Source organism: Xanthobacter sediminis (assembly GCF_043195015.1).
Classification (GTDB): domain Bacteria; phylum Pseudomonadota; class Alphaproteobacteria; order Rhizobiales; family Xanthobacteraceae; genus Xanthobacter.
In genome coordinates, this window is the sequence record NZ_JBAFWH010000007.1 from 170,691 (window position 1) to 226,923 (window position 56,233).

Sequence of the window (56,233 nt, forward strand, 5' to 3'; positions counted from 1 at the left end):
ATGGCCTACGGCCACCGCCGCAAGGGCGACTGCGCCGACATCGAGCTGCTCGTCCCGCCCGCGCCGGGGTCCGGCCCGGCGGTGCGGGGGGCAGTGAAATCCATGCACTTCCTCGGCATGACGCCGCTGGCGGCGGCGCTGCGCAAGGCCGCGGAAGCCCTGCGGCCCGCCGATGCGCCCGCGACCGTCGTGCTCGTCACCGACGGCGTCGAGACCTGCGAGGGCGATCCCTGCGCCGTGGCGGCCGAGCTCAAGCGGGCGGCGCCTGGCTTCACCGCCCACGTCATCGGCTTCGGCCTCTCGCGCGAGGAAGGGGCGCAGGTGGCCTGCATCGCCCGCAACACCGGCGGCAGCTACATGGAAGCGGCCAATGCCGCGACCCTCGACGCGGCATTGGCCGAAACCATAGATGCGCCGGCCCCGCCGCCGGGCGGCATCCGCTGAGCCCGGCGGGAGAGAAGGCGCAGGGAGAACGGCCCCCGGCGGGGCACATGCCGCCGTCCCTCCCGGAAACGGCGGGCAGGCGGCGTAGCGAGCTTGAGGAACGCCATTGGGAACCGCTGAGTTTCTCTTCGCCGTGTGGGCCCTGCTGCTCACCCCCGGCCCCACCAACACCCTGCTCGCCCTGGCGGGCACCACAGGGGGCCTTCCCCGTGCCGCGCGCCTCATGCCGGCGGAGCTCATCGCCTACCTGCTGGTGACGCTTCCGCTCGCGGCGTTCGGCGCCGAGACCCTCGCCCAGTGGCCCGAGGCCGCGCGGCTGGTGAAGCTCGCCGCCGCCCTGTGGGTCGCCGTGCTCGCGGTAAAACTTTGGCTGCCGGACGCCGCCCACGGCGCGGCGGGGGAGGTCACGGCCGGCCGCGTGTTCGCGACCACGCTCCTGAACCCCAAGGCGCTCGTCATCGGCCTCGTCCTGCTGCCGCGCGGCGGCGCGCCGGACTTCGCCCTCCATGCCGGCCTTTTCGCCGCCTCGGTGCTGGCGGTGGCGACCATCTGGGCCGGGGCGGGCGCGCTGCTGCGCCGGGGCGCGAGCGGCGCCACGCCCCTCCTCTTCCGCCGCGCCGCCGCCTGCTGGCTGGCGGTGCTGGCCGTGGCGCTCGCCGGAGCCGCCCTTTCCGCCTGAGGCGCGGGCGGCGCGCCCATTTGCCAGCGGCCGGCAAACCTGCTAAGCACCGCCCCTTCACAAGGACGGCCACGCCGATCCGCCGACCGGGCCCCACGCCCGGAGGTCACCGCCCGACAGCGCGATGCGCCCTCGGGCGCGTTCGGCGTTGTCTTGTCGCTTGTGAGAACGAACCAGACGGACGCCCATGTTCGACAACCTCTCCGACCGCCTCGGCGGCATACTCGACAAGCTGAAGCGACGCGGCGCGCTGACCGAAGCCGACGTCGGCGAGGCCATGCGCGAGGTGCGCCGCGCGCTCATCGAGGCCGACGTCGCCCTCGACGTGGTGCGCTCCTTCACCGACCGGGTGCGTAACCGCGCCGTGGGCGTGGAGGTCATCAAGTCGGTGACCCCCGGCCAGATGGTGGTGAAGATCGTCCATGACGAGCTGGTCGCCACCCTCGGCTCCGACGCCGACCCCATCGATCTCAACGCCCCCGCCCCGCTGCCCATCCTGATGGTGGGCCTCCAGGGCTCGGGCAAGACCACCTCCACCGCCAAGATCGCCAGGCGGCTCACCGAGCGCAACAAGCGCAAGGTGCTCATGGCTTCGCTCGACACCCGCCGCCCGGCGGCCATGGAGCAGCTCGCCACCCTCGGCACCCAGGTGGAGGTGGCGACGCTGCCCATCGTCGCCGGCCAGAGCGCGGTACAGATCGCCAAGCGCGCGCTCGATGCCGCCCGCCTCGGCGGCTACGACGTGGTGATGCTCGATACCGCCGGCCGCGTCACCCTCGACGAGGCGCTGATGGCCGAGGTGGCGGAGGTGAAGGCCGCCACCGGCCCGCACGAAGTGCTGCTGGTGGCCGACAGCCTCACCGGCCAGGACGCGGTGAACACCGCCAAGGCCTTCGACGCGCGCGTGGGCCTCACCGGCATCGTGCTGACCCGCGCCGACGGCGACGGGCGCGGCGGCGCCGCGCTCTCCATGCGGGCCGTCACCGGCAAGCCCATCAAGCTGCTCGGCACCGGCGAGAAGATGGACGCGCTGGAGGATTTCGATCCTCACCGCGTGGCCGGCCGCATCCTCGGCATGGGCGACGTGGTGGCCCTGGTGGAGAAGGCCGCCGAGGCCATCGACATCGAGAAGGCGAAGGTGACCGCCGAGCGCATGCGCAAAGGCACCTTCGACCTCGAGGACCTGCGCAGCCAGCTCCAGCAGATGCAGAAGATGGGCGGGCTCGGCGGCCTCATGGGCATGCTGCCGGGCGTCGCCAAGATGAAGAACCAGATCGCCTCCGCCAACCTCGACGACAAGGTGTTCAAGCGGCAGGTGGCCATCATCGGCTCCATGACGGCGAAGGAGCGCGCGCACCCCAAGCTGCTCGACGCCTCCCGCAAGCGCCGCATCGCCGCCGGCTCCGGCACCAAGGTGGAGGAGATCAACCGCCTCCTGAAGATGCACCGGCAGATGGCGGACGTGATGAAGGCCATGGGCGGCCCCGCCGGCAAGCGCGGCCCGCTCGCCGGCCTTGCCAGCATGATGGGCTTCGGGGGCGGCGGCCCCTCCCCCGAGATGCTCCAGGAGATGGCGGAGAAGATGGGCGCCGGCGGCCCCGGCGCGGCCGGCGGCGGCCTGCCGCCCAGCTTCCCCGGCCTGCCCGGCGGCGGGCTTCCGTCCCAGTTCCCCGGCGGCCTGCCCGGCCTGCCCAAGGGCCTTCCTCCGGGACTTCCGGGCCTCGGGAAACCGAAGAAAAAATGAACCCGATCACGGCATGGATATTGGAAAATATCCAGATCGACCTCGGGAATCTCGTGGTCGGAATTGCCACGATCTTCATCGCCATGGTCACGCTGCGCACGACCATGGCCAACATCCGGATGGAAGCGAACCATCGCATCGCCTCCTTCCGGGTGAATTGGATAGAGAATTTGAGGACCGAGGTCTCGAAATTCATCGGGGCCGCGCACATCCTGAAGAAGAAGGCATCGCAGGGAATCAAGAACGAGATCGACGATCTTCATACCGATATCATGAGGATCGAGAGCTACATCGTTCTGATGCTGAACCCGAACGAAGCCGAACACAGGATCCTCAAGGACGAACTGGAGCAGACCCGCAGCTCCCTCGCTCTCTTCTCGCAGAGCGCGGACGCGGGCCTGGGCCGGCAGATTGACCAGGACCTGAAGACCATATCCGACACCACATCCAGAATCTTGAAGTCAGAGTGGGACCGCGCGTCCGCTGAGATCAAGAAGAAGAGCTGACGAAAGGAAGAACAATGTCCCTCAAGATCCGTCTCGCCCGCGGCGGCGCCAAGAAGCGTCCCTACTACCGCATCGTCATCGCCGACACCCGCTCGCCCCGCGACGGCCGCTTCATCGAGAAGATCGGCACCTTCAATCCGCTGCTGGCCAAGGATGCCGAGAACCGCGTGGTGCTCGACACCGAGAAGGCCAAGGCGTGGCTCGAGAAGGGCGCCCAGCCCACCGACCGTGTCGCCCGCTTCCTGGACGCCGCCGGCCTGCTGAAGCGCGATGCCCGCAACAACCCCAAGAAGGCCGAGCCCGGCGAGAAGGCCAAGGAGCGCGCCAAGGAGAAGGCCGAGAAGGCCGCCGCCGCCGCTGCCCCCGCCGAGGACGCCCCGGCCGAGTGATCCCGCGCGGGCGGCGCACGCCGCCCCGCGTTCCGGCGCCCACATGGGTGCCGGGATCGCCCCTACGGGCGACGCAATTGCAGGCGGATCGCATCGCGGTCCGCCCCCTCCTTCGTGCAGAAGCGCGCCGCCGTTCCAAGATGCCGGGCCCGCAGGGCCTGAAAGCGTCATCCGCGCGCCTCCCCCTCTCGGACCATCCTGCGTCCCGCGCCGGCTCGACCCGGAACCGGGAGGCCTGCCCCCGCCTTTCTCCCGCGCCCGCGCCGCCGGGACTTTCCAGCCGCCACGGCGCTTCCTATCTAAGCCGTGACCCGCCCGAAGCGCCGCGCGCCCCGCCGGTGCTCTCGCCCGCATCTAGACAAAGGCGCGCCCGCGCCCCATTCCTTCACCTCCAACTCCCTGGAGCGTTGCATGTCCGAGCCCCTGACCCTCTCGTTCGCCAAACTCGCCTCCGCCCCCAAGGGCGTGGTGATCGTGCTCACCGACGAGACGCTGGCGTTCGGCACCGCCACCCAGAAGCTGCTGAAGGGCGCCGACGCCGCCTTGACCCGCGCCTTCGACGCCGAGCGCTTCAAGGGCAAGGCCTTTTCGGGGCTCGACCTGCTCGCCCCCGCCGGGCTCGACGCGCCGCGCCTCATCGTGCTGTCGGTGGGCAAGGCGGCGGAGCTGAAGGCCACCGATTTCCTGAAGCTCGGCGGCGTCATCGCCGGCAAGATCCCCGCCAACGCCCGCGAGGCGAGCGTGCTGGTGGAGCTGCCCGGCACCAAGATCGCCCCGGAATCCGTGGCCGAGATCGCCCTCGGCGCCAGCCTCAGGGCCTATGAGTTCGACCGCTACAAGACCAAGAAGAAGGACGACGCCGAGCGCGGCGCCCTCACCCTCGGCCTGCTCGTTTCCGACGAGGCCGGCGCCAGGCGCGCCTGGGCCGCGCGGGAGGGCGTGGCCGATGGCGTGCTGCTCGCCCGCGATCTGGTGAACGAGCCTGCCAACGTGCTCGACCCCGTCGAATTCGCCCGCCGCGCCGAGGAGCACCTCTCCGGCGTGGGCGTGGAGGTGGAGGTGCTGGGCGACGCCCAGCTCCATGAGATCGGCATGCGCGCGCTGCTGGGCGTCGGCCAGGGCTCCATCAAGGAAAGCCGCGTGGTGGTGATGCGCTGGAACGGCGGCGCCAAGGATGAGGCCCCGGTGGCCTTCATCGGCAAGGGCGTCACCTTCGACACCGGCGGCATCTCCATCAAGCCCGCCGCCGGCATGGAGGACATGAAGGGCGACATGGGCGGGGCCGCCTGCGTCACCGGCCTTCTCTATGCCCTCGCCGCCCGCAAGGCGAAGGTGAACGCGGTGGGCGTCATCGGCCTCGTGGAGAACATGCCCGACGGCGCCGCCCAGCGCCCCGGCGACATCGTCACCTCCCTCTCCGGCCAGACCATCGAGGTCATCAACACCGATGCCGAGGGCCGGCTCGTGCTGTCCGACGTGCTCTGGTACGCGAAGGACCGCTTCAAGCCCAAGTTCATGATCGACCTCGCGACCCTCACCGGCGCCATCCTGGTGGCCCTGGGGCAGGAATATGCGGGGCTGTTCTCCAACGACGACGCGCTGGCGGAGAACCTCGCCAAGGCCGGCACCGAGACCGGCGAGCGGGTGTGGCGCCTGCCGCTGGGCCCGGAATACGACAAGCTGATCGACAGCAAGTTCGCCGACATGAAGAACACCGGCGGCCGCAACGCCGGCTCCATCACCGCCGCCCAGTTCCTCCAGCGCTTCGTGGAGAAGACCCCGTGGGCGCACCTGGACGTGGCGGGCACCGCCATGGCCTCCCCGGCGTCCGACATCAACAAGAGCTGGGGCTCGGGCTGGGGCGTGCGCCTGCTGAACCAGCTCGTGAAGGATCATTACGAGGGCTGAGGCACTCTCCAGGCCTTCTCCGGTCGCGCACGATTAAGGCGGCGAGGCTCCCTCGCCGCCTTTCGCATTTCCCGCGGAGGAAAAGCGGCGCGCCGTTGCGCGCATCCGCCCTTGCGCCGCGCCTCCGGGCGCGGGAGAAAGGCGCACCTGAAGCCTCCCGCCGGCCGCCATGACCGAAGTTCTGTTCTACCACCTCGAGCGCCGCCCCCTGGAGCAGGTGCTGCCCACGCTGCTGGAGAAATCCCTGGAGCGCGGCTGGCGGTGCGTGGTGCAATGCGGCTCGGCCGAGCGGCGCGATGCACTCGATGCCCACCTGTGGACCTATAACGAAGCCTCCTTCATGCCCCACGGCACCGAGGCCCAGCCCCAGCCCGAGCGCCAGCCGGTGCTGATTGCCACCACCGAGGCCAATCCCAACGGCGCGCAGATCCGCTTCCTGGTGGATGCGGTGCCACTCTCCGACGCCGCGCCCTATACCCGCGTGGTGCATCTGTTCGACGGTCGCGACACCGAGCAGGTGGCCGCCGCGCGCGAGCGCTGGCGCGAGGCGAAGGCCCAGGGCCACGCCCTCACCTACTGGCAGCAGGACGAGAACAGCCGCTGGGTGCGCAAGGCCTGAGGCCAACGACAGTGGGCTTTTCTCACGGGCCTTGGGCCAAGCCCGCGCGGCGCTTGCGCGAAACCCGCGCGGCACCGGTCAAAGACCGGGGCCGAGGGTGCCGGCCCGAAAGCCCGCCCCGCGCAGCGCGCCGGGCATGCATACCCATCCTCTCCCGAACGCGGCCTCAATCAGGCGCCGTCGAGCGCATCGATGAGCACGCCCAGCGCCTGCGCCCGCGCCGGCAGCGCCGGATGGAGGCAGACGATGCGCCGCGCGAAATCCTGTGCATCCGGCACCAGGCGCATGTGGAGGCCGCTCGCCTCCAGCCCCGGCCACAGGGGCACCAGCGCATGGCCCATGCCGCGTGCCACCAGCAGGGCGATGGTCTCCAGCGCGTCGAGATCGCACCGGACCTCGGGAAACAGGCCGCGCGCCTTCATATAGTCCGCCGCCAGCCGTCCGCCCCAGGAGGCGGGGTCGTAGCGGATGAACGGCCCCGCCCCGATGGCCACCTCCACCTCTTCGCGCGCCACCGGCTCCCGGCTCAGCAGTACCAGCGGCTCCGTGCGCAGCAGGCGCGCCGCCAGCCCCTTGGGCAAGGCGAAGGGCGGCGCCACCAGCACCGCCGCATCGAGCGCGCCGTGGGCGAGCTGCTCGTAGAGCTGGAGCGAGCTGCCCGGCACCAGTTGCAGCTTCAGCCCCGGCGCGGTGCGGGTAAGCGCGTCGAGCGCGCCGGGCATCAGCCCCGTGAGCATGGTGGAGATGGCGCCCACCACCAGCTCCCCGGAGAGCGCGCCGCCGGCGATGTCATCCCTTAGCAGCGCCGCCTCGCGCAGGAGCCGCCGCGCCCGCGGCAACAGCGCGAGGCACGCGGGCGTGGGGCGAGCGGCATGGGCGCTGCGGACCAGCAGCACGCAATCCAGCTCGCGTTCCAGCGCCTGCACCCGTTGGCTCACGGCGGCGGCGGTCAGCTTCTCCCGCCGGGCGGCGGCGGCGATGGAGCCGGTCTCCGCCACCGCAATCAGGCTCTGAAGGAAGCGCAGATCCAAAAGGAAACCTTAGCCTGAGAGACGCAATTATATAGTTTTTGCATCGTAGGGCATGGGCTAATCAGCGGTCAAACCTCCCGCGTCCGGAGCCCGCCCATGAGCGCCCCCAGGTCCCTGTTCCACCTCGCCTTCCATGTGACCGATCTCGACGCCGCCCGCCGCTTCTACGGGGGCGTGCTCGGCTGCGCGGAGGGGCGCTCCACCGACACCTGGGTGGACTTCGATTTCTTCGGCCACCAGATCTCGCTGCACCTGGGCACCCCCTTCCCGGTGACGCGCACCGGCAAGGTGGGCGAGCACATGGTAATGATGCCGCATCTCGGCGCCGTGCTGCCGCTCGACGACTGGTTCGCGCTGGCGGAGCGGCTTGAGAAGGCCGGCATTGCCTTCGACATCCCGCCGGTGATCCGGTTCGAGGGCGAGCCCGGCGAGCAGCGCACCATGTTCTTCTTCGATCCCTCGGGGAACCCCATCGAAATCAAGGGCTTCAAGGATTTCGAGAGCGTCTTCGCCCATTGAGAGCATTTTCAGGCGAAGTGGATGCCCCGGCCGTGGCCGGGGCGTCGTCATCTCAGCCCACCACGCGCCAGTGCAGGGGGAAGGTGGGGTCGAACACCGTGAGCGGCCCCGCCCCGGTCTCGATCTTGCGCGGATACTCCACCGCCACCTCGCCCTTGGCGAGGGTGATGCGCGCTTCATTTGGCGGCAGGCGGTAGAAGGCCGGGCCGTTGAGGGAAATGAAAGCCTCCAGGCGGTCGAGCGCGCCGTCCTGCTCGAACACCTCGGTCACGGCCGAGAGGGCATTGGTGGCGGTGTAGCAGCCGGCGCAGCCGCAGGCGCTCTCCTTGGCGGGGTCGAGATGGGGGGCGCTGTCGGTGCCCAGGAAGAAATGGCCGTCGCCCGAGGTGGCGGCGGCACGCACCGCGAGGCGGTGCTCCTCGCGCTTGGCCACCGGCAGGCAGTAATAGTGCGGCTTGATGCCCCCCACCAGGATGTGGTTGCGGTTGATGATGAGGTGCTGCACCGTGATGGTGGCGGCGATGTCGTCCCCGCCCTGGCGCACATAATCGGCGCCGTCGCGGGTGGTGATGTGCTCCAGCACCACCCTGAGGCCGGGCGTGCGGCGGCGCAGGGGCTCCAGCACCTGCTCGATGAACACCGCCTCGCGGTCGAAGATATCCACCGCCGGGTCCGTCACCTCCCCGTGCACGCACAGAGGCAGGCCGATCTCGGCCATGGTGTCGAACACCTTCTGCACCTTGGAGAAATCCCGCACGCCGGAGGCCGAATTGGTGGTGGCGCCGGCGGGATAGAGCTTCACCGCGTGGATGATGCCGTCGGCCTTGGCGGCCTTGAGGTCCGCCGGGTCGGTCTCCTCGGTGAGGTAGACGGTCATGAGCGGGGTGAAGTCCATGCCCTGCGGCACGGCGGCCCGGATGCGATCGCGATAGGCGGCCGCCTGCGCGCCCGTGACCACGGGGGGCACGAGATTCGGCATCACGATGGCGCGGGCGAAGTGGCGCGCGGTCTCCCCCACCACCGCCTGCAGCACCGCGCCGTCGCGCAGGTGGAGGTGCCAGTCGTCGGGCCGGCGGAGGGTGAGGGTGCGGAGGGTGGCGTCTGCCATGGTCGTTCCTTCGGACATCTCGCGGGCCGCGCGCGCCCGCCTGCGCGGAAATCGCCACGGATGCCGCGCCAAGGCAAGTGCGTTTCGCGGGCGGCGGCCTCGCGCCGTCAGCGGATCATGAAGCCGATGGCGATGGCGTTGGCGATGTCGATGAAGAAGGCCGACACCAGTGGCAGGATGATGAAGGCGGTGGGCGCGGGCCCGTGGGTCTTGGTCACGGCCGTCATGTTGGCAATGGCGGTGGGGGTCGCGCCCAGGCTGATGCCGGTGAAGCCGGCCGAGATCACCGCCGCCTGGTAGTTGCGGCCCATGGCCGGGAACACCACGAACAGGATGTAGCCCACCGCCACCAGGGTCTGCAGCCCCAGCACCACCGCCAGCGCCGGCCCCAGGCCGCCGAGCGTCCAGAGCTGCATGCTCATGAGCGACATGGCGAGGAAGATCTTGAGCGACAGGTCGGAGATCAGCGCCAGCGCCGGCGTGCGGGCGGGCCAGGCGCTGGCCCAGGGCGTGCGTCCCAGCAGGGCCGGCGCGGTGTTGGTGATGACGATGGCCACCAGCAGGCACACCACGAACATGGGCAGCTTGATGCCGGTCATCTCCACCACGTCCTCCAGCGCGTAGGCGATGAGGATGACGATGTTGAGCACCAGCAGCGCGCTCAGGATGTTGTCGTAGGTCACCTTGCCGGCATCGGGGCCCACATCGTGCTCCGGCAGGCCCACCATGGGCGGCAGGATCTCGTCGGAGCGCAGCTTGTGGCGCTTGATGAGGATGCCGGCCACCGGCCCGCCCACCACGCTGGCGATGACAAGGCCCAGGGTGGCGCTGGCGATGCCCACCTCCAGCGCGTTGGAGAGGCCGAATCGCTCGGAGATGAGGGGCGCCCAGGCGATGGTGGTGCCGTGGCCGCCGATGAGGGAGACCGAGCCGAGCAGCGGCGCGAGCCCGTCCGGCAGGCCGAGCGCGGCCACCCCGCCCAGCGCCACCAGATTCTGCACGGCGAGATACGCCACCGTGAGCACCAGCAGGATGGCGAGCGGACGGCCGCCGGTGACGAGGTCCGCCAGGCGCGCATTGAGGCCGATGCCGGTGAAGAAATAAAGCAGCAGCATGTCCCGCGCGGTGAGGTCGAACGAGATGGCGAGCCCGAACACGCGGTAGGCGACGAGGGTGCTGATGGCCGCCAGCAGGCCGCCCGTCACCGCCTCTGGAATGTTCCAGCGGCGCAGCGGCGCGATCACGGAATTGAGGCCCACGCCGACGAAATAGACCAGGATGGCGGTGGTGAAGGTGAGCAGGCCCTGGGCCTCGTAGGTCGCCGGCATGGTTCTCCCGATGGTTCTGGGTCCCGCTGTCCCGCGACAAAAGCACAAACAGGCGGACTTCTCACCCCCCGCCTGAGCCTTGCAGCGTCGATTTTCCGCCGGGCGGGCGGCGTCAGTCCGTGTCGCGGTGGTGGGTGAAGTGGTCGGTCACGGCGAGCGCCGCATAGCCGCAGATGAAGATGACGTTGGCGATGGCAAGCCACTTCACCTGGGCCTCGCTCACGGAAATCTCCAGCTTCATGAGCGCCTTGAGCAGGGTGATGCCGGCGATGGCCATCATGGAGGCGAACAGCTTCTGCTTGAGGCCGGAGAAGCTCACCCGCCGCATCCAGTCCGGCCAGCCCTCGGCGTGGCGGCGGTCGATGCGGCCGACGAAGTTCTCGTAGCCCGAGCAGATGACGATGACCACGAGCCCGCCCACCAGCGTCAGGTCGATGAGCGAGAGCAGGCCCATCAGCACCTCCGCGTCGCTGGCCGAGGGCAGGCGCCAGAGGAAGGACCACAGCTGCATGAAGAAGGCGGCCACCACCAGCGCCAGTGCCAGGGCCAGCCCCACGAACAGCGGCACCAGCGCATAGCGGCACAGCACCACGAGGCGGGAGATCAGCGCGGTCATGCGTCCTCCTTCGGGTCGGCGCCGGGCAGGCCGGCGCCGACCTCGAGCCGTCAGAAGCTGCCCACCAGCGTCCCGAGCACGATCACGACGGCGAGCGCCAGCAGAGCGCTGACGATGGCGGCCATGACGATGTCGAGATAGCCTTCCTTGTGGGTCACGCCGCACACGGACAGCAGCGTCACCACCGCACCATTGTGGGGCAGGCTGTCGAGGGTGCCGGAGCCGATCACCGCCACGCGGTGCATCAGCGCCGGGTCCATGCCGATCTCCTGGGCGATCTTCATGTAGGTGGGCCCGAGCGCGTCAAGGGCAATGGTGAGGCCGCCCGAGGCGGAGCCGGTGAGCGCGGCCAGGATGTTGGTGGCCACCGCCAGCGACACCAGCGGCCCGCCCTCGATGCCCAGCACCCAGTTGCGCACGTCCTCGAATGCCGGGGTGGCCGCCACGATGGCGCCGAAGCCGACCAGGCTCCCCACTGAGAGAATGGGCAGCACCGAGGCATTGGCGCCCGCCGCCATGGTGGCGCGCAGCACCGGCACCGAGCGGAAGTTGATGGCGATCACCGTGATGATGGCCGCGATCAGCGCCGTGATGACGGACCACACGCCGCCCACCGCCGCCAGCGTCACCCCGCCCCAGCGCTCCTCGGCCAGGAAGGAGACGTCGAGCCGCGGCAGGACCACGAACGACATCAGCAGGTTCACGGCCACCACCACGATGATGGGCAGGGCCGCGAGAAGGATGGAGGGCCCCTGCACGCTGCCCTTGCTGTGCTCGATCTCGGCCGGATCGAAGGCGCCGGACGTGGTGGCCCGCTCACGCACGATGGGATCTTCCGCCGCCTTCTCCACGCTGGCCGCCGGGTCCAGCACCACGCCGCCGAAGCCCTCGCCCCGCGCGCGGGCCTTGACCTCCGCGCGCTTCAGCCACCACAGGCCAAAGCCGAGCATCACCGCCGAGGCGATGAGGCCAAGGCCCGGCGCCGCGAACGGCGTGGTGCCGAAGAAGGGCATGGGGATGGCGTTGTTGATGGAGGGCGTGCCGGGCATGGCCGACATGGTGAAGGTGGTGGTGCCGAGCGCCACCGCCGCCGGCATCAGCCGCCGCGGCAATTGCGCCGCCCGGAACAGCTCCACCGCCATGGGCACCAGCACGAAGAAGGCGACGAACAGGCTGACGCCGCCATAGGTGACGATGGCGCCCGCGAGCACCACCGCCAGCACCGCCCGCTCGGCCCCGAGCTTCTGCGTCATGTATTGGGCGATGGAGGTGACCGAGCCGGAATCCTCCATCAGCTTGCCGAACACCGCGCCGAGCAGGAACAGCGGGAAGAACTGCGCCACGAACTGCGCCGCGTTCGGCATGAAGGTCTGGGTCCAGCTCGCGAGCAGGGGCTCGCCCGCGAACGCCGCCACGATCAGCCCCGCCACCGGCGCGATGATGAGGATCGAGGAGCCCTTGAAGGCGAAGTAGATGAGGACGGCGAGGCCGACCAGGATGCCGAGGAGACCCATGCTCACTGCTCCGCCAGTTTCACAGCTCGGACAGGAGCTGCTCGAAGTCCACGGTGGATGCCTTGCCGATGTCGTGCCCGTGCTCCGCCAGGAACACGTCGGCGGCCTTGCGGCCTTCTTCCTTCAGCCAGCTCAGGAACTCCCACTCGGCGTTGAGCTTGGAGGAGAAGCCGAGAGTGTTCATGACGGGGTTGCGCACGATGTGCACGCGCATCCGCGCCCATTCGCAGGCCTCGCTGTCGGCCTTCAGGTCGCTCAGGTGGCGGTGCAGCAGCGCCATCATGTAGAGTTCCTTGATCGCCACCGAGTTGAACGAGACCTCGTTCAGGCGATTGAGGATCTCCGTGGGCGTCCGAGGCGTGCCCGGGCGCTCCAGCGGATTGATGGGGATGAGGATGGTGTCGTCGCTCTTCAGCTGGTTCACCAGCGGCGCCAGGGTGGGATTGCCGGAATAGCCGCCATCCCAATAGGCCTCGCCGTCGATCTCCACCGCCTGGAACAGGGTGGGCAGGCAGGCGGAGGCCATCAGCACGTTCGGGGTGATCTCGGCGTTGCGGAACACCCGCGGCCGGCCCGTGCGCACGTTGGTGGCGGTGATGAACACCTGGATGGGCGAACTGCGCAGCCGCTCGAAGTCGATCTGCTTCTCCAGGATCGGCGCCAGCGCGTTCCGGCCGAGCGGATTGTACTGGTAGGGCGAGAACACCCGCGTCATCAGGTCCATGAACAGGAAGCCCGGCGCCTCGTCCAGCGACCAGCGGCCCAGCATCTTGTCCCACAAGGTCCGCTGGAAGGGGCTGAAGCGGGCTTCTTCCGACACGTGGCGCCAATAATTCTCCAGCGCCGCCTTCGCGCCCTCACGGCCTCCGGCGGCGTAGCCGTCCGCCAGCACCGCCGCGTTCATGGCGCCGGCCGAGGTGCCAGAGACGCCCTCGATATCGAGCCAGGTCTCCTCCAGCAGGCGATCCAGCACGCCCCAGGTGAACGCCCCGTGGGAGCCCCCGCCCTGCAGGGCGAAATCCACCAGCACCGGTTCCCGTTCCATCCGCGATCCCCTTCTCGCATTCCGCGCCCGCCCGCCGCCGCGCCCGACCGGGCCGCGATGGCGGCCTCCGTCCGGGCGGCCGGCGGGCCGGCCCTGTTCCCATTGCCCCCGCCCGTTCCGGCGGCGCGGGCGGTCCCCGGCGCCGCCCGCCGGGGGGCCTGCATCATGCCGTTTGGGCCTGCCCGGCCTGAGCCGGCGCGTGCTCGGGCGGCGTGTCCGGCCCGAACCACGCCACGTAGAGCGCCGGCAGGAAGATGAGCGTGAGCAGCGTGCCCACCAGCAGGCCGCCCATGATGGCGAACGCCATGGGCCCCCAGAACACCGTCGGCGCGATGGGGATCATGCCCAGCACCGTGGACACCGCCGTGAGCATGATGGGCCGGAAGCGGGCCGAGGACGCGGCAATGACCGCATCCCACACCTTCTTGCCCGCGGCCCGGTCCGCCTCGATCTGGCCGATGAGGATGACCGCGTTCTTGGTGATCATGCCGATCAGCGCCAGCACGCCCAGGATGGCCACAAAGCCCAGCGGCCGGCCGGAGGCGAGCAGCGCCGCCACCACGCCGATGAGCCCGAGCGGCGCCACCGACAGCACGATCACCATGCGCTGGAAGCTCCTGAGCTCGAACATGAGCACGGTGAACATGATGAGCAGCATCACCGGCACCACCGCCATGACCGAGGCGAGGGAGGCCGCGCTCTCCTCCACCGTGCCGCCCACCGCGATGTCGTAGCCGGGCGGCAACGTCTTGCGCAGGGCATCGATCCTGGGCGAGAGCGCGTCCACCACCGTCTCCGGCAGCACGCCCGGCTTCACGTCCGCCTGGACGGTGAGGGTGGGCACGCGGTCGCGCCGCCAGATCACCGGATATTCCTGGTCGAAGCGGAAGGTGGCGATCTGGCTCAGCGGCACGGTGCGGCCGTTGGGCAGCGGCACCTGCAGGGTGGCCAGGGTGTCGAGGGAGACGCGCTCCTCGTCGGTGGCGCGGGCCACCACGTTGACGAGATAGATGTCGTCGCGCACCTGGGTCACCGGCGCGCCGGAGAGCACGGTGTTCATCACCCCCGCGAGCTGGGCGGTGGAGAGGCCGAGCAGGCGCGCCTCGTCCTGGTTCACCTCGACCCGCACCTGCCGGGCCGGCTCGATCCAGTCGTAATTGACCTTCACCGCGTCGCCATCGGAAGCCACCGTGGCTGCGAGATCGAATGCGATCGCGCGCACCTTCTCGATGTCCGGGCCCGAGACGCGGTACTGCACCGGCCAGCCCACGGGCGGGCCCAGCTCCAGCGGCGAGATGCGGGAGACGAGCTGGGGGAAGTCCTCCGCCAGCACCTTCTCCAGCTTCTTGCGCAGCCGGTCGCGGGCCGCCACGTCCTGCGCCACGATCACGGTCTGGGCGAAGAAGTCGTTGGGCAATTGCACGTCGAGCGGCAGGTAGAAGCGGATGGCGCCACGGCCCACATAGGTGGACCAGCGCGCCACGTCCGGATCGCCCTGGAGCACCTTGTCGAAGGTCTCAGCCACCGTCTCGCTGGCGTAGATGGAGGCATTCTGCGGCGAGGCGAGGTCCACCAGCAGCTCAGGCCGGTCGGAGGAGGGGAAGAACTGGCGCGGGATCAGCGGCAGCGCCAGCACCGAGAGCACGAACAGGCCGATCGTGACGGCTACCGTCGCCCATCGCATCCTCAGGCACAGCACCAGGAAAGCATGGTACAGGCCCAGCACGCCCTTGGGCGGGGCGTCCGGATCGGGCACGCTCTCCTTCGGCGGCGCCTTCAGGATCACCACCTGCAGCAGCGGCGTGAACAGCACCGCCACGATCCACGACACCAGGAGCGCGATGGTGACCACAGCGAACAGGGTGAAGGTGTATTCGCCCGCCGAGGAGGCGGCGAAGCCCACCGGCACGAAGCCTGCCACCGTCACCAGCGTGCCCGCCAGCATCGCCGCCGCATAGGCCTTGAACGCATAGGAAGCGGCGGTGACTTTGTCGTCGCCGGCGGCGAGGCGCGTCAGCGTGGCGTCGGTGGTGGTCATGGCGTCGTCCACCATCAGCGCCAGGGCGATGATGAGCGCGCCAAGGGAGATGCGCTGCATGTCGATGTGCGCGATCTGCATCAGCGCGAACACCACGGCCAGCGTGAGCGGGATGGCCAGCGCGACGATGGCGCCCGCGCGCACACCGAGCGCGATGAACGACACCACCAGGATGATGGCGATGGCCTGCCACAGGCTCTCCATGAACTCGGCGATGGCGTTGTTCACGGTCACCGCCTGGTCGGCGACGAGATGGGCCTCGATACCGATGGGCAGGTTGGCGATGAGCCGGTTCATGGTGCCGTCGATGGCCTTGCCCATGGCGAGGATGTCGCCGCCGTCCTGCATGGCGATGGCAAGGCCGATGGCCGGCTTGCCGTTCACCCGGAACATGGGCTGGGGCGGATCGGCATAGGCGCGGTGGATGGTGGCGATGTCGGCGAGGCGGATGAGCCGGCCGTTCACCACGAAGTTCACGTTGGCGATGTCGGCTTCCGATTCGAACGCGCCGGAGACGCGCACCGACATGTTCTCCGCATTGGTGCGGATCTCGCCCGCCGGCTGCACGATGTTCTGCCGCTGGAGGGCGGCGAGCACCGCCGCGCGGTCGATGCCGAGGCTCGCCAGCTCCCGCATGGAGAATTCGAGGAAGATGCGCTCGTCCTGCGCGCCCAGGAGCTCGATCTTGGAGACGTCCTGGACGTGCAGCAGCTCGGAGCGGATGTCCTCCACATGGTCGCGCAGCTCGCGCTGGGTGAAGCCGTCCGCCGTGAAGCCGTAGATGATGCCGAAGGTGTCGCCGAACTCATCGTTGAAGAAAGGCCCGACGATGCCCTGGGGCAGGGTGTGGCGGATGTCGCCCACGCTCTTGCGCACGTGATACCAGATGTCCGGCACCTCGGCGGCGGTGGCCGAGCCCTTCAGGTGCACGAAGATGGTGGTGGTGCCGGCCTTGGTGTAGCTCTCCAGATAGTCGAGCTTGGGCACTTCCTGCAGCTTGCGCTCCAGGCGCTCGGCCACCTGCTTGAAGGTCTCCTCGATGGTGGCGCCGGGCCAGTTGGCCTGCACCACCATGGTCTTGATGACGAAGGTGGGGTCCTCCGCGCGGCCGAGGTTGCGGAACGCCATGACGCCCGCCACCACCGCGATCGCCATGAGATAGATGATGACCGAGCGGTGCCTCAGCGCCCAGGCAGAGAGATTGAAGCCCTTCACAGCCCGGCCCCCGCGCCGCCGAGAAGGCGCACCTTCTGCCCGGGATGAAGCGCCTGCACGCCGGCGGTGACCACCACCTCGCCCGGCTTCAGCCCCTCGGCCACCGAGACGGCGGCGGGCGTGAAGCGCAGCACCTCCACGTTGCGCAGGCTGACCGTGAAGGCCTTGGGGTCCACCACCCACACCGCGGGCTTGCCGTTCAGGCGCGTGAGGGCGCTCGCCGGCACCTCGATCACGGGGCCGGTGTCCATCACCACGCGTCCGGTCACGGTGGTGCCGAGGCGCATGGCGGCGGGCGGATCGATGAGGCCGACACGCACGCGGAAGGTGCGGGTCACCGGGTCGGCCTGGGGCGAGACCTCGCGCACGCGGCCCATGGCGGTCGCGGCCGGGTCTGCGGTGAGGCTCACCTGCACCTCGGGATCGCCGGCGGTGGAGCCGAGCACCTGGGCGGGCACCTCGAACACCGCGTCGCGCCCGTCCTGGCGCGCCACCTGGATCACGGTCTGCCCCGCCTGCACCACCTCGCCGGGCTCGGCCCGGCGCTGGGTGACGACGCCCGACGTGTCGGCCTTCAGCTCGGTGTAGCCCAGGCGGTCCTCGGCGATCTTGAGCTGGGCCTCCGCGTCCTCCACCTGGGAGCGGGCATTGAGGAACGCCTGCTCGGCCTGCTCGTACTGCGCGCGGGGCGTGAAGCCGCGGGCGAGGAGCTGGCGCTGGCGCTCATACTGGTTGCGGGTCTGGGTGAGGTTGGCATTGGCGGCGGACAACGCGGCCTGGGCCGAGCGCACGGCATTCTGCTCATTCTGCGGATCGAGCCGCGCCAGCACCTGGCCCGGCTTCACCTGGTCGCCCACGTTCACGAGGCGCTCGACGATGCGCCCGCCGATGCGGAAGCCATAGGAGGCCTCGTTCTCCGCCTCCACATGGCCGGTGAGGGAGAGGGCGTCGCCGGCGATCCGGTTGGCGGTGACGATGGTGCGCACGGGGCGGATCTCCGCCACCGCGTCCTTCTTTTCCTCGCCGCAGCCGGTGAGGGCGAAGGCCGCAAGCGACAGCGCCGCGAGCCGTCCCGCCCACCTGCCCGCCCGCAGGCCGGACGCGTCCGCCATTTCCCGTCTCGTCATCAGCGCAGCCACGAACGTTTCCTTTCCATGCGCGCGGATCGCCGAGGCCCGTTCCGGACCGGCGCACACGGGGTCATGCCCCTGGCGCCGCGAAGCCGAAACCTGTCACGAGATCAATGCGCGCCATCCCTATTCAAAGGCACCCGCACCGCGGATAGCATTGCAGAAAGTCGCCCCACCAATATCCTCGTTCCCGCACCGCAGCAAGAGATGGAGCGGAACGGCAGCGAGATGAGGCCAATAAAAGATGCATCACAAGCGCGCACATCGGCTTGCCTGCGACCAAACTATATCACCCAAAGGTCGAATACTCGCGTCATATGCAAAAACAGCGGGATTGTAACCTTAAAATGACCAGAAGCCTCATACTACAAAAACCATAGAGCACGCAAGAATACAGTCCCGCTGCGCGCATCCGGAGAGAGAGAGTGGCGGCAGCGCCATGTATATTCCCACCCCCTTCTACAGCCCGCTCAAGAAGAGAGCCCGCCACCGCCGGCACGACCGATGTAATGTGCGGCCGACGCTCGCGCCGAACACATGCGCGCCGACGACAACGGCGACCGCGCGCCGCTCTCCGCAAGGGGGAAGCCGGCGGCTAAGATTGGCCGGGGTCTTGAGTCGCGCCGCATCGGGCGCGCGGGCGGGAGGAACGGCGGGATGGGCGAGGGCCGGATCGAAGTGGGGGACATCTCCCTCTCCTGGCGCGCATGGGGCGAGGGTGAGGTCACCGTGCTGTTCATCCACGGCAACCTCGCCAGCAAGGACTGGATCGAGCTCGCCGCGCCCCATTTCCCGCGCGGCGTGCGCACCATCGCCGTGGACTGGCGCGGCTGCGGCGACAGCGACAAGCCCGCGCCCCTCCCGGACTTCTCCAACTATTCCATCGCCCGCCACGCGGACGACATGCTGGCCGCCCTCGACGCGCTCGATGTCTCCTTCTGCCACCTCGCCACCCATTCCACGGGCGGCATCATCTCCACCCGCATGCTGCTGAAGCAGCCGGACCGCTTCGGGCGCGTGTTCTCGCTCTCCCCGGTGGCGCCGCAGAGCTTCGAGTTTCCCAAGGACAAAGCGGCCGTCTTCGGCGAGATGAAGAAGAACAGGACGTTCACCCGGCAGGTCATGGCCCTCACCTGTCCAAGCCTGTTCGAGCCGGAAAGCCTCGCCAAGGGGCCGCCGCGGCTGCGGGCCGATGCCGGCGTGCGCGGCACCCTGTTCGAGCGCATCGTGGACCAGGCCTTCGCCGTCTCCGACGGCATCTGGCACGGCACCCCCGAAACCCTGACGCAGGAAGCGCGCAGCGGCGAGCTGAAGGCGCGCATGGGCGCCATCCGCCATCCCCACCTCGTGGCCTGGGGTACCTTCGACGGGGTGATCCGCGAGGCGGACCTGAGGCTGATGGCCGAGGCAATGCCCGATTGCCGCTTCGTCGCGGTGCCCGGCGTCGGCCATTCCATGAATGTGGAGGCGCCGGAGCTCTACGCCGGCTTCTTCGGGGCGTGGTTCGGCGGCCTGTCCTTCTGAAGGCCGCCGCCGGGCGCGGTCAGGGTGCGAAGCCGGGCGGGAAGACAGCCTCGGCCATCACATAGGCGAGCACCAGCACCAGCATCACCAAAGCGAGGGCGGCGGTGGACCAGCGCCGCAGCACCGTGTCGAGCGCCACCGCCCCGTCCCGCAGGGCCCGATAGGCGGCCGCCAGGGGCGCGGCCGCGACGATGATGTCGCCCGGCGGCAGCTCCACGAAGCGCGGCGGCTTCTGATAGATCAGCGCCGCCACGCCGAGCCCCAGCGCCACCGGCCATAGCCCCTTGATGAGGGTGGAGAGGCTGAGCAGGATGGAGAGGCTTCCGCCCGTCACCGGCGTGAACAACGCGAACGGCAGCAGCACCGCGAGGCCGCTCAGCACCGCCCAGGGCGCCCCCTCGCCCGGCACCACGGAGAGCCCGGCGAAGCCGGTTCCGGCCACCGCTTCGTCCGTCGTGTCCGCGCCCGGCTTCGCCACGTTCAGGAGCAGCAGCACGTAGCGCGCCATCAGCACCGTGGTGCCCACGGCGGAGAGCGCCAGCAGCACGCCCGCGAGCCCCTCCCCCATCGGGTCCTTCACCGCATATTTCGCGAGCGCACCGCCGGTGAAAGGCAGCCCGGCGAGGCTGAGGCCCAGCAGCGCCGCCACCCCCAGCACCGGCGCCAGCCGCGCCCGCGGGGTCGCCGCCGCCACGCCCACGGTGAGGAACATGGCCCCCTTCAGCAGCATGTGGCTGAGGGCATAGAACGCGGCGAGGGCGGGCACCGCCGCGTCCCCCGTCTTCAGCCCCGCGCCGAGAACGGTGGCCACCACGCCCATCTGGCTGATGGTGGAATAGGCCAAGACGCGCTTCGGGTGGCGCTGGGTGAGGCCGACGGCGACCCCGTAATAGGCGGTGAACAGGCCCGCCGCCATCAGCCCCGCGCCCCAGTCGAGCCAGGCGTCCCCGCCCGGCAGGAAGCGGATGAGGCCGATCACCCCCGCCTTCACCACGATGCCCGACAGCACCGCCGAGCCTGGCACCGGCGCCACCGCATGGGCCAGCGGCATCCACACATGGAGCGGGAACAGGCCCATCTTCATGGTGAAGCCCACCAGCAGCAGCGCCAGGATGGCCGCCTTCCACGGCGAGGCGGAAAGGCCTGCCACCGCATCGCGGATCAGGGGATTGGCCTCGGTGGCGGAGGACGCGAGCATCACGAAGGCGGCGATCAGCAGCGCCTCGCCCAGCACCGTGAGCGCGAGATAGACCTTGCCGGCGCGGCGCGCCTCGGCGGTGTCGTCGTGGGTGGCGAGCCCGAAGGCGGAGAAGCTCACCAGCGCATAGGCGAGATAGAAGCTCGCCACGTCCGCCACCAGGAACACCGCGAACGACCCCGCGAGGGTCAGCAGCCACCACACCGAGAAGGCGCCGCGGGCGGGGTCCGCCCTCAGATAGGAGACGGCATAGAGGCCGGCCGCCAGCCACAGCAGCGCGGCGCCGCCCAGCAGCACCGCGCCCGGCAGGTCGAGCGCGAAGGTGAGACGGAACGGCGGCGGCACCACCAGCACCGATTGCCCCACCGGCACCAGCAGCGCCGCCGCGAGCCCCGGCAGCGGCGCCAGCAGCAGCAGCACATCCGCACGCCGCCGCACCCAGGGCTTCACCGACGCGAGCGCCAAGGCGAGCGGCACCAGCACCGCGGCGAGGAGAAGAAGATCGGTCGCGCGCATGTCGCCCATCACGGCACCAGCTCCGCCCAGCTCGCCGGCCGGCCGATGAACAGGAAGGGCGCGGGCTCCAGCGGCACGAAGCCGAAGCCCACCGCCACCAAAGCGAGGGCGAGCGCCACCCATTCGCGCCAGCGCTCCACCGGCCGGGCCGCCAGCGGCTCGGCCGGGCGCTGCAGCGCGAGCACCACCACCTTCAGCACGTAGCCGCCCGCCAGCAGGCCGCCCAGGAGGATCACGCCCGCGATCCACCATGCCTGGAGATGCACGGCGGCGCTCAGCAGCATCACCTTGGCCACGAAGCCGCCCGCCGGCGGCAGGCCCATGAGCGAGAGCCCGCCGAGCCCGAACGCCACCAGCGCCACCGGCACCACCCGCCCGGCGCCGGAAAGGCCAGCGATGCGATCATGCCCCAGGGCCTCGGCGATGAGGCCGGCGGCCATGAACATGGCGGCCTTGGAGAAGGCATGAGAAGCAAGGTGCAGGGCCCCGCCGGTCCAGGCCAGCGCGCTCCAGGGGCTCGCCAGCGCCGCCAGCGGGAACATGAGGAAGAGGTAGCCGATCTGCGCGGCGGTGGAATAGGCGATGAGCAGCTTCAGCCGCGGCTGCGCCAGGGCGACGAGGCTGCCCACCAGGATGGCCGCCGCGCCCAGGCCCGCCAGCACCGGCGCCACCGCCACCGAGAGATCGGCGGGCGCGAGATCGAGCCAGAAGCGCACCAAGAGGAAGATGGGCGCCTTGATGACCACCGCCGAGAGCATGGCGCTCGCCGCCGGCGGCGCGCCGGAATGGGCCGGCGGCAGCCACAGGTGCAGGGGAAAGAGTGCTGCCTTCGCCATCATGCCCGCGCTCATGGCCGCGAGTGCCAGCACGAAGCCCGGGCTCGCCTTCGCGGCGTGCTTCAGGAGGATGATGTCGAGCGTGCCGTAGAGGCCGTAGATGATGACGACGCCAAGCAGGTAGAGCAGCGAGCCGAACAGCGCGAACAGCAGGTAGCGCAGCGCCGCCTCCACCTGCGCCGGCTTGCCGTCGAGGCATACCAGCGGCACCGCCGCGAAGGTGAGCATCTCCAGCGCCACGTAGAGAGTGAAGAGATCCTCCGCCAGGAACACGAGGTTCAGCGCGCTGAACACGCTCGCGAGCAGCATCCAGAAGGCGGGCGGCATGCGCTCGCCCGCCGCCCGCGGACGGCCGGGGGCGGTCATGGCGAAGAGGCCGGTGGCGAGCAGCACCACCGCCGTCATCACCAGCATGAAGGCGGAGAGCCCGTCCGCCCGCAGCCCCACGCCCAGGGGCGGGCGCCAGCCGCCGATGAAGGTGAAGAGCGCCGCGCTCCCCTGCCCCACCGCAGCCGCGACTGCAAGCGCCACCAAGAGCCCGAGCCCCAGCACCGCCAGCGTCGCCCGCTCCGCCGCGCGGGCCGGCAGCAGAAGCAGCAGCGGCAAGGCGGCAAGCGGCAGGATCACCGCCACCACCAGCAGGGCGCCGGCTTCGAAGCCCGCAGGGCCGCTCACGCCTCGCCCTCCGGGTTGGGGCCGCCGGCCCTCGCGCGCAGGGCGGCGAGGCGCCGCAGCAGCGCCACCGCGAGCGCCGTGGCCGAGAACGCCACCACGATGCCGGTGATGACCAGCGCCTGCGGCACCGGATCGGCGCCGAACCCCACCGCCGCGCCCCGCCGCGCCACCACGCCGAACACCAGGAACACGCCCCCGCCCATCAGGTTGAAGGCGAGGATCCGCGCCAGTGCATCGCGGCCTACCATGAGGCCGTAGACGCCGATCGCGGAGAGCGCCGCGCCGAGGAGGCCGAAGAAGACGGGCGTGCTCATGCCCGCCTCCCTTCCGGCGGCCCGAGCACCAGGAGCGCCAGGGTGACGGCGATGGACAGCGTGATAGCCGCCTCCACCACGATGATGACCGGCTTCTCGATGCCATCGGGATAGTCGAGGAAGGCATCTGCCACCACCCAGCCGGCGACGCCCACGGCGAGGAAGGCGAACGGCCCCGCCAGCACCGCTATCCGCAGCCGCCGGCTCCCGAGCTCCGGCGCGGGCGCGAGGCCGGCCATCAGGGCGAGCAGCCCCATGGCCGCCAGCACCGCCCCGCCCTGGAAGGCGCCGCCGGGCACGTCCGCCCCGGCCCAGAACATATAGAAGCCGACCAGCGCCCCCACTGGCAGCACCACCCGCGCCAGGAAATCGAGGGCGCCGGAAGGCGGGGCCGGCCATAGCGGCGCCGGCGCGCCGCGCCAGCCGGGGTCCGCCGAGAGCGACCACACCCCCACCAGCGCGATGAGCAGCACCACCGTTTCCAGCAGCGTATCGAGGGCGCGGAACACGATGAGCACCCCGGTGACCGGATTGCCAAGATCGGTGGCGGGCAGCGCCTGCGCCACAGCGGGCGCGAGGGTCGGCGCAGGCTCCGGCAGCAGCACCACCACCAGCGCGAGGGTGGCGAACACTGCCAGCGCCACCACGCCGGCCCCCAGGTGATAAAGCAGGCCCACGTTGCGCTCGCGGCTTGCGGGCGCATCGCCGGCCGCCTGCAGCAGCACCAGCCCGGTGATGCCGCTGCCCACCGCCACCTCGGTGAGGGCGACATCCGGCGCCGCGAGACGCACCCAGGCGAGCCCCAGCACCAGGCCATAGGCCATGAAGGCCACCACCCGTGCGAAGCCGTCGCCGCCGGCAGCTGCCCGCAGCGCGGCCGCGAGGGCAAGAAGCGCCAGCGGAACGTCGAGCAGCAGGCTCACGGCGCGGAGCCCTCCCCGCGCTCGTCCGGCCCGCCGCGCTCCGGCGCCGCGCGATAAGCGACCTCCGCCATCAATTGCGCGATGGCGCCGGAGGAGACCTGCAGCAGCAGCCAGATGCCCAGCATCTTGGCCGCGTCCAGCAACCCGCCATGCGCCACCGCCTGGGGCAGCAGGCCCACCACGATGAGGCCGAGGCCGATGTTGTCCGCCTTGGACAGGGCATGCAGGCGCGCCAGCGGATCCGGCAGGCGCAGCAGCCCCACGGTGCCGGCAATGAAGAACAGGAGCCCCCCCGCCACCAGCAGCAGGGTGAAAATATCGCGCGCAAGGCTCATGGCGCGCCCCTCCCCTGCGAGCGACCACGCAGCGCCACGGCGCGGAACGCCGCCACCGCGCAGGCGCCGAGCAGCGCCAGCAGCAGAGCCACGTCGAGCGCCGCCGCCTCTTGCTGCGCCACCGAGAGCAGCAGCAGCACCGCGATGGCGCAGGTGCCGAGCAGTTGCAGCGCCATGATCCGACCCACGGCGCCGCTGCGCCACACCCCCAGCAGGCCGGTGGCGGCGATAAGCACCAGCAGGCCCGCGGCGGCGACCAGGAAATCAGCCATGGCGCTCCTCCGCATCTTCACTGGCGGTCGAAGCGTCCCGCCCCAGGGCGTCCAGGAACGTGTCGAGGTCTTGTTCCAGCTCCTCCAGCACCGGCCCGTCGAGATCGAGCACATGGAGCAGCAGCGCATCCTCGTCCTCGCCCACGGGCAGGGCTCCGGGCTGAAGGCTGATCACGGCAGCGAAGGCCTGCCGCGCAAGACCGCGGGGCAGGCCGCACTCCACCGCCATCACTCCCGGCGCCAGGGGCAGCGCGGGGTGAAACACACGCCGCGCCATGCCCAGGCCCGCAGCGGCCGAGCGGCGCAGGAAATGAAGAAGAAAACGACCGATCGCCAGCAGATCGGGCGCATGCAAGGCCGGCGGGATGAGGCGCAGGCTGAGCTGGCCGGCGAGCACGCTCGCCGCCGCGCCGACGATGAGATCGGCGACGCCCACCCGCCCCAGGGCGATCCAGGCGAGGAAAAACCAGAAGCTGCGCAGGGCGCGCTGCCACGCCTCCGGCGAACGGGGAACATCCCACGCCTCTTCGGCCGATGCCATGCTCATGCGGCACCACCGCCCGCGCGGTGGCCCTGCGCGTGATGGGTCATGGAGAACGCGTTCATACTGGCTCGTGTGTCCCTCGGCTCCGCCACCGGCCGATGCGGACACCGCCGGCAGCGCGATACGCTCTTCCACCCCGCTCCATTCCCACCACATACGGGGCGCGACGGCCAGCCCGACGTGAGCGGAAAGCCCCCGGCGGAGCATGCCGCCGCGGCCGACACGCCGAGGCGGGATCCCTTCCGGAACGAGGGCGCGGTGACGATGCCGAACCCGCCGGGACGCACGACAAGCGGCGGGGAAGCACCCCTGTTTACCGCCAAGTTCCAGCCGCCGCAACGCACGGCCGCGGCCACCTCGCCTCGCCCCGCCACCTCCCGTCCCGCGCGCGCCGGCCGGCGGGGCGCGGCCAAGGCCACGTCTTGCCAGCGTCGCGGATTCAGACGAAGGTCCGCCCGGCTTCCGGTCTTCGGCCACCCGCGCCGGCAGGCCAACCCAAGCAGGCCCGCTTCGGGCCAGGCAAATCAGAGAGGCGTCCCAATGAGCGATCTCGTCGTTTTCGGCTTCAGCGGCCTCCACCAGGCGGACGAAGTGCTCAACAAGCTCCGGTCCCTGCAGAAGGCCCACCTGATCGACCTCGAGGACGCCTGCGTGGTGGAGCGTGAGGCCGACGGCAAGGTGCACGTGAAGCAGGCCGTGAACCTCACCGCCCTCGGCGCGGCCCAGGGCGGCACCATGGGCGCGCTGTGGGGCGGCCTCGTCGGCCTCCTGTTCCTGAACCCCCTCGCCGGCATGGCGCTGGGCGCGGCGGCCGGCGCGGGCGCGGGCGCGCTCTCCGGCTCGCTCTCCGACTACGGCATCAACGACGACTTCGTGAAGCAGCTCGGCGAGACCATCCCCGCCAGCTCCTCGGCCCTGTTCGTGCTGGTGAAGAGCGTGACCTTCGACAAGGTGCTGCCGGAAATCGAGCCCTACGCCCCGCGCGTGCTGAAGACCTCCCTTTCCAACGAGGACGAGGCCAAGCTGAAGGCCGCCATCGCCTCCGGCGCCACGGCTGCGCCCGCCGCCTGACCCCTGCCCCCGTCCCCCGCGCCGGCTGGCGCGGGGGACGGGGATACCTTGCCCGGAATCGATGCTATAAATGGCGGCTCGCGCAGCGCGCGCCCCGCGCCGCCGATCCGCCACCGGGGCCGCCATGACCGACATCGCAACGCGCGTCTACAACCACACCTGGAAGATCGACCCCATCGTCCGCTCGGTGCTCGACACCGATTTCTACAAGCTGCTGATGGGGCAGACCATCTTCCACCGCCACCGGGACACGCGCGTCACCTTCGGCATCCACAACCGCTCCGCCCGCGTGCGCATCGCCGACATCATCGACATCGGCGCCCTGCGCGAGCAGCTCGACCACGTACGCTCGCTCACTCTCACCCGCGGCGAGAGCACCTGGCTGCGCGGCAACATGTTCTACGGCAAGCGGCAGATGTTCTCGCCGGACTATGTCTCCTGGCTCGAGGGCTTCCGCTTTCCCGCGTACCACCTGGAGAAGTGGGACGGGCAATACGAGCTCACCTTCGAGGGGCCGTGGGTGGAAACCACCATGTGGGAAATCCCCGCCCTCGCCATCATCAACGAGCTGCGCTCGCGCGCCGTGCTGAAGGACATGGGCAAGTTCGAGCTGCAGATCCTCTATGCCCGCGCCATGGCGCGGGTGTGGGAGAAGGTGGAGTTCCTGCGCACGCTCGGGCCCATCAACATCGCCGACTTCGGCACCCGCCGCCGCCACGGCTTCCTGTGGCAGGACTGGTGCGTGCAGGCGCTCATCGAGGGGCTGGGCGAAGGCTTCCTCGGCACCTCCAACTGCCTCATCGCCATGCGTCGCGAGGTGGAAGCCACCGGCACCAATGCCCACGAGCTGCCCATGGTCTATGCCGCCCTCGCCGGCGACGACGACCGCGCACTGGCCTGGGCCCCCTACCAGGTGCTGGCCGACTGGCAGGACGATTACGACGGCAACCTGCGCATCCTGCTGCCCGACACCTACGGCACCTCCGGCTTCCTCGCCCATGCGCCAGACTGGGTGGCCCGCTGGACCGGCATCCGCATCGACAGCAAGGACCCCGTGGAAGGGGGGGAAGAAGCCATCCGCTGGTGGATCGAGCGGGGCCAGGACCCGCGCGAGAAGCTGGCCATCTTCTCCGACGCCCTCGACGTGCAGGAGGTCTCGCGTATCCGCGACGCCTTCTGCGGCCGGCTGCGCATGGGCTTCGGCTGGGGCACGCTGCTCACCAACGACTTCCGCGGGCTGGTGCCGGACGGCGCCCTCGATCCCATATCCATCGTCTGCAAGGTGGTGTCGGCCAACGGGCGCCCGGCGGTGAAGCTATCCGATAACCCCACCAAGGCCATGGGCCCGGCCGCGGAGGTGGACCGCTACCGGCGCGTGTTCGGAGTGGGTGCGCAGCAGGCGCGGGCGCTCATCGTCTGACAGGGCCGGCCGGATTTCGCGCCGCGCCGAGAGGCGCCAAAGGCGCGTGAGTGAGCGCCCTGGGCTTCCGGGCGAACCCGGTCTATTCGGGCGAAACAGAGCTTGCAGCCGTCGGGCACCAGGGCCGATGGCGTGACGGGTTCGCTTGCGTGTTCGCCGGAGCGGGATCAGCGCCGCCAAAGAATGAGGGGCTTGGCCCCTGCGCGGAGTCTTCTGGCGAGCTCACGAGCTTGGGCATGATCTGCGCCCGCGCAACAGGCTCGCGGGAACCGGGATCTGCGCGGACGCCGCGCGGTTCGACGCACACCGGCTCGCCCGCATCGAGACACTCATTCGCCCCGGCGGTGGATTGGAGCTGCGCAACCGCGTTCGCGCCTGCGCGCTTTACGAAACACTATCGGCGGACCGCACCTCTCCCGGAATTGCGGAAAGCGCAGAAGCGCCTCGAAAGCACTGCAGCCGATCGCAAAAAGCGCGTTTCGTCCCCGCGGGGCAGCCTCTGCCCCGCCCGAAATCGCCTCAATGGCCCGCGAACGAAACCAGCGTGCGCACGGGCACGCCGAGGGCTTCCAGCTTCTGCACGCCGCCGAGATCGGGCAGGTCCACCACGAAGCAGGCGGCCACCACCTGCGCCCCGCACTCGCGCAGCAGCTGCACCGCGCCCACCGCCGTGCCGCCCGTGGCGATCAGGTCATCCACCAGCAGCACCTGCTCGCCCCTGGCCACGGCGTCCACATGCATCTCGATCTCGTCCTGGCCGTACTCCAGGGCATAGGCCATGCGGATGGTCTGGTGCGGCAGCTTGCCTTTCTTGCGGATCGGAATGAAGCCGGCCGAAAGCTGGTGAGCCACCGCGCCGCCGAGGATGAAGCCGCGCGCCTCGATGCCCGCCACCTTCGCCACCTTGCCGCCCGCATAGGGCTGGACCAGTTCGTCCACCGCGCGCCGGAACGCCCTCGGGTCGCCGAGCAGGGTGGTGATGTCGCGGAACAGGATGCCGGGCTTCGGGTAGTCCGGGATCGTGCGGATGGTCGCGGCGAACTCGTTGAGGGTCATGGCAGGCTCCCGAAACGGGCTGGGGAAACGCCGCGGCCCGTCCGTGCGGCGGGTTCCACACGCGGCCTGGTCCCGCCGGCGGGCGGGCCGGCGCTGAAAAAGAAAAAGGGCCCTCGCGGACCCTTTTTCGTCGATCAGGCAGCGCTCAGTGCGCCACGTTCTTCCACACCTTCTTCTTCGTGAAGTAGAGCAGGCCGCTCAGCACGATGAGGAAGATGATGACCTGGAAGCCGATGCGCTTGCGGGTGTCGAGGTGGGGCTCGGCCACCCACATCAGGAAGGCCGACACGTCGGTCGCATACTGGTCCACGGTCTGCGGCGCGCCGTCGGTGTATTCCACCTGGCCGTCGCTCAGCGGCTTGGGCATGGCGATCTGGTTGCCCGGGAAGTACTTGTTGTAGTGCAGGCCCGACTGCACCGTCACGCCCTCCGGCGGCTCCGCGTAGCCGGTGAGGACGGCGTGGATGTAGTCCACGCCATGCTCCTGGTACTGGATGAAGGCGTCGGTGATGAAGCCGGGAAAGCCCACATGGTAGGAGCGGGCCTTGGCCAGCACCGACATGTCCGGCGGCAGGGCGCCGCCGTTGGAGGCACGGGCCGCCTGGTCGTTGGGGAACGGCGCCGGCCAGGCATCCGACAGGCGGCCGGGACGCTGGAACATGTCGCCCGCGTCGTTCGGCCCGTCGGTGATCTGGTACTCGCTCGCGATCTGCTTGGCCTGGCCCTCGGTGAAGCTCGGGCCGCCCGGCTGGGCGAGATTGCGGAAGTGCAGGAAGTTCGCGGAGTGGCAGGAGGCGCACACTTCCTTGAACACCTTGAAGCCGCGCTGGAGCTGGGCGGTGTCGTAGGTGCCGAATGGCCCCGCGAACGACCAGCTGAGGCGGTGCGGGCGGTCGTCGTGCCCGCCCTCCGCCGCCGAGGCGGGCGCCGCCAGCAGGAGCGCCGCCGCGGCGGCGCCGAAGAGAATGCTACGGATGGTCATGCTGTTCTCTCCGCGCCCCGGTCACTTGGTCTCGGGGGCAGCCACACCGGCCACCACCGTCGCGCCGCCCTTGGCATGCTTGGCGAGCACGGCATCCGCGATGGAGGCCGGCATCGGCTTCGGCTTCTCGATGAAGCCGAGCAGGGGCAGGATGATGAGGAAGTGGGCGAAGTAATAGACCGTGAAGATACGCGACACGATCACGAACCACCCCTCGGCCGGCTGCGAGCCGAGATAGCCGAGGCCCACCGCCACCACCGCGAAGATCCAGAAGAAGATCCGGAACAGCGGGCGGTAGCGTGCCGAGCGCACCTTGGAGGTGTCGAGCCAGGGCAGGAAGGCCAGCACCGCGATGGCCGCGAACATCGCCAGCACGCCACCGAGCTTGTCCGGGATGGAGCGCAGGATCGCGTAGAAGGGCAGGAAGTACCACTCGGGCACGATATGCGCCGGCGTCGACATGGGATTGGCCGGGATATAGTTGTCCGAATGCCCGAGGTAGTTCGGGATGTAGAAAATGAACCAGGAGAAGAAGATGATGAACACCGCCACCGCGAAGATGTCCTTCAGCGTCGCGTAGGGGGTGAACGGCACCGTATCCTTGCTCACGTTCTTCACGTCGATGCCGTCGGGGTTGTTCTGGCCCACGTGGTGCAGGGCCCACACGTGCAGGCCGACCACGCCGGCGATCATGAACGGCAGCAGGTAGTGCAGCGCGAAGAAGCGGTTGAGGGTGGGGTCGCCCACCGAATAGCCGCCCCACAGCCACTGCACGATCACCTCGCCCACCACCGGCAGGGCGGAGAACAGGTTGGTGATGACGGTGGCGCCCCAGAAGGACATCTGGCCCCAGGGCAGCACGTAGCCCATGAAGGCGGCGGCCATCATCAGCAGGTAGATGATGACGCCGAGGATCCACAGCACCTCGCGCGGGGCCTTGTAGGACCCGTAGTAGAGACCGCGGAAGATGTGGATGTAGACCGCGATGAAGAACATCGACGCGCCGTTGGCGTGGATGTAGCGCAGGAGCCAGCCGAAGCTCACGTCGCGCATGATGTGCTCGACGCGGGCGAAGGCCACCGGCGCATACGCCACATAGTGCATGGCGAGCACGATGCCCGAGACGATCTGCACCACCAGCATGAAGCTCAGAATGGCGCCGAAGGTCCAGAAATAGTTGAGGTTCTTCGGCACCGGATAAGCGACGGCCGAAGAATGGATCAACCCGACGAGCGGCAGCCGGCTTTCAAACCACTGCGCCACCTTGCTCTTGGGCTGGTAGGTGGAATGTCCTTCCATGGGGTCCAACCTTTATTGCGTCGACGACGGTCGAGCGTCAGCCGATCACGATCTTCGTATCGGATGTGAAGGTGTAGGGCGGCAGCGCGAGATTGAGGGGCGCGGGTCCCTGCCGGATGCGGCCGGAGGTGTCGTAGACCGAGCCGTGGCACGGGCAGAACCAGCCATCATAGGCGCCCTGGTGGCCGAGCGGCACGCAGCCGAGGTGGGTGCAGATGCCGATCACCACCAGCCACTCGTCCTTGCCGGGCTTCACGCGGTCGGCGTCGGGCTGGGGATCGCGCATGGAGGCGAGATCGGCCTTCTGGGCCTCCTCGATCTCCTTCTTGGAGCGGTGGGAGATGAAGATCGGCTTGCCGCGCCACTGCACGGTCACGATCTGCCCTTCGGCGATGGGGGAAATGTCCACCTCGGTGGTGGAGAGCGCCAGCACCGAGGCGTCGGGCTGCAGCTGCGAAACGAAGGGCCACACCATTCCGGCGACACCCGCCGCGCCCACCGCCCCGGTCGCGATATAGAGGAAGTCCCGACGCGTCGCCTTCTGCGACGTCTCCGTATGTGCCACGGCGCTGATCCCCGTCCTGTCGTCCGCCGGTCATCCGCGCCGGGCCGCTCGGCCCTGAGGGCGAGGCCCATACGCACGAATGTGGCGGCGCTGTGAAGTCACAGTTGTCCACCTTCGAGGGCCTCTAATTGCACCCTCGCCTCATCTTGTCCAGATCGTGGCGATGCGGCACGCGGTCATTCCTGGGCGCGCAGGGCGCTGCGGCCGATTCGAGCGCAGGATGCAGGCACCTCCCCGGGCGCGCCGGCTGCATGCAATTCGCGGCGAGCCACGGAAAAGTCAAAGAAACGTCATCACGCGGAAGCGACCTGACGCAGCGGCGGCGACATCACGCCTCACCACCCCCTCCCTTCGGCTAGATCAGCCCCCTACCGGGCGACAATCGGGACCCGGAGGGGCTTGCGGCGGGGCAGCCGGCCATGCGACTTCCCCGCGCGATGACCACGCCCTCCCTCATCCTCGCCCTCTTCTGCCCGGACATCGCGCAGAACGCAGGCACCTGCCTGCGCACGGGTGCCTGCCTGGGCGTGCCCGTTCATATCATCGAGCCTGCCGGCTTCCCGGTGGGCTCGGCCGCGTTCCGCCGCGCGGGCATGGACTATATCGACGCCGTGGAGTGGCATCGCCACGCCCATTTCGATGCCTTCCGGGACACGGTGCGGGCGGAGGGACGGCGGCTGGTGCTGTTCACCACCCGTGCCGCGCATGCCCTCCCGGACTTCCGCTTCATGCCCGGCGATGCCCTGCTGTTCGGGCGGGAATCCGCCGGCGTGCCGGAAGCGGTCCATGATGCGGCGGATGCCCGCGTAACCATTCCCATGCGGCCGGGGCTGCGCTCGCTCAACGTGGCCGTGAGCGCGGGGATCTGCCTTGCCGAGGCGCTGCGGCAGACCTCGGGCTTTCCAAGGCCGTGACGGCACGCCATGGTATGCCCTGCCCGCAGCGCGCCGACACCGACGAACCTCGCATGACCCAAGAGCCAGCATGACCACCGAGCCTTCCCCGCCCCCCGCTTCCGCGCGCGCCGATGCCGCCCTGCCCGCGCGACAGGCGCGCGCCCGCGCCTGGTTCGAGGAGCTGCAGGGCCGCATCATCGCCGCCTTCGAGGCGCTGGAGGACGAGGCGCCGGCGGAGCTCCACGGCCCCGCCGCCGGCCGTTTCGTCCGGACGCCGTGGGCGCGCACCGACCACACGGGCGCGCCGGGCGGCGGCGGCACCATGGCGCTCATGCGCGGGCGGCTGTTCGAGAAGGTGGGGGTGCACACCTCCACCGTATTCGGCGAGTTCGCCCCCGAGTTCCGGGCGCAGATCCCCGGAGCGGCTGAGGATCCGCGCTTCTGGGCCTCGGGCATCTCGCTCATCGCCCACATGGCGAGCCCCCACGTGCCGGCGGTGCACATGAACACGCGCTTCGTGGTGACCACGAAGGCCTGGTTCGGCGGCGGGGCGGATCTCACCCCCGTGCTGGAGCGGCGCCGCAGCCAGGACGACCCGGACGCCCGCGCCTTCCATGCCGCCATGGCCGCCGCCTGCGCGCCCCACAAGGTGGCCGACTACGACCGCTACAAGGCGTGGTGCGACGAATACTTCTTCCTGAAGCATCGCGGCGAGACGCGCGGCATCGGCGGCATCTTCTACGATTACCTCGACAGCGCGGCGAAGGGCGCGGGCACCTTCGACGACGACTTCGCCTTCACCCGCGACGTGGGCCTCGCCTTCCTCGACATCTACCCCCGGCTGGTGCGGGCCAACATGGCCACCCCCTGGAGCGGGGAGGAGCGGGAGGAGCAGCTGGTGCGGCGCGGGCGCTATGTGGAGTTCAACCTGCTCTACGACCGCGGCACCATCTTCGGCCTGAAGACGGGCGGCAACGTGGATTCCATCCTCTCTTCCATGCCGCCGGTGGTGAAGTGGCCGTGATGGCCCTGTCATGAAGGCTCGATACTCATGCGCACGGCGCGTGTCGCGCCATGATGGGGAGAGAGCCATGGCGTTCGAGCCGGGAGAGATCGTTCAGCTCAAGTCGGGTAGCCCGGCCTTGACCGTGGTCGAGGTGCTGGAGCAGGACGTCAAGGTGGTCTGGTACGCCGAGGAAGTGGGCGAGTTCCGCTCCCAGACCCTGCCTGCGGTGTCGCTGGAAACCCTCGACCTGACCGAATTCGAGATCGAGGAAGAAGAAGACGAGTCCGAAGAGGACGAGGACTGACCCTGCGCCACCGGCGCCGGCCTTCAGCCGGCGCCGCGAGGGCGTTTCTGGCGGGCGCCTTTGGCGGGCTCGGCGAGTATTCTCTTTGCATGTTCCCGGTGTGAGCTCCCGGAAGCCGACCGGAGATTGCGACGGCTTGGTTCGCCGCGCGTCAGCTGCTCCTTTTCACCGGAACACCGCGGTGCCCCACGCGGGCGCCGATCATCCGCTCCACCGACCACTCCACATCGCGTCTCCCGGGAGCGGTTCTGCGCGCAGGCGGAATATTCCCGCCTGTCGTGAAAGCCGCGCGACCGCTCTGCCGCGCGCGGCAGGTCAGCACACAGGCGCGGATAATGAGGCCGCACCACAGAGGCCGCAGGCTTTCCGAAGGTGACGCTGGTTCCGTGACCCCAAAGCTCGGCGTCTCCGGCACACCTCGACGCGACATCCCCATGCGCGGAAATCCACGCCTGCAGGGGCACCCCGCCGCCGGGCGGCACCTTGCCTCACACCGGACCAATGTGCTTGACGAAACGGCATTTGGTCGAGCCCGCGCGGCATGTGAGCGAGCCCCGCCCGGCGCGGGTCAAGAGCCGGAGCCAATGACATCGGGTCTGCGCCTCTCGCCCATCGGCTCCCCGCTTCTCCCGACAGCGGCGACGAAACAAACATCGGCTCGGCCCCCTCCGGCGATCGCGCCGCGATCCTTTGGCCCTGGCATCCGGCCCCAGCCCGTCCCCTCATGGATCTGCCGAAGATCCTGCCCGTTCCGGAAGAACTTATCCGCGCGCCGCATGCTTTCCGCTCCCCCCGCTGCGGCGAGGGCCACGCCGGTGAGCACCTCCCGCGCGGCATCGTCCGCAGGGAAGTCCGCCGCCACTCAGGCGTCCTCGGCGGCGGCCGGCAGCACCGGCATCCGGCCCCAGCCGTCCCCTCATGGATCTGCCGAAGATCCCGCCCGCTCCGGAGATGTCATCCGCACGGCAGGAGCCCCCTTCACCCAGCCGCGGCGAGGGCCGCGAGAGCCACGCCGGTGAGCACCTCCCGCGCGGCATCGTCCGTGGGGAAGTCCGCCGCCACCCAGGCGGCCTCCGCGGCGGCCAGCGCCCGCCCCAGAGCCGGGCCGGGCCGTGCGCCGCGCGCCAGAAGGTCGGCGGCGCCCACGGGCGGGCGGGGCGCCGCCCAGCCCAGGGCGAGGGCGACGAGCGGCGCCATGCCGGAAGCACCATGCGCCGCCGCCAGCAGGGCGCGGTCCAGCGCCGCCTCCCGCCCCGCGCGATAGACAAAGGCGCGCAGATCCCGCTCCCGAGCGCCTCGCCCCGGCAGCGGCGGCGCGAGCGCGGCCAAGGCGGAGAGGCGGCGGCTCTCGCCGTTGGAGAGGCGCAGCTTCTCACGCAGGCGCGGCACATCGTCTGTCACCCGCAGCGCCAGGGCGGCGAGCCGGCGCAACGCATCCGGCGGCACGCCGAAGGCCGCCTCGCAGGCGGCGAGACGCCCGAAGGCGCCGGCATCGGCAAGGCCCGCCAGCAACGGCTGAATGAGCCCGCAGTCGCTCATCACCTCCAGCGTCGGCGCGGCGCGGGCGGCCATCAGCAGCTTCATCAGCTCCGCCCGCACCCGCTCGTGGGAGAGGCCGCGCAGGCCCTCCCGGCAGCGGATCGCGGCATGGAGCGCCACGGCGTCCACGCTGCCCTGCCCATAGGTGGCGTGGAAGCGGAACAGGCGCAGGATGCGCAGGTAATCTTCGCGGATGCGCGCCTGCGCATCGCCGATGAAGCGCACGCGCCGGGCGGCAAGGTCTTCGAGCCCGCCCACGAGATCGATCACGCCGCCGCCGGGAGTGGCGTAGAGGGCGTTGAAGGTGAAGTCCCGCCGGGCGGCGTCGTGCGCCCACTCCCGGCCGAAGCGCACCACGGCGCGGCGGCCGTCGGTCTCCAGGTCCTCGCGCAGGGTGGTGACCTCATAGGCCTCGTGGTCCACCACCACCGTGATGGTGCCGTGCTCGATGCCGGTGGGCACCGCCTTCATGCCGGCGCGACGCACCCGCTCGGCCACCGCCTGCGGCAGGGCGGTGGTGGCGATGTCCACGTCGGTCACGGGCACGCCGAGCAGGGTGTTGCGCACCGCGCCGCCCACCACGCGCGCCTCCTCGCCGTCGCCGTTCAGCACGTCAAGCAGCGCCCGCAGCCCGTGCCGGCCCCAGAAGGCGGCTCCGGCGATGGAAGCCAAGCTCATTCGTAGTGCCCCGGCACGAACCGGCCGTCGCGGGTCTCGGCCGGCACGTAGTGGCTGCCGGGCGGGGCGCTGCGCCCGCCCTCGAACAGGAGCAGGCCCAGCGCCACCAGCGCCAGCGCCACCACCACCAGCGCCGCGAGGGCGCGCGGCGACCAGTGCTCCGGCACCACCGAGCCCTTGGTGGCGATGAGCAGCGCCCCATAGAGCACGAAAGGGGTGAGGAACAGCGCGAGTTCCACCAGCACGGTGCGCAGCATCAGGCGTAGACCCGTTCATAGAGGTTGCGCAGCATGCCCGCGGTGGCGCCCCAGATGAAGCGGCCCTCGTAGGGCATGGCATAGTAATGGCGCAGCGTGCCCTGCCAGGTGCGCGACTGGCGCTGGTGGTTGGCCGGCGTCATGAGGAAGCCGAGCGGCACCTCGAACGCCTCGTCCACCTCGGCCGGGTTGAGGGTGAGCGCATAGGCGGGGTCCACCAGCCCCACCACGGGGACGATCCAGAAGCCGGTGCCGGAAAGATAGCCGTCGAGATAGCCGAGGTGCCGCACCAAAGCGGAATCGAGCCCCACTTCCTCGCGCGCCTCGCGCAGGGCGGCGGCCTTTTCGTCGGCGTCCTCCGGGTCCACCCGCCCGCCGGGAAAGGCGATCTGGCCGGCGTGGCTGGAGAGCTGCGCCGAGCGCTGGGTAAGCAGCACGCCGGGCTCGGGCCGGGCGATGATGGGCACCAGCACCGCCGCGTGGCGCGGCGGCTTCAGGGGCGCGAGGCCCTCCAGGCTCGGCTGCAGGGCGTGGTCGCCGTTGACGCGGGCCAGCGCGCCTTCCGCATAGGAGGGCGGCGGCTGGCGCGAGAGGCCGCGCGCGGCGCGGGCGAGGAAATCGGCGAGGCCGGAGCCCGCCGGGGCATCGGGGAAGGGGTGCGCGTTCATGAGGCGAGGCGGTCCAGCTCCGCGGCCGGCATGACCGGGAAGAACAGCCCGGCCGAGGCGACGCCGAACATCTCGCGCCCCTCCACCATGCGCACCTCCCCGGCGGCCACGAGATCGAGGAAGGCGGAGCGGGTCAGGCGCGCCTCCAGCCCGTTGCGCACATGAAGATAGGGCACGAACACCCCCGGCCCGGCGCCGGGCGCGAAGCGCAGAGCATGGCCGGGGCCGCAGCGCACCAGGTCGTCGAGATTGGTGCGGAACACCAGCGTGGGGCCCTGCGCGCCCTCCTCCTGCGCCATCTCCACGGCCAGGAAGGGCGCGTCGTCCACGCGGATACCGATCTTCTCCACCGGAGTCTTGAGTACGAAGCGCGCGCCCTCACGGGTGAGCACCGAGGCGAACAGGCGTACCAGGGCCGGGCGGCCGATGGGAGTGCCCATGTAGAACCAGGTGCCGTCGGCGGCGATTCGCATGTCCATGTCGCCGCAATCGGGCGGGTCCCACTTGTCCACCGGCGCCGGCCCGCCGCCGGCGGCGGCACGCGCGGCCGCCATCAGCGCCTCCAACCGGCCGCCGGGCGGGGCCGCCGGGCGTTCCGGCGCCTCGGTCAGCGGAAGGGTTTCGCCGCCGTCCCGACCCACCATGGTCTCGTCCTCGCGCTGACGTGAGATGATCCCGCCGCGATGCGCGCGACGGGGATTAGACGGAACGCAATCTTATCGTAAGCTCTCTATCCGGGTGGCGCGACCTTTGCACGGCGAAATCCGGGAGAAGGCCGGGCCCTCGGGGCGGATCGGGACCGGGATCGACCGGTCGTTTCGCGCGGGGCGTTTTATCGCCGTTTTTTGCGGCAAGCCTCGGGCGATGCACCCCGATGGCACTGGTGCACGGAGACCTTGCGTAATGTCGGCTGCCGGCGAGACCTTCGACCTCGACCAGATGATCGTCCGCAATGCGGAAACCGCCGCCGGCCACGTGAAGGCCGCGAAGACCGCCATCGCCGGCGTCATCTTCGGCCAGGAGACGGTGGTGGAGCAGGCGCTCGTCACCATCCTGTCCGGCGGCCACGCGCTGCTGGTGGGCGTGCCCGGCCTCGCCAAGACCAAGCTGGTGGAGACCCTCGGTACCGTGCTCGGCCTCGACGCGCGCCGCGTGCAGTTCACGCCGGACCTCATGCCCTCCGACATCCTGGGCGCCGAGGTGCTGGAAGAGACGCCCGGCGGCCAGCGCGCCTTCCGCTTCATCCGCGGCCCGGTCTTCGCCCAGCTGCTGATGGCGGACGAGATCAACCGCGCCTCCCCGCGCACCCAGTCGGCGCTGCTGCAGGCCATGCAGGAATACCACGTGACGGTGGCCGGCGAGCGCCACGACCTGCCCAAGCCCTTCCACGTGCTCGCCACCCAGAACCCGCTGGAGCAGGAGGGCACCTATCCCCTGCCCGAGGCCCAGCTCGACCGCTTCCTGATGCAGATCGACGTGGACTATCCCGACCGGGAGGCCGAGCGGCGCATCCTGTTCGAGACCACCGGAGCGGAGGAGCAGAAGCCCCGCGCCGCCATGAGCGTCGACGACCTCATCGCCGCCCAGCGGCTGGTGCGGCGCCTGCCGGTGGGCGAATCGGTGGTGGAGGCTATCCTCACCCTGGTGCGCTCCGCCCGCCCCGGCGCCGAGGGCCCCGAGCAGCGCTTCATTGCCTGGGGGCCCGGCCCGCGCGCCTCCCAGTCCCTGATGCTGGCCACCCGCGCCCGCGCCCTGCTGGACGGCCGCTTCGCGCCCTCCCTCGACGACGTGGCCGCTTTGGCGGAACCGGTGCTGAAGCACCGCATGGCCCTCACCTTCGCCGCCCGCGCCGAGGGCGAGAGCGTGCCCCACATCATCCGCCGGCTGGTGGAGCGGCTCGGCTGACCGCCGGCTGGATCGAACATGGTGGCTGAAACGTCCCCCGTCGCCGGCTCGCGTTCCGTGGCCACGGCTGCCCTCCAGGCGGCGAGCTTGGTTTCGGCCATGCCGCGGCTGGTGCTGGAGGCGCGGCGCGCAGCGTCCAGCGTCGCCCACGGCCTGCACGGGCGCCGGCGTGCCGGCGCCGGCGAGAATTTCTGGCAATACCGGCGCTTCCTCGCCGGCGAGCCGGCCCAGCGGGTGGACTGGCGCCGCTCCGCGCGCGACGACCATCTTTATGTGCGCGAGCGGGAATGGGAGGCCGCCCACACCGTGTGGATCTGGCCGGACCTCTCCGCCTCCATGGATTATGCCACCGGCGAGCGGGCGCCCAAGCGCGAGCGCGCGCTGGTGGTCGCCTTCGCCCTGGCCGAGCTGCTGGTGCGCGGCGGCGAGCGGGCGGGCGTGCCCGGCCTGATGCCGCCTTCCGCCAGCCGGCGCATCGTGGAACGCCTTGCCGAGAGCGTGGTGCTGGCCGGCGCCCTGCCGGAAGGGCTGCCGCCCGCCTTCGTGCCCGCCCCCACCGCCGAGGTGGTGCTGCTCGGCGACTTCTGGAGCCCCGCGGGCGAAGTGGCGGAGCGCATCGCCATCCTCGCCTCCGGCGGCGCGCGGGGCCATATGGTGCAGATCGTGGACCCGGCGGAGGAGACCTTCCCCTTCTCCGGCCGCATCGAATTCTCCGATCCCGAGGGCGGCGAGCGGCTCACCGTGGGCCGGGCCGAAGGCTGGCGCCAGGATTACACCCTGAAGCTCGACGCCCACCGCGCCGCGCTGCGCGCCGCCGCCGAGCGCCATGGCTGGAGCTTCATCATCCACCGCACCGACCGTCCTGCGAGCGAGCTGCTGCTCGCCCTCCACATGCGCATGGGTGCAAGCGGCGCCGCGACCGGAGGGCACGCCTGAATGCTCGGCCTTCCGCTCGCCTTCACGGCGCCGCTGCTGCTCACCGCGTTCCTGGCATTGCCGCTGCTGTGGTACGTGCTACGCGTGGTGCCGCCGCGCCCGCGCGCCGTCGCCTTTCCGCCCACGCGCCTGCTGCTGGACATCAAGCCGAAGGAGGAGAGCGCCGCGCGCACCCCCTGGTGGCTGATGGCGCTGCGCATGCTGCTCGCGGCCCTCATCATCCTGGCCGCCGCCGGGCCGGTGTGGAACCCGCCGGCGGAGGCCCCGGCCGCGCAGGGGCCGCTGGTGCTCGTCATCGACCAGGGCTGGCCCGCCGCCGGCCAGTGGGAGACGCGCATGGCCGCCGCCGGCGCCCTCATCGACGATGCCGCCGCCGCCGGGCGCGGCGTCGCCCTCATTCCCACCGGCGACGTGCCGCGCGACGCCACCCTCCTTACCCCCGCCGCAGCCCGTGACCGGCTGCGCTCCCTGCGGCCGGTGCCCTACGCCCCGGCACGGGCGGAAGCCTTCGCCCTCGCGGCGCGGATGCGGGAGGCGGCGCCCGGCGCCGGCCTCGTCTTCCTCTCCGACGGGGTGGACATGGGCGCCGACGGAGACCTTTCGGCCGCCCTGGCGCCGCTTCGGCAGGGCCCGGCCCTGGTGGTCAGCGGCGGCACGGCCTCAGCGCTCGCCCTCGCCGGCCCGGAGAACGGCGCCGACGCCCTCACCGTGAAGGTGCTGCGCCCGGCGGGCGGGCCCCCCCGCGCCGGACGGGTGGAGGCGAAGGACATGCGCGGCCTCACCCTGGCGGAGGCCCCCTTCACTTTGCCCGAGGGCGCGGCCTCCACCGAGGCGCGCTTCGCCCTGCCGGTGGAGATCCGCAACGAGATCGCCCGGCTGGACATCTCCGGCGAGCATGCGGCGGGCGCGGTGCAGCTCATCGACCGGAGCTGGCGGCGGCGCACCGTGGGCATCGTCTCCGGCACCTCCACCGATACCGGCCAGCCGCTGCTGGCGCCCACCTACTATCTCACCCGCGCGCTCGCGCCCTTCGCCGACCTCAGGGTGGCGGAGACGGGATCGGCCATCGAGAACATCAACCGCTTCCTGGAGCAGCGCGTGCCGGTGCTGCTGCTGCCGGACGTGGGCACCATTCCCCCGGCCACCCGCGCCCGGCTCGCGAAATTCGTCGAGGACGGCGGCGTGCTGGTGCGCTTCGCCGGCCCGCGCCTCGCCAACGCGCAGGACGACCTGCTGCCGGTGAAGCTGCGGCGCGGCGGGCGCGTGCTCGGCGGCTCCCTCTCCTGGGAGACCCCGCAGCCTCTCGGCGCGCTCACCCCCGAGGGGCCGTTCCGCGACGTGAAGGTGCCCTCCGACGTGAGCGTGAACCGCCAGGTGCTGGCCGAGCCCGACGGCGCCCTGGGCGAGCGCACCTGGGCGGCGCTGAAGGACGGCACCCCCCTTGTCACCGGAACCCGCATCGGCAAGGGCGCTCTGGTGCTGTTCCATGTCACGGCCGACACCTCCTGGTCCAACCTGCCGCTCTCGGGCACCTTCGTGGACATGCTCCGACGCGTGATCGCGCTCTCCGACACCCCGCCCGCCCCCGAGACCGCCCCGGCGGACGGCGCCCACGCCGCCGACCGGCCCGATGTCGCGGCCCTCGCGCCCACCCGCGTGCTGGACGGCTTCGGCGCCTTCGGGCCGCCCGGCCCCAATGCGCGGGCCATTCCGGCCGATTTCGCCGGCCGCGCGGGCGCCGACCACCCGCCCGGCTTCTACGGCCCGCCGGACGGCCTCGTGGCGGTGAACGTGCTGCTGCCGGCCGACGCGCCGAAGCCCATCGACTTCAAGACCCTCGGCATCGCGCCGGAGCCGCTGCAGGAGAGCGCCCCGCGCGACCTCACCGGGCCGGTGCTGATCGCCGCCGTGGCCCTGATGCTGCTCGACGCGCTGGCGGTGTTCCTGCTCGCCGGCGGCCTCGCGCGGCTTCGCGGGCGGCGCGCGGTGGCCGCCGCCCTGCTGGGCCTCGCCGTGCTCGGCGCCGCCGCCATGCCGCGCCCGGCGCACGCGAGCGACGACGCCTTCGCCCTCCAGGCCGCCGGCCAGACCCGCTTCGCCTACGTGGTCACCGGCAACGGCGAGGTGGACGACATCTCCCGCGCCGGGCTGAGCGGGCTCGCCGAGTTCGTCGGCCAGCGCACGGCGCTGCAGGCCGGCGAGGCCATGGGGGTCGATCTCGCCAAGGACGAGCTGGTGTTCTTCCCCTTCATCTACTGGCCCATCCTGCCGGAGACGCCGGTGCCGCCGCCCGCGGTGCTGGCGCGGCTCGACGCCTACATGAAGCAGGGCGGCACCGTGATCTTCGACACGCGCGACGCCGTCTCGGCCCCGGGCGTGGCGGGCGCGCCGCTGACGCCCGCCGCCGCGCGGCTGCGGGAGATCCTCTCCGGCCTCGACATTCCCGAGCTGGCCCCGGTGCCGCGCGACCACGTGCTCACCAAGGCATTCTACCTCTTGAAGGACTTCCCCGGCCGCTTCACCGGCGGCACCACCTGGGTGGAGGCGCTGCCCCCCGCCGACGATGCCGACCGCCCCGCCCGCGCGGGCGACGGCGTCTCGCCCGTCATCATCACCTCCAACGATCTCGCCGGCGCCTGGGCGGTGAGCCCCTCGGGCGAGCCGATGCTGCCGCTCACCCCCGGCGAGCCGCGCCAGCGCGAGTTCGCCTTCCGCGCCGGCGCCAACATGGCCATGTACGTGCTCACCGGAAATTACAAGGCGGACCAGGTGCACGTGCCGGCGCTGCTGGAAAGGCTCGGCCAATGACCGCCACCGCCCACGGGGGCGCCTGACGCCATGAGCTACGGCCTCTCCTTCGCTCCCTTCGTCTCCTGGCCGGTGCTGGCGGCGCTCGCCGCGGCCGCGGCGGTGCTGGCGCTGCTGCTCCTCGCCACCCGCACGCGCGGCGCGCCACTGCGCGCCCTGGCGCTGGCGGTGGGCCTCATCGCCCTCGCCAACCCCTCCCTCACCCAGGAGCAGCGCGAACCCCTGCCCTCGGTGGTGGCTGTTGTGGTGGACAAGAGCGCCAGCCAGTCCTTCGGCGACCGCGCGGCGCAGACGGAAGCCGCCCGCGCCGCCCTTGCCGGGCGCCTCGCCCAGCTCCCCGGCGTGGAGGTGCGCACCATCACCGCCGACGCCGCCAATGGCGACACCGACGGCACGCGCCTGTTCTCGGCCCTCTCCGCCGGCCTCGCGGACGTGCCGCCGGAACGGGTGGCCGGCGCCGTGCTCATCACCGACGGGCGCGTGCACGACGTGCCGCAGAACGCGCAGGCGCTGGGCTTCTCCGCGCCCGTGCACGCGCTGATCTCCGGCCACGAGGGCGAGCGCGACCGCCGCATCGCCCTGGAGAAGACCCCCCGCTTCGGCATCGTCGGGCAAAAGCAGTCCATCACCTTCCGCGTCACCGACGAGGGGGTGCCGCAGGGCGCGCGCGTGCCGGTCACCGTCCGCCGCGACGGCGAGGAGATCGCCCGGCCCATCGTCACCGCCGGGCGGGCCGAGACCATCGACGTGGACATCACCCACGCCGGGCCCAACATCGTCGAATTCGAGGTGCCGCCGCTCGCGGACGAGCTGACCACGGTGAACAACCGCACCGCGGTCGCCATCGACGGCGTGCGCGACAAGCTCAAGGTCCTGCTCGTCTCCGGCGAGCCCAACGCCGGCGAGCGCACCTGGCGCAACCTGCTGAAGAGCGACGCCAACGTCGATCTGGTGCATTTCACCATCCTGCGCCCGCCGGAGAAGCAGGACGGCACGCCCATCAACGAGCTGTCCCTCATCGCTTTCCCCACGCGCGAGCTGTTCCAGACCAAGATCAAGGATTTCGATCTCATCATCTTCGACCGCTACGCTCAGCAGGGCGTGCTGCCGCAGGTGTATCTGGACAACATCGTGCGCTACGTGCGCGGCGGCGGCGCGGTGCTGGTGGCCTCCGGCCTCGATTACGTGGAGCCCGGCTCGCTCTACAACACGCCGCTGGAGGAGATCCTGCCCGCCATGCCCACGGGCGAGGTCACCGAGGCGCCGTTCCACCCGCGCCTCACCGCGCCGGGCAAGCGCCACCCTGTGACACGCGGCCTGCCGGGCGCCAATGCGGAGCCGCCGCACTGGAGCCGCTTCTTCCGCGTGATCGACACCACCGCCCGCTCCGGCACGGAGCTGATGGCGGCGCCGGGCGACAAGCCCATCCTGCTGGTGGACAAGGTGGGCGAGGGCCGCGTGGCGCAGCTCCTTTCCGACCACATCTGGCTGTGGGCGCGCGGCTACGAGGGCGGCGGCCCCCACATCGACCTGCTGCGCCGCCTCTCCCACTGGCTGATGAAGGAGCCGGACCTGGAGGAGGAGCGCCTGAAGCTCTCCGTCTCCGGCCGCGAGCTGACCGTGGAGCGCCAGACCATGGGGGATGCCGTACCACCGGCGGTGGTCACCACCCCTTCCGGCGCCACCCGCACCCTCGTGCTGAAGGAGGCGGAGCCCGGCCTGTGGCGCGCCTCCACCCCCGCCGACGAGCTGGGCCTGTGGCGCGCCGCCAACGGCACGCTGACCGCCCTCGCCAATATCGGCCCGCTGAACCCCAAGGAATTCGCGGAAGTGACCAGCACCCGCGAGGTGCTCTCGCCCATCGCCGCCGCCACCGGCGGGCGGGTGTGGCGCCTCGCGGACCTTAACGGCGACGTGCCGCGCGTGGTGCAGGTTTCCTCCGGCGACCGGCTGGCCGGCGACGACTGGATGGGGCTGAAGACCCGCGACGTCTCCGTGGTGCGGGGCATCGGCCTGTTCCCGGTGTTCGGCGGGCTCACCGGGCTCCTGCTGCTGCTCGGCGTGCTCACCGCCACCTGGACGCGGGAGGGGCGCTAGCACCGTTCCGGCGGAAGCGCGCGGCCCGCCGGCGGCGCGAAAAAGTACCGCCAGCGCGGGGAGGCCCCTTGCCGGATGCCGTCGCGCGCGGGAAAACTGCCGCCCGGCGGCGGCGATGGCGCCGCGCAGCTTCCGGGAAAGGACCCTCCATGGCGCCGGCGAACGTTTTCGACCCCCTGCCCTCCTCGGCCGGAAGCTATTGGAAAACCTTCTGGATCAACGAGATTCCCCATCTCGTTATCCTCGCCCTCACCATCGGCGGGGTGGCCTACATCGCCCTGATGCGCCGGCCGCTGGAATATTACTGGGACGTGGTGGCGGTGGTCATCGCCGCCGTCGCCATCTACGGCGGCTGGCCGCGGGCGCAGGGCAATCGCGAGCGCTGGCGGCTGGTGTGGACCCAGGCGCTGCACTGGGGCGCCTTCCTCATCGCCATGCGGCTGGTGTTCACCCCCTCGGTGCAGGCGGTGGCCGACGTGGATTCCACCAATCTCGTGGTGCTGCTCCTCATTGCGCTCGGCACCTTCGTGGCGGGCGTGCATGCCCCCTCCTGGCGCATGGCGCTCAACGGGGTGGTGATGGGCGCGAGCGTGCCGGCGGTGGCCTGGCTCGACCAGTCGGCTCTGGTGCTGGCGCTGGTGGCGCTGGTGCTGGGCTCCATGGTGCTGGCGCTCGCCTGGTACCATTTCGCGTCACGCAACGCGGACTGAGCCCACCCCGGCACGGTTGCCGCCGGGGCCGCGCCGTTCAATATTTGTTCCCATCCGAACGATTCGCGCGGGGATGATGGGAGGCCGGCCGGGTGCATCTGGACACGCTGAACGACAGCCAGCGCCGGGCCGTGGAGCACGGCGCGGCCGAGGGCGCGGCGAGCGGCGCGGGCGGCCCGCTGCTGGTGATCGCCGGCGCCGGCTCGGGCAAGACCAACACCCTCGCCCACCGGGTGGCGCACCTCGTGCTCAACGGCGCCGACCCCTCGCGCATCCTGCTGCTCACCTTCTCCCGCCGCGCGGCGGAGGAGCTGAGGCGCCGGGTGGAGCGCATCTGCGCCAAGGTGCTGGGCAATAAGGCGGGCCCGGTGGGCGAGGCGCTCACCTTCGCCGGCACCTTCCACGCCATCGGCGCGCGGCTGCTGCGGGAATATGCGGGTGAACTGGGCATCACGCCCGACTTCACCATCCACGACCGTGAGGACTCCGCCGACCTGATGAACCTGGTGCGGCACGAGCTGGGATTCTCGGCCACGAAATCGCGCTTTCCCGCCAAGGGCACCTGCCTCGCCATCTATTCGCGCACCCTCAACGCCGAGGCCGACCTCGCGGAGGTGCTGCGCGCCGCCTTTCCCTGGTGCGCGGCCTGGACCGGCGAGCTGAAGGCGCTGTTCGGCGCCTATGTGGAGGCCAAGCAGCGCCAGAACGTGCTCGATTACGACGACCTCCTGCTCTACTGGGCCGAGGCGGCGCGCGAGCCCGCGCTCGCCGCCCACATGGGCGGGCGCTTCGATCACGTGATGGTGGATGAATACCAGGACACCAACCGCCTCCAGGCCGCCATCCTGCTGGCCCTCAAGCCCGACGGGCGCGGCCTCACGGTGGTGGGCGACGATGCCCAGTCCATCTATTCCTTCCGTGCCGCCACCGTGCGCAACATCCTCGACTTTCCCCGCGCCTTCAGCCCGCCGGCCCGCGTGGTGACGCTGGAGCGCAACTACCGCTCCACCCAGCCCGTCCTCGCCGCCGCCAATGCCGTGATCGGCGAGGCCAAGGAGCGCTTCACCAAGAATCTGTGGTCGGAGCGCGCCTCGGCCCGCCGCCCGCGCCTCGTCACCGTGCGCGACGAGGCCGACCAGGCCCGCTTCGTGGCCGACGAGGTGCTCGCCCGGCGCGAGGGGGGAACCCTGCTGAAGCAGCAGGCGGTGCTGTTCCGCGCCGCCCACCACTCCGGCGCGCTGGAGGTGGAGCTGACCCGGCGCAACATTCCGTTCGTGAAGTTCGGCGGGCTGAAGTTCCTCGACAGCGCCCATGTGAAGGACCTGCTGGCAGTGCTGCGCTTCGCCCAGAACCCGCGCGACAGGGTGGCCGGCTTCCGCCTGCTGAACCTGCTGCCGGGGGTGGGCCCCGCCTCGGCGCAGAAGGTGCTCGACGCCATGGCCGCGAGCCCGGCGCCCCTCGAGGCGCTGGCGCAGATGCCCACGCCGCCCCGCGCGGGAGCGGACTGGGCCGCCTTCGCCATCCTCATGGAGAGCCTGCGCGCGGAGGATGCCCACTGGCCGGCGGAGATCAGCCGCGCGCGCCGCTGGTACGAGCCGCACCTAGAGCGCATCCACGAGGACGCGGACATGCGCAAGGCGGACCTGGTGCAGATGGAGGCCATCGCCGCCGCCTATCCCGGCCGCGCCCGCTTCCTCACCGAGCTGACCCTCGACCCGCCCGACGCCACCTCCGCCGAGGCCGGCGCGCCACTGAAGGACGAGGACTACCTCATCCTCTCCACCATCCATTCCGCCAAGGGGCAGGAGTGGAAATCCGTCTTCGTGCTCAATGTGGTGGACGGCTGCCTGCCGTCCGATCTCGGGGCCGGATCGAGCGAGGAGATCGAGGAGGAGCGCCGCCTGCTCTATGTGGCCATGACGCGGGCGAAGGACGACCTGGACCTGATGGTGCCGCAGCGCTTCTTCGTGCACGGCCAGCACGCGCGGGGCGATCGCCACGTCTATGCCAGCCGCACCCGCTTCATCCCCGCGCCCATGCTGCACCTGTTCGAGGCCCATTCCTGGCCCCCGCCGCAGCAGCGGGCGGCAACCGGCGCCCTCGCCCCCGCCATGGTGGACGTGCGCGGCCGCCTGCGCGGCATGTGGGGGTGAGACCAAGGCCGGAGGGCTTTTCTCATGGGCCCTTGGCCAAGCCCGCGCAGAGCCGGCGCGCGGCGCACTCGGCCTCGCTCTGCGCGCCGGGGCCGATGGCAGGAGCGGCACCGCCCGTGATGGCACCGGCGCTCGACCGAAGCCGAGCCGATGAGGCCCGGGCGCCGAGCCGGCCTCAGCCCCGGCCGATGAAAGGCATCTTGGTGGCCATCACGGTCATGAACTGCACGTTGGCATCCAGCGGCAGGCTCGCCATGTAGAGCACCGCGCTCGCCACGTGGGCGACATCCATCACCGGCTCCGCCTTCACCGACCCGTCCGCCTGGAGAATGCCGGCCTTCATGCGCTCGGCCATGGCGGTGTCGGCATTGCCGATGTCGATCTGCCCGCAGGCGATGTCGTAGGCGCGGCCGTCGAGGGCGGTGGCGCGGGTGAGGCCGGTGATGGCGTGCTTGGTGGCGGTGTAGGGCGCCGAGAACGGCCGCGGCACCTCCGAGGAGATGGAGCCGTTGTTGATGATGCGCCCGCCGCGCGGGTTCTGCGCCTTCATCAGGCGGAACGCCTCCTGGGTGCACAGGAAGGGGCCGGTGAGGTTGGTGTCCACCACCGCGCTCCACTGGCTGAAGGTGAGATCCTCCAACGGCACGGGCGGGGCGCCGGTGCCGGCATTGTTAAACAGCAGGTCGAGCCGCCCGAACTTGTCCCCCACCGCCGCGAACAACGCCGCGACCGAGGCCGGGTCGCTCACGTCGGTCGGCACCGCAAGGGTGTGGGGCGAGCCCATGGCATCGGCGGTCTCCGCCAGCGTCTCCGCCCGCCGGCCGGCGATGGCGACCCCGTAGCCGGCGCCCGCGAGCGCCACCGCCACCGCCCGCCCGATGCCCGAGCCGGCGCCGGTGACAATGGCAACCTTCCTGCTGGCCGTGGGACTCATGGCTTCATCCTCCCGTTCTCGCGCCCGCCCGTTCTTCCGGTGGCGGTGCGTGATGCCCCCAAGGCTCCAGCATCGGCGCGCGGCGGCCCCCCGCGCAAGGGCAACGAGGGCTTACTCGCGCGCGCGGGCCGCCAGGGCGTCGAAATCGATGAGATGGCCGGCGCGGTCGCGCTTGGCAGCGAGGTAGCCGGCATTCTCCGCCGTGGGGCGGCCGAGCACCCGCTCGTCGCCGGCCACATCGAGCCCCGCCGCCTGCAGGGCCGCGATCTTCTGCGGATTGTTGGTCAGCAGACGCACCCGGCGCGCCCCGAGCTGGCGCAGCATCTCCGCCGCGAAATCGAAGCGCCGCTGGTCCGGCCCGAAGCCCAGCGCCGCGTCGGCGTCGAACGTGTCGTAGCCGCCGGACTGGAGATGATAGGCGCGCATCTTGTTGGCGATGCCGTTGCCGCGTCCCTCCTGGTCCAGATAGAGCAGGATACCGCCTTCGCCCTCGGCCATCAGCCGGGCGGTGTCACGCAGCTGGTCGCCGCAGTCGCATTTGAGCGAGCCGAAGAGATCCCCGGTGAGGCAGGCGGAATGCAGCCGCACCGCCACCGGGCCGGAAAGATCCGGCCGCCCCACCACGATCGCCACCTGATCGCGCAGGCCCTCGCCGCCGCGGAACACCACGAACTCGGTCTCGGGCGCGCCCTCCAGCGGCACCCGCGCGCGGCCGACCACATGGAGCTTCGCCACCTGCGCCCGGCGATAGGCGGCGATGTCTCCGGCCTCCACCTTCAGCAGCCCAGGCGCCGCGTCTGGCGCCACGTCCGCCATCACGGCGGCGGGCAGCACCAGGGCGAGGCCGAGCAGGTCGAGCGCCGCGCTGTCGAGCGGGCTCGCGGGCGTCACCGCCTCCCGCGGCGCCAGAACTGCCTCCGGATCGAGCGCGAGGGCGCCCGCCCGGCTGGCGGCGGGCGGCACGAGGGCGACGCACCCCGCTCGCTCCGAGGGGCGGCCGAGCTTCTCGAGCCGGGGCGCAGGCAGCACCAGGCGCAGCGCGCGCCCCACCCCCGCGAACGCATCCGCGAGGCGGGCATCGAACGCCTCGGCGCCCACCAGCAGCGCCGTCGGCCCGTCCGCCCCATCCGCGAGCAGGCGCACCGGCCGCCCGGCACGCAGCTCGGCGATGGCCCGCGCAACCGCGACCTCACCGCAGCTCTCCACGCCGAATTGATCCGCAGCGAACACGATCCACACCCCGCATGCCGGGCCGCCACGAGACATCCACAGGCGCGGCCACACTCTTGTTCCCACATCAGAAATGGCGATCCGCGCGGCCCGGCACAAGGGCACGCGCCACGGCGGGCGCGCGCGCGGCGGCCGCAGCCGCCTTCCCCTCCGTTGACACGCCGGCAAACCACTCCTACTCCTGTTAAGCCGGCCGGTTTGCAAAACAGAGTGGGCCCGCCTCGAGAAGGCCCACTCAAAGGGGATCAAATCGCATGGCCCTACGCGTGTCGGGAAAGAACATCGACGTCGGGGAAGCCCTCCGGGCTCGGCTCACGGAGCGGGTCTCCGAAGTTCTCGCGAAATATTTCGACGGCGGATGGTCCGGGCACGTCACCGTGTCCCGTGAAGGGTCCGGTTATCGCTCGGAATGCTTGCTGCATCTTGATTCGGGCGTGAACCTCCAGGCCCAGGGCAACGCGCAGGAAGCCAATGCCTGCGCCGACGCCGCCGTGGAGAAGATCGAGAAACGCCTGCGTCGCTACAAGCACCGCAAGCAGCGGCTGAAGGATCGCCTCTCGGCGGCCTCGGTGGCGGACCAGAGCCTGAAGGCACAGAGCTACATCCTCAGCGGCATCCCCGATTCGGGCGCCGACGAGGCTGGAGACGAGGCCCTCGACAGCTGGAGCCCCACCGTGGTGGCCGAGCAGATGACCCGCCTGCGCACCATGTCTGTGGCCGATGCGGTCGTGGAGCTCGACATCACCGGTGCGCCGGTGGTCGTCTTCCGGCATGGAGGCCACGGGCGCGTAAGCGTGGTATACCGTCGGCCGGATGGGCACGTCGGTTGGATCGATCCGTCCGCCGAGGAAGTCCATTGACCCTCGCCCCGGCATGAGATAGGCGTCCGCGCCTTCTCCATTGCCGGGCCGTACGCCGCAGGGAACCGATCCATGCCCCTTGCCGACCTCCTCGTTCCGAACGCGGTCTTCCCGATGTTGCGGGCGAGCAGCAAGAAGCAGGTTCTCCAGGAACTGTCCCAGCAGGCCGCCCTGCTGGTGAACAAGGACCAGCGGGAAATCTTCGAGACGCTCCTGCAGCGGGAGCGTCTCGGCTCCACAGGCGTGGGCAACGGCATTGCCATTCCCCACGGCAAGCTGGCCAACCTCGACAAGCTGGTGGGCCTGTTCGCGCGGCTGGAGAAGCCCATCGATTTCGAATCACTGGACGGCGAGCCGGTGGACCTCGTGTTCCTGCTGCTGGCCCCGGAGGCCGCAGGTGCCGATCACCTGAAGGCGCTGGCGCGCGTGGCCCGCATGCTGCGCGACCCGGACGTGGTGGAAAAGCTCCGCGCTACCCGCGACGCCACCCTCATGTACAACCTCCTCACCGCCACCACCGCCTCCAACGCCGCCTGACGGCAACCCTCAGGGTCTTGCGGCGCCAAGACGTCGCGGTGCCACGACGTCGCGGCGCCGAGCGACGCGCCGCCGAGCGGCCCTATGGAGATTGAAAGCGGCAAAGCCCGCCTCAGCGGCCCGCCGGAACTGCAGGCTGCTGGGTTTCCGCATTCGCGAGGAAAAGGGGGCGAGGAAAAGCGGGCGGCCTCGCATGCCATGCCGGTGCGCCGCATTCGGCGCCCGCCGCCGAAGGCTCCAGGACGACCTCCCCCTGTGCGCGTAAGCGGGAACGGCACGGCCCATCGCCTGAAGCAGCATCCGCGTGCAGATCAGGCATGCCTCGTTCTTCGGAGATGGATCGTCCCGCGGGCGAGACCTCGTCTAAGGCCGCTCGACGCTCCGGCGACCGTCATCCAGAGCAACCACGCGCACCCTCTCCGCCTCAGCCCCATTCCGGCAGCAGCCCACGCGGAAGTCAGTCATATGCCCAGCGGGGCTTAAGCTCCCGCCGGGCGGCGCACCTTGGCGAAGCGCATCAGTGCACGCTCACCGTCACCAGTTCATGCTCCATGGCATTGGCCAGGGCGGCCTCGCGGCTGTCGGTCAGCATGATGGGGGTGCCATCGGCCGCATGGAGGGTGAACAGCGTCATGCCCGGTGCGATCTGCGGCGCCTGCGGGAACAGGGCCTTCACGTCCTCCGAACGGATGCTGCGGACATAGGCGATCTCACCGCCGCCCAAGCCCGCCAGCGCCTCGGGCGTCATCTCGTGTGTCGAATTCTCGGTCATCATCATTTCTACTCCTTACTCCGGCGCGCCACCGCCCACGCCCTCAGGGCCGCGAGACGATATCGATCCGCATGACCTGCCGCTCCGGCTCGGGGCGGACCAGATCCACGGAAAGCAGGCCGTTGCGCAGCTCAGCGCCGAGCACGTTCATGCCTTCCGCGAGGACGAAGGTGCGCTGGAACTGCCGCGCCGCGATGCCCCGATGCAGGAAGACGCGGTTCTGCCCGTCGTCCACCTGCCGGCCGCGGATGGTCAGTTCCCGCTCTTCGAGGGTGATCTCGAGCTCATCGGAGGAAAAGCCCGCCACCGCCAGCGTAATACGCAGGCAGAGCGGCTCCCCCGCCGCCGCCTCAATCCTCTCCACATTGTAGGGAGGATATCCGTCGGCACCCTTGGTCACCCGGTCGAGCACCCGCTCGACCTCGTCGAACCCCAGGAGAAAAGGGCTCGACAACGAAGAAACTCGCGACATGCCTCAAGTCCTCATCAAGCGACTTGGTCAAGCGATCCGGCTTGCCGGGCGCGCGCCTGTCCGGCCGCGCCCGCCGGGACCCTCTGCGGCATCCCGGCCTCAACGGATATGGGAAGGGCCCGGCACCGCCGCAAGATGTCGCGGCGGCGCCGGGCCCCTGTGTCTCGTGGTGACGCGCCGGAGCGCGGCGACGGCTCAGGCAGCGCGCCGGGGGCCCACCACCTGGCGCGGCGCGAAGCTGTCCGGGTCGGCGGCCGCCCAATCGGCCGCATAGTGGGTGCCGTCGGGTGCATCGAGCAGGATGCCGGCGGGCAGGAAGGGATAGATGCGGTCCAGCGCCTTCACCTCGATGGGGCTCACCCGGTGCCAGATGTGGTGGGGCAGCAGCTCGCTCGGATGATGGAGGCCCGCCGCCGCCACCAGCTCCGCCAGCGCGGCCACCGTGTGGCGGTGGAAGCTCTCCACCCGCTCCGCCTTCTCGGCCACCACCAGCCCGCGCTGGAGATGGGGATCGGAGGTGGTAACGCCGGTGGGGCATTGGCCGGTGTGGCAGCGCATGCTCATCACGCAGCCGAGCGAGAACATGAAGGCGCGGGCGGCGTTGCACCAGTCGGCGCCGATGGCCATGTTGGCCGCCATGGAAAAGCCGGAGGTGACCTTGCCGGCGGCGGCAAGCCTCACCTCGGGCCGCAGCCCCGTGCCCACCAGCGCGTTGCGCACGATCATCAGCCCCTCGCGCAGCGGCATGCCCACGTGGTCGGCGAGCTCATGGGGCGCGGCGCCGGTACCGCCCTCCGATCCGTCCACGACGATGAAGTCGGGCCGGATGCCGGTCTTCAGCATGGCCTTGGCCATGGCGAACACCTCGGTGGGGTGGCCAACGCATAGCTTGAGCCCCACCGGCTTGCCGCCGGAAAGCTCGCGCAGGCGGCCCACGAACTCCATCATCTCGACCGGCGTGGAGAAGGCCGAGTGGCGGGCCGGCGAGATGCAGTCCACCCCCACCGGAATGCCGCGCGCCTCGGCGATCTCCGGCGTCACCTTGGCGCCGGGCAGCATGCCGCCGTGGCCGGGCTTGGCGCCCTGGGAGAGCTTGACCTCGATCATCTTCACCTGGTCGTCGGCGGCCCGCTCGCGGAACCGCTCCGGCGAGAAGGTCCCGTCCGGGTTGCGGCAGCCGAAATAGCCGGATGCGATCTCCCACACGATGTCGCCGCCGTGCACGCGGTGGTACTTGGAGAGGCTGCCCTCGCCGGTATCGTGGTAGAAGCCGCCGCGCCGGGCGCCGAGGTTCAGCGCCTCGATGGCGTTGCCGCCGAGCGAGCCGAAGCTCATGGCGGAGATGTTGAGCACCGAGGTCGAATAAGGCCGCGCGCAGGCCGGCCCGCCCACGGTCACCCGGAACGGCTCCTTGCTCACCGCGGTGGGGGCCAGGGAATGGGTCATCCATTCATATTCGGCGGCGTAGGTGTCGAGCTCGGTGCCAAAGGGCTGGCGGTCCTCCTCGTTCTTGGAACGGGCATAGACCAGCGAGCGGTCGTCGCGGTTGTAGGGCTTCTCGGAGAGGTCGTCCTCCATCAGGTACTGGCGCAGGTAGGGCCGGATCGCCTCGAACAGCCAGCGCATGGAGCCGATGACGGGATAGTTGCGCAGCAGCGAATGGTCGGGCTGGGTGACGTCGAACACGCCGAGCAGCACCAGCGGGAACAGCACGCAGAAGCCGATCAGCCACGCCTGGTGCGACACGAAGGAGAGGATGACGCAGATCACCGCGCCGAGGCTGACGGCGATGAAGACGCTGTAGCGCGCGAGCAGCGTCTTCGTGCTCGGCGAGAGAAGGGCGGCGGGGGTGTCTTTGCCCGTCATGTTTGGCGGCCTCCCGTTTGGACACACGCCAAGCTAGAGCATATTCGCGCGCCGGGGGCACCCGCCCGGCGCGAAGAAAGTCCGCGCGGGGGGGTAGCCATGGCGGAGGCGTCCCCGCCCGCTCAGGCGGCGAGCGCGGCCTGCTGGAAGCGGGCCGCCAGGGCACGCAGCACCGGGATCTGGCCCGGCAGCTCGCTCCAATAGCGGCGGTTCAGCTCCAGGTTCACCACGGTACCGGCGTCGAAGCGGCAGCGCTGCGCCACCTTTTTCCAGTCGATGGCGCCCCAGCCCAGCGGCAGGTGCAGGTCCCCCTCCCCGAGCGCCGCCCGCTCGCCCTCGTCGATGGCCCAGCTGGTGGCCGGGCGGCCGAAGCTGTCATGGACATGCAGGTGGCGGGCATAGGGGGCGAGGGCCGCGATCTCGGAGAAGTAATCGACGCCGGCATCCGTGGTGCGCAGGAAGGCGTGGCTGAAATCCAGCGTCGCCCGCACGTGGGGGTGGTCGACAGCCGCGATCTCGGCGGCGAGGCGCGAGGGCAGCGCAGTCTCGCGCATGGGCTCGAAGCGGAAGATGTTCTCCACGCACAGGGTGAGGCCGTGGCGGGCGGCGCGGTCCCCGGCGCGGGCGAGGGCGGCGCGCTGGCGCACATAGGCCGCGTCCACGTCGCTTTCCTCGCGCACGCAGCCGGTGTGCGTCACCAGCGTGCGCGCGCCCAGGGCGCCGGCGATGTCGATGGCCGCCTCCAGGCACGCGAGGTGGCGCGGCTGCCGGCTCGGATGATCCATGAGGTTCACCGCCAGCGGACCGTGCACGGTGTAACCGAAGGGCCGGTTGGCGGTGGCGGCGACGAGGCGCTCCAGGCGCTCGGTCAGCACCCTGCCGTCGATGATGAGGGTCCAGGCGAAGATAGGCAGCTCGACGAAATCGACGCCGAGCCGCTCGGCCTCGTCCAGCTTGGGGCCGAGGTCCTCGAAATCCGGCGATGTGGCGCGGATGGAATAGCCGATGCCCACGATGGCGGGGCGCGGCGCCTGTGCGTCCATGCTTGGTGTCCTTCCCGTAAGCGCGCCGGGCGGGCGGCACGCCCCGGCTCGCAGTCGCGCGCACCGAACAGGAGGAAGACGGCAGCATGATGGGCGGCTGAGGCGCTGTCACCGCATGGAAACGCCGCCGCCGGCGGAATCCTCGCCAGAATGGAATAAGGGCGCTCGCCGGGGGTCGACGAACGCCCTTTGTCCGGATCGATGACGCTGACACCTGACGATCGATCCTATCCTTACATAGCAATATTGGGGCCAAGATAAAACACGCTACATATTGCGCCATAATTGCACATAAGCACAATATATGGACATCTCAAATATATCGCCATTGCAGATTGCATTCAGAACTCGCATTTTGCGATATCCGCCGCATCGTCTTGCACTTTGCAACAGCCCTTCCGCCCCGGGGCGACCCACCCAGCCATGCCGGACCCTGGCGCACCACGCGCCCGGACGGCACCTGACCAAGGCCGCCGAGAACCAGCGCGCCCGGCGGCGAAATCAGCATCATGGGAAAGCGGCAGGCCGGTGCGCCCCCTCCGAGGCCCGTCAACCGGGCTCGCGGGGGATCAGCTCAGGCACGCGGTGGCTGAGCGACGTCGAAGCGACATCCCTCGCTCACCCGGGCTGATGGTGTCAGCCCACGCGGCTGCGGGGGCCACCCTCGGTCGCCAGCCACATGTCGAGGAAGCCGTCGAGCCAGCGGCACACCGCGGCATCATAGCGGCTCCAGCCCTGAAGGTGGGCCTCGCCCGGCTGTGCCCCGCGCTTAGTGAGATTGTGCGCGCCGCGGACGGTCCACAGGCACATCATCTCCCGCGTCACCTCGGGATGGAACTGCAGGCCGTAGGCCGATCCGCCGTAGCGGAACGCCTGGTTGGGAAACACTTCCCCGGTGGCGAGCAGGTCGGCGCCGCGCGGCAGGTCGAAGCCCTCCGAATGCCAGTGGTAGACATGGCTCGGCCAGTTCAGCAGCGCCGCCCCCGTATCGGTGGCCTCGAGCGGGTAGTAGCCGATCTCGCACGCCCCCTCGCAATGGGGCGAGACCGAGGCCCCGAGCGCCTTCGCCATCATCTGCGCGCCGAGGCAGATGCCCAGCAGCGGGGCTTCTGCCGCAAGCGCTTTCTCGATGAAGTCGATCTCGGCACGGATGAAGGGCAGGTCGTCATTGGCGCTCATGGGCCCGCCGAACACCACCG

The 56,233-nt window shown here is 70.6% G+C and carries 52 protein-coding genes (2 of these 52 only partly in view); 22 read left to right on the forward strand and 30 right to left on the reverse strand.

The window, feature by feature from the left end; all coding sequences use genetic code 11:
- From V5F61_RS11560 to V5F61_RS11590, 7 genes are all read left to right on the forward strand, one after another.
- Window positions 1-444, forward strand: partial view of a VWA domain-containing protein gene (locus V5F61_RS11560; protein ID WP_393988041.1) — the 3' portion only. It extends 207 nt beyond the left edge of the window; the window shows 444 of its 651 coding nt (coding positions 208-651); its start codon lies off the left edge, out of view; the stop codon is at window positions 442-444.
- A gap of 106 nt (window positions 445-550) precedes the next feature.
- On the forward strand, window positions 551-1,123 hold the full coding sequence (locus V5F61_RS11565) for a hypothetical protein (RefSeq protein WP_393988040.1): 573 nt from the start codon (window positions 551-553) through the stop codon (window positions 1,121-1,123).
- Between the two features lie 187 nt (window positions 1,124-1,310).
- On the forward strand, window positions 1,311-2,867 hold the full coding sequence (ffh, locus tag V5F61_RS11570) for a signal recognition particle protein (RefSeq protein ID WP_393988039.1): 1,557 nt from the start codon (window positions 1,311-1,313) through the stop codon (window positions 2,865-2,867).
- Entirely contained in the window at window positions 2,864-3,373 is a 510-nt protein-coding gene (locus V5F61_RS11575; protein ID WP_393988038.1) for a hypothetical protein, read from the forward strand. Before ffh ends, V5F61_RS11575 begins: the two co-directional genes overlap by 4 nt.
- Window positions 3,374-3,387: 14 nt before the next feature.
- On the forward strand, window positions 3,388-3,762 hold the full coding sequence (gene rpsP / locus V5F61_RS11580; protein WP_393988037.1) for a 30S ribosomal protein S16: 375 nt from the start codon (window positions 3,388-3,390) through the stop codon (window positions 3,760-3,762).
- A gap of 411 nt (window positions 3,763-4,173) precedes the next feature.
- Window positions 4,174-5,670 (forward strand): leucyl aminopeptidase, encoded by a 1,497-nt coding sequence (locus tag V5F61_RS11585; RefSeq protein WP_393988036.1) that lies wholly within the window; start codon window positions 4,174-4,176, stop codon window positions 5,668-5,670.
- A 169-nt stretch (window positions 5,671-5,839) separates the two neighbouring features.
- Window positions 5,840-6,289 (forward strand): DNA polymerase III subunit chi, encoded by a 450-nt coding sequence (locus V5F61_RS11590; RefSeq protein ID WP_393988035.1) that lies wholly within the window; start codon window positions 5,840-5,842, stop codon window positions 6,287-6,289.
- A 170-nt stretch (window positions 6,290-6,459) separates the two neighbouring features.
- On the opposite strand, the gene V5F61_RS11595 is transcribed toward V5F61_RS11590, so the two are convergent.
- Window positions 6,460-7,320: a LysR family transcriptional regulator gene (locus V5F61_RS11595; RefSeq protein WP_393988034.1), complete on the reverse strand. Its 861-nt coding sequence runs from the start codon at window positions 7,318-7,320 to the stop codon at window positions 6,460-6,462.
- Between the two features lie 96 nt (window positions 7,321-7,416).
- Here V5F61_RS11595 and V5F61_RS11600 point away from each other — a divergent pair, with 96 nt between their 5' ends.
- Window positions 7,417-7,839 carry a VOC family protein gene (locus tag V5F61_RS11600; protein WP_393988033.1) on the forward strand — a complete coding sequence of 141 codons (423 nt, stop codon included), beginning with the start codon at window positions 7,417-7,419 and terminating at the stop codon, window positions 7,837-7,839.
- Window positions 7,840-7,891: 52 nt separating this feature from the next.
- Here the strand turns inward: V5F61_RS11600 and pyrC are convergent, their stop codons facing one another.
- The 7 genes from pyrC to V5F61_RS11635 all read right to left on the reverse strand — a co-directional run bounded on the left by pyrC (window position 7,892) and on the right by V5F61_RS11635 (window position 17,815).
- Window positions 7,892-8,947 (reverse strand): dihydroorotase, encoded by a 1,056-nt coding sequence (pyrC, locus tag V5F61_RS11605; RefSeq protein WP_393988032.1) that lies wholly within the window; start codon window positions 8,945-8,947, stop codon window positions 7,892-7,894.
- 107 nt (window positions 8,948-9,054) lie between these two features.
- Window positions 9,055-10,275, reverse strand: coding sequence for a sodium/glutamate symporter (gltS, locus tag V5F61_RS11610; RefSeq protein WP_393988031.1), 1,221 nt, complete (start codon window positions 10,273-10,275; stop codon window positions 9,055-9,057).
- Window positions 10,276-10,387: 112 nt separating this feature from the next.
- Entirely contained in the window at window positions 10,388-10,891 is a 504-nt protein-coding gene (locus V5F61_RS11615; protein WP_393988030.1) for a YqhA family protein, read from the reverse strand.
- Between the two features lie 50 nt (window positions 10,892-10,941).
- On the reverse strand, window positions 10,942-12,405 hold the full coding sequence (locus V5F61_RS11620; protein WP_393988029.1) for a GntP family permease: 1,464 nt from the start codon (window positions 12,403-12,405) through the stop codon (window positions 10,942-10,944).
- Window positions 12,406-12,424: 19 nt separating this feature from the next.
- Window positions 12,425-13,450 carry a patatin-like phospholipase family protein gene (locus V5F61_RS11625; protein ID WP_393988028.1) on the reverse strand — a complete coding sequence of 342 codons (1,026 nt, stop codon included), beginning with the start codon at window positions 13,448-13,450 and terminating at the stop codon, window positions 12,425-12,427.
- Window positions 13,451-13,613: 163 nt separating this feature from the next.
- A complete protein-coding gene (locus tag V5F61_RS11630; RefSeq protein ID WP_393988027.1) occupies window positions 13,614-16,703 on the reverse strand; it encodes an efflux RND transporter permease subunit in 3,090 nt (1,029 codons plus the stop codon).
- Entirely contained in the window at window positions 16,700-17,815 is a 1,116-nt protein-coding gene (locus tag V5F61_RS11635; protein WP_393988026.1) for an efflux RND transporter periplasmic adaptor subunit, read from the reverse strand. Before V5F61_RS11635 ends, V5F61_RS11630 begins: the two co-directional genes overlap by 4 nt.
- Window positions 17,816-18,490: 675 nt before the next feature.
- Here V5F61_RS11635 and V5F61_RS11640 point away from each other — a divergent pair.
- The gene (locus V5F61_RS11640; RefSeq protein WP_393988025.1) at window positions 18,491-19,357 is read left to right on the forward strand and encodes an alpha/beta fold hydrolase; all 867 of its coding nucleotides are present in this window, start codon (window positions 18,491-18,493) and stop codon (window positions 19,355-19,357) included.
- Between the two features lie 19 nt (window positions 19,358-19,376).
- Here the strand turns inward: V5F61_RS11640 and V5F61_RS11645 are convergent, their stop codons facing one another.
- The 7 genes from V5F61_RS11645 to V5F61_RS11675 are packed head-to-tail and all read right to left on the reverse strand — an operon-like array spanning window position 19,377 to window position 24,973.
- Entirely contained in the window at window positions 19,377-21,080 is a 1,704-nt protein-coding gene (locus V5F61_RS11645; protein WP_393988180.1) for a complex I subunit 5 family protein, read from the reverse strand.
- On the reverse strand, window positions 21,080-22,582 hold the full coding sequence (locus tag V5F61_RS11650) for a complex I subunit 5 family protein (protein ID WP_393988024.1): 1,503 nt from the start codon (window positions 22,580-22,582) through the stop codon (window positions 21,080-21,082). Before V5F61_RS11650 ends, V5F61_RS11645 begins: the two co-directional genes overlap by 1 nt.
- Window positions 22,579-22,896, reverse strand: a complete 318-nt coding sequence (locus V5F61_RS11655; protein ID WP_393988023.1) for an NADH-quinone oxidoreductase subunit K — start codon at window positions 22,894-22,896, stop codon at window positions 22,579-22,581. The genes V5F61_RS11650 and V5F61_RS11655 overlap by 4 nt, the downstream gene beginning before the upstream one ends.
- On the reverse strand, window positions 22,893-23,819 hold the full coding sequence (locus V5F61_RS11660) for an MnhB domain-containing protein (protein ID WP_393988022.1): 927 nt from the start codon (window positions 23,817-23,819) through the stop codon (window positions 22,893-22,895). The genes V5F61_RS11655 and V5F61_RS11660 overlap by 4 nt, the downstream gene beginning before the upstream one ends.
- Window positions 23,816-24,154, reverse strand: coding sequence for a cation:proton antiporter (locus V5F61_RS11665; RefSeq protein ID WP_393988021.1), 339 nt, complete (start codon window positions 24,152-24,154; stop codon window positions 23,816-23,818). Before V5F61_RS11665 ends, V5F61_RS11660 begins: the two co-directional genes overlap by 4 nt.
- Window positions 24,151-24,426 carry a monovalent cation/H+ antiporter complex subunit F gene (locus V5F61_RS11670; protein WP_393988020.1) on the reverse strand — a complete coding sequence of 92 codons (276 nt, stop codon included), beginning with the start codon at window positions 24,424-24,426 and terminating at the stop codon, window positions 24,151-24,153. Before V5F61_RS11670 ends, V5F61_RS11665 begins: the two co-directional genes overlap by 4 nt.
- Window positions 24,419-24,973 carry a Na+/H+ antiporter subunit E gene (locus tag V5F61_RS11675; protein WP_393988019.1) on the reverse strand — a complete coding sequence of 185 codons (555 nt, stop codon included), beginning with the start codon at window positions 24,971-24,973 and terminating at the stop codon, window positions 24,419-24,421. The genes V5F61_RS11670 and V5F61_RS11675 overlap by 8 nt, the downstream gene beginning before the upstream one ends.
- Window positions 24,974-25,510: 537 nt before the next feature.
- Here V5F61_RS11675 and V5F61_RS11680 point away from each other — a divergent pair.
- Complete coding sequence (locus V5F61_RS11680) at window positions 25,511-26,041, forward strand: DUF1269 domain-containing protein (RefSeq protein WP_393988018.1); 531 nt, start codon at window positions 25,511-25,513, stop codon at window positions 26,039-26,041.
- A gap of 124 nt (window positions 26,042-26,165) precedes the next feature.
- The gene (pncB, locus tag V5F61_RS11685; protein ID WP_393988017.1) at window positions 26,166-27,461 is read left to right on the forward strand and encodes a nicotinate phosphoribosyltransferase; all 1,296 of its coding nucleotides are present in this window, start codon (window positions 26,166-26,168) and stop codon (window positions 27,459-27,461) included.
- A 519-nt stretch (window positions 27,462-27,980) separates the two neighbouring features.
- On the opposite strand, the gene V5F61_RS11690 is transcribed toward pncB, so the two are convergent.
- From V5F61_RS11690 to petA, 4 genes are all read right to left on the reverse strand, one after another.
- Window positions 27,981-28,517, reverse strand: a complete 537-nt coding sequence (locus V5F61_RS11690; protein WP_393988016.1) for an adenine phosphoribosyltransferase — start codon at window positions 28,515-28,517, stop codon at window positions 27,981-27,983.
- A gap of 145 nt (window positions 28,518-28,662) precedes the next feature.
- The gene (locus V5F61_RS11695) at window positions 28,663-29,499 is read right to left on the reverse strand and encodes a cytochrome c1 (protein WP_393988015.1); all 837 of its coding nucleotides are present in this window, start codon (window positions 29,497-29,499) and stop codon (window positions 28,663-28,665) included.
- Window positions 29,500-29,520: 21 nt separating this feature from the next.
- Window positions 29,521-30,798: a cytochrome b gene (locus tag V5F61_RS11700; protein ID WP_393988014.1), complete on the reverse strand. Its 1,278-nt coding sequence runs from the start codon at window positions 30,796-30,798 to the stop codon at window positions 29,521-29,523.
- A 37-nt stretch (window positions 30,799-30,835) separates the two neighbouring features.
- Window positions 30,836-31,363: a ubiquinol-cytochrome c reductase iron-sulfur subunit gene (petA, locus tag V5F61_RS11705; protein WP_393988013.1), complete on the reverse strand. Its 528-nt coding sequence runs from the start codon at window positions 31,361-31,363 to the stop codon at window positions 30,836-30,838.
- A 419-nt stretch (window positions 31,364-31,782) separates the two neighbouring features.
- Here petA and V5F61_RS11710 point away from each other — a divergent pair, with 419 nt between their 5' ends.
- The 3 genes from V5F61_RS11710 to V5F61_RS11720 all read left to right on the forward strand — a co-directional run bounded on the left by V5F61_RS11710 (window position 31,783) and on the right by V5F61_RS11720 (window position 33,569).
- Window positions 31,783-32,277, forward strand: coding sequence for a tRNA (cytidine(34)-2'-O)-methyltransferase (locus V5F61_RS11710; protein WP_393988012.1), 495 nt, complete (start codon window positions 31,783-31,785; stop codon window positions 32,275-32,277).
- Window positions 32,278-32,347: 70 nt separating this feature from the next.
- On the forward strand, window positions 32,348-33,283 hold the full coding sequence (hemF, locus tag V5F61_RS11715) for an oxygen-dependent coproporphyrinogen oxidase (RefSeq protein ID WP_393988011.1): 936 nt from the start codon (window positions 32,348-32,350) through the stop codon (window positions 33,281-33,283).
- A 67-nt stretch (window positions 33,284-33,350) separates the two neighbouring features.
- Window positions 33,351-33,569, forward strand: a complete 219-nt coding sequence (locus V5F61_RS11720; protein ID WP_393988010.1) for a YodC family protein — start codon at window positions 33,351-33,353, stop codon at window positions 33,567-33,569.
- A gap of 978 nt (window positions 33,570-34,547) precedes the next feature.
- On the opposite strand, the gene V5F61_RS11725 is transcribed toward V5F61_RS11720, so the two are convergent.
- From V5F61_RS11725 to V5F61_RS11740, 4 genes are read right to left on the reverse strand one after another with little or no spacing between them, the layout of a single operon-like run.
- Entirely contained in the window at window positions 34,548-35,786 is a 1,239-nt protein-coding gene (locus V5F61_RS11725) for a CCA tRNA nucleotidyltransferase (protein WP_393988009.1), read from the reverse strand.
- Window positions 35,783-36,043 carry a DUF6111 family protein gene (locus tag V5F61_RS11730; RefSeq protein ID WP_393988008.1) on the reverse strand — a complete coding sequence of 87 codons (261 nt, stop codon included), beginning with the start codon at window positions 36,041-36,043 and terminating at the stop codon, window positions 35,783-35,785. Before V5F61_RS11730 ends, V5F61_RS11725 begins: the two co-directional genes overlap by 4 nt.
- Complete coding sequence (locus V5F61_RS11735) at window positions 36,043-36,711, reverse strand: CoA pyrophosphatase (protein ID WP_393988007.1); 669 nt, start codon at window positions 36,709-36,711, stop codon at window positions 36,043-36,045. The genes V5F61_RS11730 and V5F61_RS11735 overlap by 1 nt, the downstream gene beginning before the upstream one ends.
- Entirely contained in the window at window positions 36,708-37,355 is a 648-nt protein-coding gene (locus tag V5F61_RS11740) for a DUF1285 domain-containing protein (RefSeq protein WP_393988006.1), read from the reverse strand. Before V5F61_RS11740 ends, V5F61_RS11735 begins: the two co-directional genes overlap by 4 nt.
- A gap of 259 nt (window positions 37,356-37,614) precedes the next feature.
- On the opposite strand from V5F61_RS11740, the gene V5F61_RS11745 reads away from it, so the two are divergent.
- The 6 genes from V5F61_RS11745 (at window position 37,615) to V5F61_RS11770 (ending at window position 47,320) form a co-directional block, all read left to right on the forward strand.
- Entirely contained in the window at window positions 37,615-38,616 is a 1,002-nt protein-coding gene (locus V5F61_RS11745; protein ID WP_393988005.1) for an AAA family ATPase, read from the forward strand.
- An 18-nt stretch (window positions 38,617-38,634) separates the two neighbouring features.
- Window positions 38,635-39,552, forward strand: coding sequence for a DUF58 domain-containing protein (locus V5F61_RS11750; protein WP_393988004.1), 918 nt, complete (start codon window positions 38,635-38,637; stop codon window positions 39,550-39,552).
- On the forward strand, window positions 39,553-42,360 hold the full coding sequence (locus V5F61_RS11755) for a DUF4159 domain-containing protein (protein ID WP_393988003.1): 2,808 nt from the start codon (window positions 39,553-39,555) through the stop codon (window positions 42,358-42,360).
- 30 nt (window positions 42,361-42,390) lie between these two features.
- Entirely contained in the window at window positions 42,391-44,457 is a 2,067-nt protein-coding gene (locus tag V5F61_RS11760) for a hypothetical protein (RefSeq protein WP_393988002.1), read from the forward strand.
- 149 nt (window positions 44,458-44,606) lie between these two features.
- The gene (locus V5F61_RS11765) at window positions 44,607-45,167 is read left to right on the forward strand and encodes a hypothetical protein (RefSeq protein ID WP_393988001.1); all 561 of its coding nucleotides are present in this window, start codon (window positions 44,607-44,609) and stop codon (window positions 45,165-45,167) included.
- Window positions 45,168-45,259: 92 nt separating this feature from the next.
- Window positions 45,260-47,320, forward strand: coding sequence for an ATP-dependent helicase (locus V5F61_RS11770; protein ID WP_393988000.1), 2,061 nt, complete (start codon window positions 45,260-45,262; stop codon window positions 47,318-47,320).
- A gap of 175 nt (window positions 47,321-47,495) precedes the next feature.
- On the opposite strand, the gene V5F61_RS11775 is transcribed toward V5F61_RS11770, so the two are convergent.
- Window positions 47,496-48,254 carry an SDR family oxidoreductase gene (locus tag V5F61_RS11775; RefSeq protein ID WP_393987999.1) on the reverse strand — a complete coding sequence of 253 codons (759 nt, stop codon included), beginning with the start codon at window positions 48,252-48,254 and terminating at the stop codon, window positions 47,496-47,498.
- A gap of 111 nt (window positions 48,255-48,365) precedes the next feature.
- Entirely contained in the window at window positions 48,366-49,484 is a 1,119-nt protein-coding gene (ribA, locus tag V5F61_RS11780) for a GTP cyclohydrolase II RibA (RefSeq protein WP_393987998.1), read from the reverse strand.
- A gap of 254 nt (window positions 49,485-49,738) precedes the next feature.
- Here ribA and hpf point away from each other — a divergent pair, with 254 nt between their 5' ends.
- Both hpf and ptsN read left to right on the forward strand, forming a co-directional pair.
- Window positions 49,739-50,344: a ribosome hibernation-promoting factor, HPF/YfiA family gene (gene hpf / locus V5F61_RS11785; RefSeq protein ID WP_393987997.1), complete on the forward strand. Its 606-nt coding sequence runs from the start codon at window positions 49,739-49,741 to the stop codon at window positions 50,342-50,344.
- 72 nt (window positions 50,345-50,416) lie between these two features.
- Window positions 50,417-50,881 carry a PTS IIA-like nitrogen regulatory protein PtsN gene (gene ptsN / locus V5F61_RS11790; protein WP_393987996.1) on the forward strand — a complete coding sequence of 155 codons (465 nt, stop codon included), beginning with the start codon at window positions 50,417-50,419 and terminating at the stop codon, window positions 50,879-50,881.
- Between the two features lie 517 nt (window positions 50,882-51,398).
- Here ptsN and V5F61_RS11795 read toward each other — a convergent pair.
- From V5F61_RS11795 to V5F61_RS11815, 5 genes are all read right to left on the reverse strand, one after another.
- Complete coding sequence (locus V5F61_RS11795; RefSeq protein ID WP_393988179.1) at window positions 51,399-51,653, reverse strand: BQ00720 family protein; 255 nt, start codon at window positions 51,651-51,653, stop codon at window positions 51,399-51,401.
- Window positions 51,654-51,696: 43 nt separating this feature from the next.
- Window positions 51,697-52,125 carry an Hsp20 family protein gene (locus V5F61_RS11800; protein WP_393987995.1) on the reverse strand — a complete coding sequence of 143 codons (429 nt, stop codon included), beginning with the start codon at window positions 52,123-52,125 and terminating at the stop codon, window positions 51,697-51,699.
- Between the two features lie 195 nt (window positions 52,126-52,320).
- Complete coding sequence (locus V5F61_RS11805; RefSeq protein ID WP_393987994.1) at window positions 52,321-53,991, reverse strand: FMN-binding glutamate synthase family protein; 1,671 nt, start codon at window positions 53,989-53,991, stop codon at window positions 52,321-52,323.
- A 122-nt stretch (window positions 53,992-54,113) separates the two neighbouring features.
- Entirely contained in the window at window positions 54,114-55,034 is a 921-nt protein-coding gene (locus V5F61_RS11810) for a sugar phosphate isomerase/epimerase family protein (protein ID WP_393987993.1), read from the reverse strand.
- A gap of 636 nt (window positions 55,035-55,670) precedes the next feature.
- Window positions 55,671-56,233, reverse strand: the 3' portion of a protein-coding gene (locus V5F61_RS11815) for a glutamine amidotransferase (protein WP_393987992.1). The gene runs 232 nt beyond the window's last position; only the last 563 of its 795 coding nucleotides appear in the window; its start codon lies off the right edge, out of view; its stop codon occupies window positions 55,671-55,673.

Bases quoted from the DNA above. Each gene is read 5' to 3' on its own strand.
- ffh (WP_393988039.1), top strand. From the start codon at position 1,311: ATGTTCGACAACCTCTCCGACCGCCTCGGCGGCATACTCGACAAGCTG.
- V5F61_RS11575 (WP_393988038.1), top strand. From the start codon at position 2,864: ATGAACCCGATCACGGCATGGATATTGGAAAATATCCAGATCGACCTC.
- rpsP (WP_393988037.1), top strand. From the start codon at position 3,388: ATGTCCCTCAAGATCCGTCTCGCCCGCGGCGGCGCCAAGAAGCGTCCC.
- V5F61_RS11585 (WP_393988036.1), top strand. From the start codon at position 4,174: ATGTCCGAGCCCCTGACCCTCTCGTTCGCCAAACTCGCCTCCGCCCCC.
- V5F61_RS11590 (WP_393988035.1), top strand. From the start codon at position 5,840: ATGACCGAAGTTCTGTTCTACCACCTCGAGCGCCGCCCCCTGGAGCAG.
- V5F61_RS11600 (WP_393988033.1), top strand. From the start codon at position 7,417: ATGAGCGCCCCCAGGTCCCTGTTCCACCTCGCCTTCCATGTGACCGAT.
- pyrC (WP_393988032.1), bottom strand. From the start codon at position 8,947: ATGGCAGACGCCACCCTCCGCACCCTCACCCTCCGCCGGCCCGACGAC.
- gltS (WP_393988031.1), bottom strand. From the start codon at position 10,275: ATGCCGGCGACCTACGAGGCCCAGGGCCTGCTCACCTTCACCACCGCC.
- V5F61_RS11615 (WP_393988030.1), bottom strand. From the start codon at position 10,891: ATGACCGCGCTGATCTCCCGCCTCGTGGTGCTGTGCCGCTATGCGCTG.
- V5F61_RS11620 (WP_393988029.1), bottom strand. From the start codon at position 12,405: ATGGGTCTCCTCGGCATCCTGGTCGGCCTCGCCGTCCTCATCTACTTC.
- V5F61_RS11625 (WP_393988028.1), bottom strand. From the start codon at position 13,450: ATGGAACGGGAACCGGTGCTGGTGGATTTCGCCCTGCAGGGCGGGGGC.
- V5F61_RS11635 (WP_393988026.1), bottom strand. From the start codon at position 17,815: ATGGCGGACGCGTCCGGCCTGCGGGCGGGCAGGTGGGCGGGACGGCTC.
- V5F61_RS11640 (WP_393988025.1), top strand. From the start codon at position 18,491: ATGGGCGAGGGCCGGATCGAAGTGGGGGACATCTCCCTCTCCTGGCGC.
- V5F61_RS11645 (WP_393988180.1), bottom strand. From the start codon at position 21,080: ATGGGCGACATGCGCGCGACCGATCTTCTTCTCCTCGCCGCGGTGCTG.
- V5F61_RS11655 (WP_393988023.1), bottom strand. From the start codon at position 22,896: ATGAGCACGCCCGTCTTCTTCGGCCTCCTCGGCGCGGCGCTCTCCGCG.
- V5F61_RS11665 (WP_393988021.1), bottom strand. From the start codon at position 24,154: ATGAGCCTTGCGCGCGATATTTTCACCCTGCTGCTGGTGGCGGGGGGG.
- V5F61_RS11670 (WP_393988020.1), bottom strand. From the start codon at position 24,426: ATGGCTGATTTCCTGGTCGCCGCCGCGGGCCTGCTGGTGCTTATCGCC.
- V5F61_RS11675 (WP_393988019.1), bottom strand. From the start codon at position 24,973: ATGAGCATGGCATCGGCCGAAGAGGCGTGGGATGTTCCCCGTTCGCCG.
- V5F61_RS11680 (WP_393988018.1), top strand. From the start codon at position 25,511: ATGAGCGATCTCGTCGTTTTCGGCTTCAGCGGCCTCCACCAGGCGGAC.
- pncB (WP_393988017.1), top strand. From the start codon at position 26,166: ATGACCGACATCGCAACGCGCGTCTACAACCACACCTGGAAGATCGAC.
- V5F61_RS11690 (WP_393988016.1), bottom strand. From the start codon at position 28,517: ATGACCCTCAACGAGTTCGCCGCGACCATCCGCACGATCCCGGACTAC.
- V5F61_RS11695 (WP_393988015.1), bottom strand. From the start codon at position 29,499: ATGACCATCCGTAGCATTCTCTTCGGCGCCGCCGCGGCGGCGCTCCTG.
- V5F61_RS11700 (WP_393988014.1), bottom strand. From the start codon at position 30,798: ATGGAAGGACATTCCACCTACCAGCCCAAGAGCAAGGTGGCGCAGTGG.
- V5F61_RS11710 (WP_393988012.1), top strand. From the start codon at position 31,783: ATGCGACTTCCCCGCGCGATGACCACGCCCTCCCTCATCCTCGCCCTC.
- hemF (WP_393988011.1), top strand. From the start codon at position 32,348: ATGACCACCGAGCCTTCCCCGCCCCCCGCTTCCGCGCGCGCCGATGCC.
- V5F61_RS11720 (WP_393988010.1), top strand. From the start codon at position 33,351: ATGGCGTTCGAGCCGGGAGAGATCGTTCAGCTCAAGTCGGGTAGCCCG.
- V5F61_RS11725 (WP_393988009.1), bottom strand. From the start codon at position 35,786: ATGAGCTTGGCTTCCATCGCCGGAGCCGCCTTCTGGGGCCGGCACGGG.
- V5F61_RS11730 (WP_393988008.1), bottom strand. From the start codon at position 36,043: ATGCTGCGCACCGTGCTGGTGGAACTCGCGCTGTTCCTCACCCCTTTC.
- V5F61_RS11735 (WP_393988007.1), bottom strand. From the start codon at position 36,711: ATGAACGCGCACCCCTTCCCCGATGCCCCGGCGGGCTCCGGCCTCGCC.
- V5F61_RS11740 (WP_393988006.1), bottom strand. From the start codon at position 37,355: ATGGTGGGTCGGGACGGCGGCGAAACCCTTCCGCTGACCGAGGCGCCG.
- V5F61_RS11745 (WP_393988005.1), top strand. From the start codon at position 37,615: ATGTCGGCTGCCGGCGAGACCTTCGACCTCGACCAGATGATCGTCCGC.
- V5F61_RS11750 (WP_393988004.1), top strand. From the start codon at position 38,635: ATGGTGGCTGAAACGTCCCCCGTCGCCGGCTCGCGTTCCGTGGCCACG.
- V5F61_RS11755 (WP_393988003.1), top strand. From the start codon at position 39,553: ATGCTCGGCCTTCCGCTCGCCTTCACGGCGCCGCTGCTGCTCACCGCG.
- V5F61_RS11760 (WP_393988002.1), top strand. From the start codon at position 42,391: ATGAGCTACGGCCTCTCCTTCGCTCCCTTCGTCTCCTGGCCGGTGCTG.
- V5F61_RS11765 (WP_393988001.1), top strand. From the start codon at position 44,607: ATGGCGCCGGCGAACGTTTTCGACCCCCTGCCCTCCTCGGCCGGAAGC.
- V5F61_RS11775 (WP_393987999.1), bottom strand. From the start codon at position 48,254: ATGAGTCCCACGGCCAGCAGGAAGGTTGCCATTGTCACCGGCGCCGGC.
- hpf (WP_393987997.1), top strand. From the start codon at position 49,739: ATGGCCCTACGCGTGTCGGGAAAGAACATCGACGTCGGGGAAGCCCTC.
- ptsN (WP_393987996.1), top strand. From the start codon at position 50,417: ATGCCCCTTGCCGACCTCCTCGTTCCGAACGCGGTCTTCCCGATGTTG.
- V5F61_RS11795 (WP_393988179.1), bottom strand. From the start codon at position 51,653: ATGACCGAGAATTCGACACACGAGATGACGCCCGAGGCGCTGGCGGGC.
- V5F61_RS11800 (WP_393987995.1), bottom strand. From the start codon at position 52,125: ATGTCGCGAGTTTCTTCGTTGTCGAGCCCTTTTCTCCTGGGGTTCGAC.
- V5F61_RS11805 (WP_393987994.1), bottom strand. From the start codon at position 53,991: ATGACGGGCAAAGACACCCCCGCCGCCCTTCTCTCGCCGAGCACGAAG.
- V5F61_RS11810 (WP_393987993.1), bottom strand. From the start codon at position 55,034: ATGGACGCACAGGCGCCGCGCCCCGCCATCGTGGGCATCGGCTATTCC.